The 56,409-nt window shown below is 72.7% G+C and carries 48 protein-coding genes and 5 tRNA genes (1 of these 53 only partly in view); 10 read left to right on the plus strand and 43 right to left on the minus strand.

The window, feature by feature from the left end; translation table 11 throughout:
* The 20 genes from ACWD4P_RS19025 to ACWD4P_RS19120 all read right to left on the minus strand — a co-directional run.
* The coding region (locus ACWD4P_RS19025; RefSeq protein WP_449780346.1) for a serpin family protein at positions 1–1,268 on the minus strand (1,268 nt) is incomplete at its 3' end.
* 115 nt (positions 1,269–1,383) lie between these two features.
* Positions 1,384–2,598: a cytochrome P450 gene (locus ACWD4P_RS19030; protein WP_449780347.1), complete on the minus strand. Its 1,215-nt coding sequence runs from the start codon at positions 2,596–2,598 to the stop codon at positions 1,384–1,386.
* Positions 2,599–2,688: 90 nt separating this feature from the next.
* Entirely contained in the window at positions 2,689–3,429 is a 741-nt protein-coding gene (locus ACWD4P_RS19035; protein WP_449780348.1) for an SIR2 family NAD-dependent protein deacylase, read from the minus strand.
* A 117-nt stretch (positions 3,430–3,546) separates the two neighbouring features.
* On the minus strand, positions 3,547–4,164 hold the full coding sequence (locus tag ACWD4P_RS19040; RefSeq protein ID WP_359823764.1) for a hypothetical protein: 618 nt from the start codon (positions 4,162–4,164) through the stop codon (positions 3,547–3,549).
* 118 nt (positions 4,165–4,282) lie between these two features.
* Positions 4,283–4,963, minus strand: a complete 681-nt coding sequence (locus tag ACWD4P_RS19045; RefSeq protein WP_359823762.1) for a response regulator transcription factor — start codon at positions 4,961–4,963, stop codon at positions 4,283–4,285.
* Positions 4,960–6,147 (minus strand): sensor histidine kinase, encoded by a 1,188-nt coding sequence (locus ACWD4P_RS19050; RefSeq protein ID WP_449780349.1) that lies wholly within the window; start codon positions 6,145–6,147, stop codon positions 4,960–4,962. Before ACWD4P_RS19050 ends, ACWD4P_RS19045 begins: the two co-directional genes overlap by 4 nt.
* 82 nt (positions 6,148–6,229) lie before the next feature.
* A complete protein-coding gene (locus ACWD4P_RS19055; RefSeq protein ID WP_359823757.1) occupies positions 6,230–6,904 on the minus strand; it encodes a DUF4097 family beta strand repeat-containing protein in 675 nt (224 codons plus the stop codon).
* A 171-nt stretch (positions 6,905–7,075) separates the two neighbouring features.
* Positions 7,076–7,149, minus strand: a tRNA-Met gene (locus ACWD4P_RS19060).
* A 187-nt stretch (positions 7,150–7,336) separates the two neighbouring features.
* Positions 7,337–11,230 (minus strand): DNA-directed RNA polymerase subunit beta', encoded by a 3,894-nt coding sequence (locus ACWD4P_RS19065; RefSeq protein ID WP_359823754.1) that lies wholly within the window; start codon positions 11,228–11,230, stop codon positions 7,337–7,339.
* 98 nt (positions 11,231–11,328) lie between these two features.
* Positions 11,329–14,805 carry a DNA-directed RNA polymerase subunit beta gene (gene rpoB / locus ACWD4P_RS19070; protein ID WP_359823751.1) on the minus strand — a complete coding sequence of 1,159 codons (3,477 nt, stop codon included), beginning with the start codon at positions 14,803–14,805 and terminating at the stop codon, positions 11,329–11,331.
* Between the two features lie 719 nt (positions 14,806–15,524).
* Positions 15,525–15,908: a 50S ribosomal protein L7/L12 gene (gene rplL / locus ACWD4P_RS19075; RefSeq protein WP_359823749.1), complete on the minus strand. Its 384-nt coding sequence runs from the start codon at positions 15,906–15,908 to the stop codon at positions 15,525–15,527.
* Positions 15,909–15,999: 91 nt separating this feature from the next.
* Positions 16,000–16,563 carry a 50S ribosomal protein L10 gene (gene rplJ, locus ACWD4P_RS19080; RefSeq protein WP_045693068.1) on the minus strand — a complete coding sequence of 188 codons (564 nt, stop codon included), beginning with the start codon at positions 16,561–16,563 and terminating at the stop codon, positions 16,000–16,002.
* 405 nt (positions 16,564–16,968) lie between these two features.
* Positions 16,969–17,847 carry a hypothetical protein gene (locus ACWD4P_RS19085; RefSeq protein WP_449780350.1) on the minus strand — a complete coding sequence of 293 codons (879 nt, stop codon included), beginning with the start codon at positions 17,845–17,847 and terminating at the stop codon, positions 16,969–16,971.
* Positions 17,848–17,999: 152 nt separating this feature from the next.
* Positions 18,000–18,917, minus strand: coding sequence for a hypothetical protein (locus ACWD4P_RS19090; protein ID WP_449780351.1), 918 nt, complete (start codon positions 18,915–18,917; stop codon positions 18,000–18,002).
* A 123-nt stretch (positions 18,918–19,040) separates the two neighbouring features.
* The gene (locus tag ACWD4P_RS19095; RefSeq protein WP_449780352.1) at positions 19,041–19,820 is read right to left on the minus strand and encodes a hypothetical protein; all 780 of its coding nucleotides are present in this window, start codon (positions 19,818–19,820) and stop codon (positions 19,041–19,043) included.
* 171 nt (positions 19,821–19,991) lie between these two features.
* Positions 19,992–20,714, minus strand: a complete 723-nt coding sequence (gene rplA, locus ACWD4P_RS19100; protein ID WP_218198318.1) for a 50S ribosomal protein L1 — start codon at positions 20,712–20,714, stop codon at positions 19,992–19,994.
* A gap of 76 nt (positions 20,715–20,790) precedes the next feature.
* A complete protein-coding gene (gene rplK / locus ACWD4P_RS19105; RefSeq protein WP_030290442.1) occupies positions 20,791–21,225 on the minus strand; it encodes a 50S ribosomal protein L11 in 435 nt (144 codons plus the stop codon).
* A gap of 166 nt (positions 21,226–21,391) precedes the next feature.
* Positions 21,392–22,267, minus strand: coding sequence for a transcription termination/antitermination protein NusG (nusG, locus tag ACWD4P_RS19110; protein ID WP_359823739.1), 876 nt, complete (start codon positions 22,265–22,267; stop codon positions 21,392–21,394).
* 208 nt (positions 22,268–22,475) lie between these two features.
* Complete coding sequence (gene secE / locus ACWD4P_RS19115; RefSeq protein WP_359823736.1) at positions 22,476–22,802, minus strand: preprotein translocase subunit SecE; 327 nt, start codon at positions 22,800–22,802, stop codon at positions 22,476–22,478.
* Between the two features lie 147 nt (positions 22,803–22,949).
* Positions 22,950–23,022, minus strand: a tRNA-Trp gene (locus tag ACWD4P_RS19120).
* Positions 23,023–23,306: 284 nt separating this feature from the next.
* On the opposite strand from ACWD4P_RS19120, the gene ACWD4P_RS19125 reads away from it, so the two are divergent.
* Positions 23,307–24,554, plus strand: a complete 1,248-nt coding sequence (locus ACWD4P_RS19125; protein ID WP_359823734.1) for a pyridoxal phosphate-dependent aminotransferase — start codon at positions 23,307–23,309, stop codon at positions 24,552–24,554.
* 116 nt (positions 24,555–24,670) lie between these two features.
* Entirely contained in the window at positions 24,671–25,768 is a 1,098-nt protein-coding gene (locus ACWD4P_RS19130) for an adenosine deaminase (protein WP_449780353.1), read from the plus strand.
* On the opposite strand, the gene ACWD4P_RS19135 is transcribed toward ACWD4P_RS19130, so the two are convergent.
* The 8 genes from ACWD4P_RS19135 to ACWD4P_RS19170 form a co-directional block, all read right to left on the minus strand.
* The gene (locus ACWD4P_RS19135; protein WP_449780354.1) at positions 25,758–26,801 is read right to left on the minus strand and encodes a UDP-N-acetylmuramate dehydrogenase; all 1,044 of its coding nucleotides are present in this window, start codon (positions 26,799–26,801) and stop codon (positions 25,758–25,760) included. The genes ACWD4P_RS19130 and ACWD4P_RS19135 overlap by 11 nt on opposite strands.
* Before the next feature lie 59 nt (positions 26,802–26,860).
* Positions 26,861–28,315: an MFS transporter gene (locus ACWD4P_RS19140; RefSeq protein WP_449780355.1), complete on the minus strand. Its 1,455-nt coding sequence runs from the start codon at positions 28,313–28,315 to the stop codon at positions 26,861–26,863.
* 99 nt (positions 28,316–28,414) lie between these two features.
* Positions 28,415–28,966 (minus strand): TetR/AcrR family transcriptional regulator, encoded by a 552-nt coding sequence (locus ACWD4P_RS19145; protein ID WP_359828482.1) that lies wholly within the window; start codon positions 28,964–28,966, stop codon positions 28,415–28,417.
* 125 nt (positions 28,967–29,091) lie between these two features.
* Positions 29,092–29,514 (minus strand): MaoC family dehydratase, encoded by a 423-nt coding sequence (locus tag ACWD4P_RS19150; protein WP_359828481.1) that lies wholly within the window; start codon positions 29,512–29,514, stop codon positions 29,092–29,094.
* A 5-nt stretch (positions 29,515–29,519) separates the two neighbouring features.
* Positions 29,520–29,978 (minus strand): FAS1-like dehydratase domain-containing protein, encoded by a 459-nt coding sequence (locus tag ACWD4P_RS19155; RefSeq protein ID WP_449780356.1) that lies wholly within the window; start codon positions 29,976–29,978, stop codon positions 29,520–29,522.
* Between the two features lie 115 nt (positions 29,979–30,093).
* Positions 30,094–30,258: a 50S ribosomal protein L33 gene (gene rpmG, locus ACWD4P_RS19160; protein ID WP_006604855.1), complete on the minus strand. Its 165-nt coding sequence runs from the start codon at positions 30,256–30,258 to the stop codon at positions 30,094–30,096.
* An 83-nt stretch (positions 30,259–30,341) separates the two neighbouring features.
* Positions 30,342–30,414 (minus strand) — tRNA-Met (locus tag ACWD4P_RS19165).
* Between the two features lie 43 nt (positions 30,415–30,457).
* A tRNA-Thr gene (locus tag ACWD4P_RS19170) sits at positions 30,458–30,530 on the minus strand.
* A gap of 278 nt (positions 30,531–30,808) precedes the next feature.
* Between ACWD4P_RS19170 and ACWD4P_RS19175 the strand changes: the two genes are divergently transcribed.
* Positions 30,809–32,077, plus strand: coding sequence for a hydrolase (locus tag ACWD4P_RS19175; protein ID WP_449780357.1), 1,269 nt, complete (start codon positions 30,809–30,811; stop codon positions 32,075–32,077).
* 294 nt (positions 32,078–32,371) lie between these two features.
* On the opposite strand, the gene ACWD4P_RS19180 is transcribed toward ACWD4P_RS19175, so the two are convergent.
* The 8 genes from ACWD4P_RS19180 to ACWD4P_RS19215 form a co-directional block, all read right to left on the minus strand.
* The gene (locus tag ACWD4P_RS19180) at positions 32,372–33,046 is read right to left on the minus strand and encodes a response regulator (protein ID WP_359828476.1); all 675 of its coding nucleotides are present in this window, start codon (positions 33,044–33,046) and stop codon (positions 32,372–32,374) included.
* Positions 33,039–35,642: an ATP-binding protein gene (locus ACWD4P_RS19185; RefSeq protein WP_449780358.1), complete on the minus strand. Its 2,604-nt coding sequence runs from the start codon at positions 35,640–35,642 to the stop codon at positions 33,039–33,041. The genes ACWD4P_RS19180 and ACWD4P_RS19185 overlap by 8 nt, the downstream gene beginning before the upstream one ends.
* Positions 35,643–35,762: 120 nt before the next feature.
* Positions 35,763–36,398, minus strand: a complete 636-nt coding sequence (gene kdpC / locus ACWD4P_RS19190) for a potassium-transporting ATPase subunit KdpC (protein WP_449780359.1) — start codon at positions 36,396–36,398, stop codon at positions 35,763–35,765.
* Positions 36,399–36,419: 21 nt separating this feature from the next.
* Positions 36,420–38,534, minus strand: coding sequence for a potassium-transporting ATPase subunit KdpB (gene kdpB, locus ACWD4P_RS19195; RefSeq protein WP_449780360.1), 2,115 nt, complete (start codon positions 38,532–38,534; stop codon positions 36,420–36,422).
* Entirely contained in the window at positions 38,534–40,198 is a 1,665-nt protein-coding gene (gene kdpA / locus ACWD4P_RS19200; protein WP_359828469.1) for a potassium-transporting ATPase subunit KdpA, read from the minus strand. Before kdpA ends, kdpB begins: the two co-directional genes overlap by 1 nt.
* 1 nt (position 40,199) lies before the next feature.
* Positions 40,200–40,289 (minus strand): K(+)-transporting ATPase subunit F, encoded by a 90-nt coding sequence (gene kdpF, locus ACWD4P_RS19205; RefSeq protein ID WP_045693083.1) that lies wholly within the window; start codon positions 40,287–40,289, stop codon positions 40,200–40,202.
* 538 nt (positions 40,290–40,827) lie between these two features.
* Positions 40,828–42,660: an APC family permease gene (locus ACWD4P_RS19210; RefSeq protein ID WP_359823831.1), complete on the minus strand. Its 1,833-nt coding sequence runs from the start codon at positions 42,658–42,660 to the stop codon at positions 40,828–40,830.
* Positions 42,661–43,042: 382 nt separating this feature from the next.
* Positions 43,043–43,123 (minus strand) — tRNA-Tyr (locus ACWD4P_RS19215).
* Between the two features lie 217 nt (positions 43,124–43,340).
* Here ACWD4P_RS19215 and ACWD4P_RS19220 point away from each other — a divergent pair.
* Positions 43,341–43,829 carry a YajQ family cyclic di-GMP-binding protein gene (locus ACWD4P_RS19220; RefSeq protein WP_049652087.1) on the plus strand — a complete coding sequence of 163 codons (489 nt, stop codon included), beginning with the start codon at positions 43,341–43,343 and terminating at the stop codon, positions 43,827–43,829.
* A 111-nt stretch (positions 43,830–43,940) separates the two neighbouring features.
* Here the strand turns inward: ACWD4P_RS19220 and ACWD4P_RS19225 are convergent, their stop codons facing one another.
* Complete coding sequence (locus ACWD4P_RS19225) at positions 43,941–44,435, minus strand: hypothetical protein (protein WP_449780361.1); 495 nt, start codon at positions 44,433–44,435, stop codon at positions 43,941–43,943.
* Positions 44,436–44,477: 42 nt separating this feature from the next.
* On the minus strand, positions 44,478–45,134 hold the full coding sequence (locus ACWD4P_RS19230) for an ArsR/SmtB family transcription factor (RefSeq protein ID WP_359823825.1): 657 nt from the start codon (positions 45,132–45,134) through the stop codon (positions 44,478–44,480).
* A gap of 220 nt (positions 45,135–45,354) precedes the next feature.
* Here ACWD4P_RS19230 and ACWD4P_RS19235 point away from each other — a divergent pair, with 220 nt between their 5' ends.
* From ACWD4P_RS19235 to mug, 4 genes are all read left to right on the plus strand, one after another.
* Positions 45,355–46,704 (plus strand): MFS transporter, encoded by a 1,350-nt coding sequence (locus ACWD4P_RS19235; RefSeq protein WP_449780362.1) that lies wholly within the window; start codon positions 45,355–45,357, stop codon positions 46,702–46,704.
* 675 nt (positions 46,705–47,379) lie between these two features.
* On the plus strand, positions 47,380–48,459 hold the full coding sequence (locus ACWD4P_RS19240) for an aminopeptidase P family protein (protein ID WP_449780370.1): 1,080 nt from the start codon (positions 47,380–47,382) through the stop codon (positions 48,457–48,459).
* Between the two features lie 169 nt (positions 48,460–48,628).
* The gene (locus ACWD4P_RS19245) at positions 48,629–49,651 is read left to right on the plus strand and encodes a phosphatase PAP2 family protein (protein ID WP_359823819.1); all 1,023 of its coding nucleotides are present in this window, start codon (positions 48,629–48,631) and stop codon (positions 49,649–49,651) included.
* A gap of 14 nt (positions 49,652–49,665) precedes the next feature.
* Positions 49,666–50,208 (plus strand): G/U mismatch-specific DNA glycosylase, encoded by a 543-nt coding sequence (gene mug, locus ACWD4P_RS19250; protein WP_359823836.1) that lies wholly within the window; start codon positions 49,666–49,668, stop codon positions 50,206–50,208.
* A gap of 19 nt (positions 50,209–50,227) precedes the next feature.
* Here the strand turns inward: mug and ACWD4P_RS19255 are convergent, their stop codons facing one another.
* A complete protein-coding gene (locus tag ACWD4P_RS19255; protein WP_449780363.1) occupies positions 50,228–51,211 on the minus strand; it encodes a LysR family transcriptional regulator in 984 nt (327 codons plus the stop codon).
* 146 nt (positions 51,212–51,357) lie between these two features.
* On the opposite strand from ACWD4P_RS19255, the gene ACWD4P_RS19260 reads away from it, so the two are divergent.
* A complete protein-coding gene (locus tag ACWD4P_RS19260; protein ID WP_359823813.1) occupies positions 51,358–52,362 on the plus strand; it encodes an NADP-dependent oxidoreductase in 1,005 nt (334 codons plus the stop codon).
* Positions 52,363–52,507: 145 nt separating this feature from the next.
* Here the strand turns inward: ACWD4P_RS19260 and ACWD4P_RS19265 are convergent, their stop codons facing one another.
* The gene (locus ACWD4P_RS19265) at positions 52,508–53,449 is read right to left on the minus strand and encodes a sigma-70 family RNA polymerase sigma factor (protein WP_449780364.1); all 942 of its coding nucleotides are present in this window, start codon (positions 53,447–53,449) and stop codon (positions 52,508–52,510) included.
* A 74-nt stretch (positions 53,450–53,523) separates the two neighbouring features.
* Here ACWD4P_RS19265 and ACWD4P_RS19270 point away from each other — a divergent pair, with 74 nt between their 5' ends.
* On the plus strand, positions 53,524–54,213 hold the full coding sequence (locus ACWD4P_RS19270) for an FMN-dependent NADH-azoreductase (RefSeq protein ID WP_449780365.1): 690 nt from the start codon (positions 53,524–53,526) through the stop codon (positions 54,211–54,213).
* A 26-nt stretch (positions 54,214–54,239) separates the two neighbouring features.
* Here ACWD4P_RS19270 and ACWD4P_RS19275 read toward each other — a convergent pair whose 3' ends face one another.
* The 3 genes from ACWD4P_RS19275 to ACWD4P_RS19285 all read right to left on the minus strand — a co-directional run.
* Positions 54,240–55,190 carry a M48 family metalloprotease gene (locus tag ACWD4P_RS19275; protein WP_359823805.1) on the minus strand — a complete coding sequence of 317 codons (951 nt, stop codon included), beginning with the start codon at positions 55,188–55,190 and terminating at the stop codon, positions 54,240–54,242.
* 3 nt (positions 55,191–55,193) lie between these two features.
* A complete protein-coding gene (locus tag ACWD4P_RS19280; RefSeq protein ID WP_359823802.1) occupies positions 55,194–55,619 on the minus strand; it encodes a BlaI/MecI/CopY family transcriptional regulator in 426 nt (141 codons plus the stop codon).
* A 145-nt stretch (positions 55,620–55,764) separates the two neighbouring features.
* Positions 55,765–56,409 carry the 3' portion of a DMT family transporter gene (locus tag ACWD4P_RS19285; protein WP_449780366.1) on the minus strand. Its footprint extends 264 nt past the window's final position, so 645 of the gene's 909 nt are visible here — the last part of the coding sequence; its start codon lies off the right edge, out of view — the gene reads right to left on this strand; it ends in the stop codon at positions 55,765–55,767.

Genomic DNA, 56,409 nt, shown 5'->3' on the forward strand with positions numbered 1-56,409 from the left:
ACGTACGCCCACCAGACGAGCAGGCCGGGCGGCTCGTGCTCCCCCCCCACCGGCCGGTCGGCGTTCGGCGCCGCCGCCGCGGCGATCCCGGCGCCGCTGCCGGCCGCCGCCACCGTGCCGTCCTCGTCGACCGCGACGGTCGCCTTCTGCACCACCGTGCCGACGGCCAGCGGGTCCTTGGCGATGCCGCCGAAGTCGGCCCCGTCGAAGGCGGCCCGCACGCCGAGCGAGCGCAGCGCGGGGGTGAGCTCGTTCGAGGTGTCGAAGCGGAAGCGCGGCAGCCGGAGGTCGACCGGCCGCTCGGCGAGCGCGCCGAGGACGCGGTCGAGCTGGGGCTGGTCCAGGCCCTTGGCGAAGGCGGCGAAGCCGCCCTGCGCCGGGACGATCAGGTCCATCGCCAGCCCGCCGTCCGCGTAGGGCAGCTCGACGGCCTGCCAGGGCTCGCCGACGATCCCGCCGGAGCCGTCGGCGTACTTGAAGGTCCCGGTCTGCGCCATCGTGGGGACGGCCGGGGCGGAGCCGTCGAGCTTGTGGAACGGGCGGTCGGCGGTGTGCGAGGGCTTGAAGGCGGAGGCCCACCTGGCCTTGAGGTAGAGGGCGTCGGTGAGTGCCAGCCGGGTGTTCGCGGTGATCCCGCCCGGGCCGAACAGGTCCTTGATCCGGCCGTCGGTGGCCTTCTCCACGGCCGCGTTGACGGTCTTGCGGGCACCGTCCGGGTCCTTGGCGAAGTCCGCCTGGTGCACGCCGGCGTCGAAGGCGGCGGCCAGGGTGGCCAGGTAGGCCGGTTCGACGGCCGAGCCCCGCTGCGTCCAGACGTCGTCGCTGCGGCGCAGGGTGAGGCCCTCGGTGGCCGGGACCGGCCGGTTCAGCGCGCCGGTGGCGTACGCGTACTGCTCGGGGCCGAGCTCGGTGTGCAGGGCCTTGGCCAGTTCCTCGGCGGTGGCACCGCGGGCGCCGGGCAGCAGCATGGCGAGCAGGGTGGCCAGGCCGGACGGGGAGACCACGAGGTTCCCGCCGGCGGCGGCCGGCTCGGCGGTCAGGGCGTGCAGGAGGTCCAGGCCGAAGGCCCCGGTGGCGCTCGCGGTGGCGGCGACCTGCGCCGGGTCGACGGCCGGCCGGCTGGTGGGCGCGGCCACCCGGAGCTCCACGGGCGCGGCGGCTCCGGTGCTGCCGCAGCCGGCGAGCAGCGGCGCGGCGAGCGCGGCCGCGAGGAGCGGCGCCGCCGGGCGGCGGGCGGTACGACGGGTTGCGGTGCTGCGGTTCGTCATGGCCCTTCGACGCGCCGCCCCGCCACCCGGTTCCGCCCGCCCCGGCTCGGTCCCGGAGCGCCCCGAGCTCCAGCGGCTCGTCCCGGGACTCGACCCGCTCCACGGGCCGGGTCCGTCACACCTCGACGAGCAGTTCCTTGAGTCCGCGGATCACGTAGCCCGGGTTCCACTCGGGCTCGCGGACCAGCCGCAGGCCCGGGGCCCGGCGCAGCAGGGTGCCGTAGGACTCGGCGAGCTCCAGTCTGGCAAGCGGGGCGCCGAGGCAGAAGTGGATTCCGGCGCCGAAGGTGATGTGCGGGTTGTCGGTGCGGCCGAGGTCGAGGCGGTCCGGGTCGGCGAAGCGCTCGGGGTCGCGGTTGGCGGAGCCGAAGAGCAGGGCGATCTCGGCGCCGCGCGGGATGGTGACGCCGCGGACCTCGATGTCCTCCAGCACCCAGCGCTCGAACATCTGCAGCGGGGTGTCCCAGCGCATCAGTTCCTCGACGGCGGTCGGCAGCAGCTCGTCCACCGAGCCGCGCAGCCGGGCGAGTTCCCCGGGGTTGCGGAACAGTGCCCACCAGCCGTTGCCGGTGGTGTTGACGGTCGCCTCGTGGCCGGCGTTGAGCAGCAGCACGCAGGTGGAGATCATCTCCTGCTCGCTGAGCGCGTCGGAGCCCTCCTGGGCCTGGATCAGCGCGCTGATCAGGTCCGTTCCGGGGTTCGTCCGGCGCTCGCGGATCAGGGTGCGCAGGTAGTCGGAGAACTCGACGCTCGCGGTGACGGCCCGGCGGGCGGCCTCCTCGGTCGGGTTGAGCTCGAACATCCCGGTGATGTCGGCGGACCACGGCCGGAGCAGGTGCCGGTCGCTCTCCGGCACGCCCAGCATCTCGGCGATCACGGCGACGGGCAGCGGCTCGGCGACGGTGGCGATCAGGTCGCCGCCGCCGGCCGCGAGCAGTTCGTCGACCAGTTCTCCGGCCAGCCGCTGCACGGTGGGGCGCAGGCCCTCGACCATGCGCGGGGTGAAGGCCTTGGAGACGAGCCGGCGCAGCCGGGTGTGGTCCGGCCCTTCGAGGTCCAGCAGCCCGTGGTCGTTCAGGGTGTGGAAGGGCTCGTGCGCCGGGTCGGGCTCGGGGCGGCCGAACTCGGCGTGGCTGAAGCGGTGGGTGTAGGTGCGGCCGAGCCGGCGGTCGCGGAGCAGGGCGCTGACGTCCTCGTGGCGGGAGACGAGCCACTGGTTCGTCGGTTCGAAGTACGTCACCGGCGCGTGCTCGCGCAGTTCGGCGTACGCGTCGTACGGGTGGGCCACGAACGCCGCCGACCAGGGGTCGAACTTCGCCGTCGTCGTCATCGGTCGATCACTCCTGGCCAGAGGGGGGAAGCCGGAAGGATCATCGTACGCACGCGGTACATCCGCGAACATGACCCTTCCGGCACCCGCTCAGGCCCCTTCCCGGACAAGTCGGCGCACGAGCCGGGGCAGTGCCAGGGAGATCGGCTCCCGGACGACCTCGGCCGCCGCCTCGTCGTACGGCGTGGGCTCGCCGTTCACGATGATCAGCTTCGCCCCGGACTTCACCGCGTTGTACGGCAGCGCCGCCACCGGGAACACCTGGAGGCTGGTGCCGACCGCGACGAACACGTCGCAGGCCCGGGTGATCGCGTCCGCCTGGCCGAGCACCTCCTGATCCAGGTTCTCGCCGAACATCACGATGTGCGGCTTGAGGATCCCCCCGCAGGCCCGGCAGTCCGGGTCCGGCTCCCCCGCCCCGACCCGCGCCAGCGCCTCCGCCATCGGGCCGACCGCCCCGCAGCCCAGGCACCGCGTCTCCCGGAGGTTGCCGTGCAGTTCGAGCACCTTGCGGCCGGGCAGCCCGGACTTCTGGTGCAGCCCGTCGATGTTCTGGGTGAGTACCCGCAGCGGCAGGCCGGAACGGTCCAGGTCGACCAGCGCGCGGTGCCCGGCGTTCGGCTCGGCGGCCGCCGCCCCCGTCTCCAGCCGCATCCGCCAGGCCCGCCGGCGCACCTCGGGGTCGTCCCGGTACGGCCCGATGGTGACCAGCTCCTCGGCCGACGGATCCTTCTGCCACAGGCCCTGCGGGCCGCGGTAGTCGGGGATGCCGGAGTCCGTCGAGATGCCCGCGCCGGTGAGCACGGCGATCAGGGGGCGCTTCGCGTTCATACCCGGACGGTACGGTCGGCCACCCGCCCGGGGCCACCGATAATCCGGCCGGGGCGCGTTTCCGGCCGGACCGCCCGCTTCGAGTCAGGGCCCGCCCGCCGGGCCCGGGCCCACGGGTCAGGCCAGGGCGGCCCGCGGCGCGGCGGCCGGTCGGGCCAGCGGGGCGAGCGCGAGCAGGTAGCAGGCGGCGGCGAGCGGGATCAGGGCCAGGTCGGTGCCCGCGGCCAGGGTGCCGAGCAGCGCCAGCACCGGGCTCCACCAGCGCAGCGTCCGGGTGCGGCCCGCGGCGGCCGCGGTCAGCAGCGCCAGCAGGCCGACGTAGAAGAGCAGCGGGCCGATCTGGTAGACGACCGGCAGGACGCCGGGGACGTCCTGCACCCGGTCGAACAGCCGCGACTGCTCGGCCTTGTCCGCCGCCGTCAGGCCGACGACCAGGTCGATGCCGATCTGTGCCAGCGAGCAGAGCAGCCCCGCGAAGGCCGCCCCCAGCGCCGCCCCGGCCGCGGTCCGCCCGGCCGTGCCGCGCGGGGCGAGCCGTCGGTGCAGCGCCAGGAGGACGGGGACGAACAGCAGCAGGCCGAGGAACATCGCGGTGTGGCCGGCGGTCCAGCCGGGGCCCGGCGCGCGGGAGCCCGGCACCAGGCGGATGCCTCCGTAGAGGGCCATCAGGGCGGGGGCGCCGACGACCGCGTAGGGGACGAGGCGGGTGGTTCCGGCACGCGGGGCGGCGTTCATCCGATGCTCCAGTGGTGTGGTCCGTTCGTTCCGACACCGCAGAGCCTGGCCGCCCGGCCCCTCGTCCCGGATCGCCCGCACCGGTGAACTCCCCGCCTCCCCCGCGCGGGGGAGCCCGTCAGGACTCCCCCGCCACCACCGCCCCGGCCTCGTACGCGAACACCACCGCGTGCACCCGGTCCCGCAGCCCGAGCTTGCTCAGCACATTGCTGACGTGCGTCTTCACGGTGTGCTCGCTGACCACCAGCTCGGCCGCGATCTCGGCGTTGGACAGCCCCCGGGCGATCAGCCGCAGCGTCTCCTGCTCGCGCAGGGTCAGCTGCTCCAGCAGCCGGGACGGCGGCCGCACCGCCCGCTCCGGCGCCCCCGGCCGACGGGCCGCGAACTCCCCGATCAGGCGCCTGGTCACCGACGGAGCGAGCAGCGCCTCCCCCGAGGCGACCATCCGCACCCCGTGCGCCAGGTCGTCCCGCCGGACGTCCTTGAGCAGGAAGCCACTGGCGCCCGCGTACAGCGCGTCGAAGACGTAGTCGTCGACGTCGAAGGTGGTCAGCATGATCACCTTGGTGGACGGGAACTCGGCGCACACCCGGCGGGCCGCCTCCAGCCCGTCCATCACCGGCATCCGGACGTCCAGCAGCAGCACGTCCGGGCCGTGCGCGCGCACCGCCTCGACCGCCTCGGCGCCGTCCCGGGCCTCGGCCACCACCTCGATGTCGGGCTGCGCGTCCAGGATCATCCCGAACCCGGCCCGCACCAGCTCCTGGTCGTCCGCGACGACCACCCGGATCGGTGTCATCCGTCCTCCCTCTCCGTCCTTGTGCCCGCGCCCGACGGCAGCCGGGCGCTGACCACGAATCCCCGGCCCTCCGGCCCCGGCCCGGCCTCGGCCCGCCCCCCGCAGGCCGCCGCCCGCTCCCGGATGCCCACCAGCCCGCGGCCGCCGGACCAGCCGGCCACCGTACGGCCGACCGGCGCCGGCACCCCGCGGCCGTTGTCCGAGACCACGACCTCCAGCACCTCCCCGACCCGCCGGACCCGCACCACCGCGCGGGACGCCCCGGCGTGCTTGACCGTGTTGGTCAGCGCCTCCTGCACGATCCGGTACGCCGCCGCCGCCACGTCGGCCGGCACGGGGTCCTTCTCCTCCGGGAGCTCCAGCTCCACCCGCAGCCCCGCCGCGCGCACCCGCTCGGCCACCCCGGCCAGCTCGGCCAGCCGGGGCTGCGGGGCCAGCTCCCGGCCGGCCTCCGGGTCCTTCAGCACCCCGAGCACCCGCCGCAGCTGGACCATGGCGTCCCGGCCGGTGTCGGCGATGGTGTCGAACGCCCGGACCGCCCGGTCCGGGTCGCCGTGCACCACCACCGGCCCGGCCTCCGCCTGGATCACCATCAGCGAGACGGCGTGCGCCAGGATGTCGTGCATCTCCCGGGCGATCCGGGCCCGTTCCTCCACCACCGCCCGCGCCGCGTCGCTCGCGGCCCGCTCCCCGGCCTCCCGGGCCCGCTCCGCCTGGACCAGGGCGAGCTGCCGCTGGGCGCGCACCAGGGCGCCGAAGACGAAGGAGCCGGCCGAGGTGAGCGCGCTGAACAGCGCGCCGTCCGGCGAACGGGTGCCGATCACGTTGCTGACCAGCACGGCCGCCAGCACCGGCCAGCGCTGCCAGTCGGGGAAGCGCTCCGCCACGGTGTACATCGCGATCACCGCGTACAGCGGCACCTGCGGGTTCGCCGAGTGCGCGAGCACCGTCACCAGCACCGCGGGCAGGCTGCCCACGATCAGGAGCGGCAGCCCGATCCGGCGCCGCCAGGGCAGGAACAGCGCGGTGGACACCGCCAGCAGGTAGACCCACCAGGGCCACGCCGTCCGGTCGTTGTAGACCGACCAGACCGACACCGCCGCCGAGCAGAGTGCCAGGAAGGTGTCCAGCACGTACGGGCTCAGCCCCTCCGCCCGTTCCCGCCAGCGCGCCGAGACCTCCACCGTCGCCCCTCCCCCGTACCCGGGGACCCCGACCCCGCGGAGAAGATCATGCCCTACCGGCAGTGCCTCCGGAACGCCCTCGTCAGGCACCGCTGACCGTCACGCCGCCGGTGTCCGCCCGCGCGGTGATCCGGTGCTCCGCACCCGGCGTCGAGGGGACGCCCACCTCCACCCCGCCGGTCGAGGCCCGGGCGTCCACCGTGTACGCCTCCCCGGCCGGCACCCGCAGCCGCACCCCGCCGTTCGTGGTGCTCGCCTCCACCGTCGACGGCGCCACGGCGAAACCGGCCCGCACCCCGCCGTTCACCGAGGAGAGCCGGACCCGCGGGGACCGCAGCCCGTCGGCCTCGACCCCGCCGTTGGTCACCTCGGCCTCCGTCTCGCCGGCCAGCCCGGACAGCCTCACGCCGCCGTTGCCCGCCTTGACCCGCACCTTCGTCCCGGCCGGCACCTGCACGGTGTAGCCCACGCCGCAGTGGCGGCAGTCGTACGTCAGCGTCAGCACGCCGTCCACCACCCGGTGGGTGCTCTTCGGGACGTCCCCGGAGTAGTTCTGCTTCTCGACCACGTGCACGCCGTCGCCGCCGCCGTTCACCACCACACCGCCGTCGATCCCCTCGACGACGAGCTCCCGGACCGGCTCCGCCACCCCGTAGCTCAGCGTCAGGTGCTCGTCCTCGCCTCCGAACGGCAGGCACCCCTGCATCCCCAGCACGACCGCCGCCGTGATCGCCGCCGCGCCCAGCACCCGCTTCATCCCCGGCCCCTTCGAAGGTCCTCGTCCGACACCGAGAACCCTTCCCCGGACGCCGCCCCCGCCGCCTCCCCCTCCGGAGCGGTTCCCGCCCCTCCCCCGCACGACGGAGCCGGCCGGCCCGGGAACGCCGAAGGGCCCGGAGGCTTGATGCCTCCGGGCCCTTCGTCTGAGTAGCGGGGACAGGATTTGAACCTGCGACCTCTGGGTTATGAGCCCAGCGAGCTACCGAGCTGCTCCACCCCGCGTCGGTGAACACGAGCTTACGCGACTCCGGCCGAAATACCTAACCGGTTTCCCGACCGGCACCCGCCGACCCCGCCGCCGACCAAACCGGCGGCCCGGGGACGCCGCAGGGCGGCCACCCCGAAGGGTGACCGCCCTGCGATCGATGACCTGGGTCCCTCCTGCCCGATGACGGGCGAGGAGGGAGACTCAGCCCGTGTACGGGCCGTAGTCGTAGTCGTCCAGCGGGACCGCCTGGCCGGAGCCGGCGCCGAAGGGCGACAGGTCGTAGTCGTCGTAGCCGACGGCCGAGTACATCGCGGCCTTGGCCTCCTCGGTCGGCTCGACCCGGATGTTGCGGTAGCGGGGCAGACCCGTACCGGCCGGGATGAGCTTACCCAGGATGACGTTCTCCTTGAGGCCCAGCAGCGGGTCCGACTTGGCGTGGATCGCCGCGTCGGTGAGGACCCGGGTCGTCTCCTGGAAGGAGGCGGCCGACAGCCAGGACTCGGTGGCCAGCGAGGCCTTGGTGATACCCATCAGCTGCGGACGGCCGGAGGCGGGGTGACCGCCCTCGGCGACGACGCGGCGGTTCTCCTGCTCGAAGCGACCGCGCTCGACCAGCTCGCCGGGCAGCAGCTCGGCGTCGCCCGACTCGATGATCGTCACGCGGCGGAGCATCTGCCGGATGATGATCTCGATGTGCTTGTCGTGGATCGACACACCCTGCGAGTTGTAGACCTTCTGGACCTCGGCGACCAGGTGGACCTGGACGGCACGCTGGCCCATGATGCGCAGGACGTCGTGCGGGTTGGTGGCACCCATGGTCAGCTTCTGGCCGACCTCGACCGCCTCGCCCTCGCTGACGAGCAGCTTCACGCGCTTGGAGACCGGGTAGGCGATCTCGTCGCTGCCGTCGTCCGGCGTGATGACCAGCTTGCGGGTCTTCTCGGTGTCCTCGATCCGGACCCGGCCGGCGGCCTCGGAGATCGGGGCCACACCCTTCGGGGTACGGGCCTCGAAGAGCTCGACGACACGGGGCAGACCCTGGGTGATGTCGTCACCGGCCACACCACCGGTGTGGAAGGTACGCATGGTCAGCTGGGTACCGGGCTCACCGATGGACTGGGCGGCGATGATGCCGACCGCCTCGCCGATGTCGACCAGCTTGCCGGTGGCCAGCGAGCGCCCGTAGCACATGGCACAGGTGCCGACGGCCGACTCACAGGTCAGGATCGAGCGGGTCTTGACCTCGCCGATGCCGTGGCGGATCAGCTCGTCGATCAGGACGTCGCCGAGGTCGGTGTTGGCGGTGGCGAGGAGCTTGCCGTCCACCGTGATGTCCTCGGCCAGCATGCGGGCGTAGACGCTGGTCTCGACGTCGTCGGCCTTGCGCAGCACGCCGTCCGCACCCACGGAGCCGATCGCCAGCTTCAGGCCGCGCTCGGTGCCGCAGTCCTCCTCGCGGATGATGACGTCCTGGGAGACGTCGACCAGACGACGGGTGAGGTAACCGGAGTCGGCGGTACGGAGGGCGGTGTCGGCCAGACCCTTACGGGCACCGTGGGTGGAGATGAAGTACTCCAGCACGGACAGACCCTCACGGAACGACGCCTTGATGGGTCGCGGGATGGTCTCGTTCTTGGCGTTCGACACCAGACCACGCATACCGGCGATCTGGCGCATCTGCATCATGTTTCCGCGAGCACCCGAGTCGACCATCATGAAGATGGGGTTCGTCTTCGGGAAGTTCACGTTCATGGCCTCGGCGACCTCGTTGGTCGCCTGGGTCCAGATGCCGATGAGCTCCTGCTTGCGCTCGTCGTTGGTGATCAGGCCGCGCTCGTACTGACGCTGGACCTTCTCCGCCTTCGCCTCGTAGCCCTCCAGGATCTGGGGCTTGCTCGGCGGGACGACGACGTCCGAGATCGAGACGGTGACACCCGAGCGGGTCGACCAGTGGAAGCCGGCCGCCTTCAGGTTGTCCAGGGTCGCCGCGACGACGACCTTGGGGTAGCGCTCCGCCAGGTCGTTGACGATCGCGGAGAGCTGCTTCTTGCCCACCTCGTAGTCGACGAACGGGTAGTCCTCGGGCAGCAGCTCGTTGAAGAGCGCGCGGCCCAGGGTGGTGCTCAGGCGGAAGGGCTCGCCGTCGTACCAGGACGACTGGCCCTCCTCGTCCACCGGGGCGGTCCAGCCGCGCGGCGGGACGGTGCCGGCCGGCAGGCGCAGCTCGATCGGGGCCTGGACGTCCAGGTCGCGGGCGTCGAAGGCCATGATCGCCTCGGCGGTCGACGAGAAGGTGCGGCCGGCGCCCTTCACGTTCTCGCGGTCCGAGGTCAGGAAGAACAGACCGAGCACCATGTCCTGGGTCGGCATGGTGACGGGGCGACCGTCGGCCGGCTTCAGGATGTTGTTCGAGGACAGCATCAGGATGCGGGCCTCGGCCTGCGCCTCCGCGGAGAGCGGCAGGTGGACGGCCATCTGGTCACCGTCGAAGTCCGCGTTGAACGCGGTGCAGACGAGCGGGTGGATCTGGATGGCCTTGCCCTCGACCAGCTGCGGCTCGAAGGCCTGGATGCCGAGGCGGTGCAGGGTGGGCGCACGGTTCAGCAGGACCGGGTGCTCGGCGATGACCTCTTCGAGGACGTCCCACACGACCGGACGGGCGCGCTCGACCATGCGCTTGGCCGACTTGATGTTCTGCGCGTGGTTCAGGTCGACCAGGCGCTTCATCACGAACGGCTTGAAGAGCTCCAGCGCCATGGCCTTCGGCAGACCGCACTGGTGCAGCTTGAGCTGCGGGCCGACGACGATGACCGAACGGGCCGAGTAGTCGACTCGCTTGCCGAGCAGGTTCTGACGGAAACGACCCTGCTTGCCCTTCAGCATGTCGCTGAGGGACTTCAGCGGGCGGTTGCCCGGGCCGGTGACCGGACGGCCGCGGCGGCCGTTGTCGAACAGCGCGTCGACGGCCTCCTGGAGCATGCGCTTCTCGTTGTTCACGATGATCTCGGGGGCACCGAGGTCGAGCAGGCGCTTCAGGCGGTTGTTGCGGTTGATCACGCGGCGGTACAGGTCGTTCAGGTCGGAGGTCGCGAAGCGGCCACCGTCCAGCTGCACCATCGGACGCAGGTCCGGCGGGATGACCGGGACGCAGTCCAGCACCATGCCGTTGGGCTTGTTGGTGGTCTGCAGGAACGCGGAGACGACCTTGAGGCGCTTGAGCGCACGGGTCTTCTTCTGGCCCTTGCCGGTGCGGATGATCTCGCGCAGGCGCTCGGACTCCTCCGCCAGGTCGAAGGTCTCCAGGCGGTCCTTGAGGGCCGCGGCGCCCATCGAGCCGGAGAAGTAGGTGCCGAAGCGGTCGCGCAGCTCGCGGTAGAGCAGCTCGTCGCCCTCGAGGTCCTGGACCTTGAGGTTCTTGAAGCGGGCCCACACCTCGTCGAGGCGGTCGAGCTCGCGCTGCGCGCGGTCGCGCAGCTGCTTCATCTCGCGCTCGGCGCCCTCGCGCACCTTGCGGCGCACGTCGGCCTTGGCGCCCTCGGCCTCCAGCTCGGCCAGGTCGGTCTCGGCCTTCTTGGCGCGGGCTTCGAGGTCGGAGTCGCGGCGGTTCTCGATCTGCTGGCGCTCGACCGAGACGTGCGCCTCCAGGGACGGCAGGTCGCGCTGGCGGCGCTCGTCGTCGACCCAGGTGATCATGTAGGCGGCGAAGTAGATGACCTTCTCGAGGTCCTTCGGCGCCAGGTCGAGCAGGTAGCCCAGACGCGACGGCACGCCCTTGAAGTACCAGATGTGGGTGACCGGGGCGGCCAGCTCGATGTGGCCCATCCGCTCGCGGCGCACCTTGGCGCGGGTCACCTCGACGCCGCAGCGCTCGCAGATGATGCCCTTGAAGCGGACGCGCTTGTACTTACCGCAGTAGCACTCCCAGTCCCGGGTGGGGCCGAAGATCTTCTCGCAGAAGAGTCCGTCCTTTTCGGGCTTCAGGGTGCGGTAGTTGATGGTCTCCGGCTTCTTGACCTCGCCGTGCGACCACTGGCGGATGTCGTCGGCGGTGGCCAGGCCGATGCGGAGCTCGTCGAAGAAGTTGACGTCAAGCACTGGTCGTCAAGCCCTCTTTCGTAAGTCGAGAGTCGTTCATGTGGTCTGAGGGGGGCCTGGGGGCGGGCCGGCCGCTGCTGCGGCCGGCCCAACCTCCGTCAGACCTCTTCGACGCTGCTGGGCTCGCGCCGGGACAGGTCGATGCCGAGCTCCTCGGCGGCGCGGAACACGTCCTCGTCGGAGTCCCGCATCTCGATGGACTGGCCGTCCGAGGACAGCACCTCCACGTTGAGGCAGAGCGACTGCATTTCCTTGATGAGGACCTTGAAGGACTCGGGAATGCCGGGCTCGGGGATGTTCTCGCCCTTGACGATGGCCTCGTAGACCTTGACTCGGCCGAGGACGTCGTCGGACTTGATGGTGAGCAGCTCCTGGAGCGCGTAGGCCGCGCCGTACGCCTCGAGGGCCCACACCTCCATCTCACCGAAGCGCTGGCCACCGAACTGCGCCTTACCACCGAGCGGCTGCTGGGTGATCATCGAGTACGGACCGGTCGAGCGGGCGTGCAGCTTGTCGTCGACCAGGTGGTGCAGCTTGAGGATGTACATGTAGCCGACCGAGACCGGCATCGGGAACGGCTCGCCGGAGCGGCCGTCGAACAGCCGGGCCTTGCCGGTGGAGTTCACCAGGCGCTCACCGTCACGGGTGAGGGTGGTGTTGTCCAGCAGGCCGGTGATCTCGTCCTCGCGGGCGCCGTCGAATACCGGGGTGGCGAGGTTGGTGCCGCCCTGGACGGTGTCGGCGCCGATCGCCTGGAGGCGCTGGGCCCACTCGTCGGCGAGGCCGGAGACGTCCCAGCCCTGCTTGGCGAGCCACCCGAGGTGGATCTCCAGGACCTGTCCCGGGTTCATTCGGGACGGGACACCCAGCGGGTTGAGGATGATGTCGACCGGGGTGCCGTCCTCCAGGAACGGCATGTCCTCGACCGGCAGGATCTTCGAGATGACGCCCTTGTTGCCGTGACGGCCGGCGAGCTTGTCACCGTTGGTGATCTTGCGCTTCTGGGCCACGTAGACGCGGACCAGCTGGTTGACGCCCGGGGGCAGCTCGTCGCCCTCTTCGCGGTCGAAGACGCGGACGCCGATGACCTTGCCGGACTCACCGTGCGGCACCTTCAGCGAGGTGTCGCGGACCTCACGGGCCTTCTCGCCGAAGATCGCGCGCAGCAGGCGCTCCTCGGGGGTCAGCTCGGTCTCGCCCTTCGGGGTGACCTTGCCGACCAGGATGTCGCCGGTGACGACATCGGCGCCGATGCGGATGATGCCGCGCTCGTCGAGGTCGGCCAGGACCTCCTCGGAGACGTTCGGGATGTCCCGGGTGATCTCCTCGGGGCCGAGCTTGGTGTCACGGGCGTCGACCTCGTGCTCCTCGATGTGGATCGAGGAGAGGACGTCGTCCTGCACGAGGCGCTGCGACAGGATGATCGCGTCCTCGTAGTTGTGACCCTCCCACGACATGAACGCCACGAGCAGGTTCTTGCCGAGGGCCATCTCGCCCTCGTCGGTGCACGGGCCGTCGGCCAGCACCTGGTTGACCTCGACCCGGGAGCCCTCGTCCACGAGCACCTTCTGGTTGAAGGCGGTGCCCTGGTTGGAGCGGGTGAACTTGGCGGCGCGGTACGTGGTGTACGTGCCGTCGTCGTTGGCCACGGTGACGTAGTCGGCCGAGACCTCCTGGACGACACCGGCCTTCTCGGCGGTGATGACGTCCGCGGCGTCGACGGCGCAGCGGTACTCCATGCCGGTACCGACCAGCGGAGCCTCGCTCTTCAGCAGCGGCACCGCCTGGCGCATCATGTTCGAGCCCATGAGCGCGCGGTTGGCGTCGTCGTGCTCGAGGAACGGGATCATGGCGGTCGCGACCGACACCATCTGGCGCGGCGAGACGTCCATGTAGTCGATCTCGGTGCCCGGGATGTAGTCGATCTCGCCGCCGCGGCGGCGGACCAGGACACGCGGCTCGGCGAAGTGCAGGTCCGCGGTCAGCGGCGCGTTCGCCTGGGCGATGACGTAGCGGTCCTCCTCGTCGGCGGTGAGGTAGTCCACCTTCTCGGTGACCACACCGTCGACGACCTTGCGGTACGGCGTCTCGATGAAGCCGAACGCGTTGACCCGGCCGTACGAGGCCAGCGAGCCGATCAGACCGATGTTCGGGCCTTCGGGGGTCTCGATCGGACACATGCGGCCGTAGTGCGAGGGGTGCACGTCACGGACCTCGAAGCCGGCCCGCTCACGGGACAGACCACCGGGGCCCAGCGCGGACAGACGGCGCTTGTGGGTCAGGCCCGACAGCGGGTTCGTCTGGTCCATGAACTGCGACAGCTGGCTGGTGCCGAAGAACTCCTTGATGGAGGCGACGACCGGCCGGATGTTGATCAGGGTCTGCGGCGTGATCGCCTCGACGTCCTGGGTGGTCATGCGCTCGCGCACGACGCGCTCCATGCGGGCGAGACCCGTACGGACCTGGTTCTGGATGAGCTCGCCGACGTTGCGCAGGCGACGGTTGCCGAAGTGGTCGATGTCGTCGACCTCGACCACGATGTCGCGGCCCTCGTCGTCACGCCACTCGGTCTCGCCCGCGTGCAGCTTCACCAGGTACTTGATCGCACCGATGATGTCGGGCTCGGTGAGCACGCCGGAGTCCAGCGACTCGGCGTTGCCCAGCTTGCGGTTGACCTTGTAACGGCCGACCTTGGCGAGGTCGTAGCGCTTCGGGTTGAAGTAGAGGTTCTCCAGAAGCGTCTGCGCGGCCTCGCGCGTGGGCGGCTCGCCCGGGCGCAGCTTGCGGTAGATGTCCAGCAGCGCGTCGTCCTGGCCCTGGGTGTGGTCCTTCTCCAGGGTGGCGCGCATCGACTCGTACTCGCCGAACTCCTCGAGAATCATCTCGTTGGTCCAGCCGAGCGCCTTGAGCAGCACGGTGACGGACTGCTTGCGCTTGCGGTCGATGCGGACGCCGACCATGTCGCGCTTGTCGATCTCCATCTCCAGCCAGGCACCACGCGAGGGGATGACCTTGCAGGAGTAGATGTCCTTGTCGGACACCTTGTCCAGGGTGGAGTCGAAGTACACACCCGGGGAGCGGACCAGCTGCGAGACGACGACACGCTCGGTGCCGTTGATCACGAACGTGCCCTTGTGGGTCATGAGCGGGAAGTCGCCCATGAAGACCGTCTGAGACTTGATCTCACCGGTCTCGTTGTTGGTGAACTCGGCCGTGACGAAGAGCGGGGCCGCGAACGTGAAGTCGCGGTCCTTGCACTCGTCAATGGAGTTCTTCGGCGGCTCGAAACGGTGGTCGCGGAAGGTCAGCGACATCGACCCGCTGAAGTCCTCGATCGGGGAGATCTCCTCGAAGATCTCCTCCAGACCGGACTTCGTGGGGACGTCCTGACCACTCTCCAGGGCCGCCTCGACCCGGGCCTTCCAGGCCGCGTTGCCGAGCAGCCAGTCAAAGCTCTCGGTCTGCAGGGCCAGGAGGTTGGGGACCTCGAGGGGCTCCTTGATCTTCGCGAAGGAGACGCGGAGCGGGGCGGTGGATGCGGCGGAATTGTTCGAGGCGTTGCGCGGCGCGGCCAAGAGGGGGGTCCTTCCGAGGGCTCGGAGCTCACTACGCGCGTACCAGCCGGGCCTGCTTGGGCTTGGTGCCGCCTCCCTCGCCGCTGGCCTCTGCCAGGGTCGAAACCCGAGGTCAGAGCCGCTTTGCGGAGGCGGTGCCAGACCCCTTCAGGGCAACGCAAACTCCGGGCGACGAGTCACGGAGCAGCTAACAGGCAGCGCAAAGGGACAGTGTAGCCAAAGGCGACACTGCTGTCCAGCTCTGATTCGGAGACCGAATCGGAGACTCCTCCCGGTAGCCGGCGAGCGCGGGCGCCCACCGGGTACTGCTCTAACTCACGTGGAGTCATTTCCCGCCGGAGCCACTGGTTATGCATCCAGTAGCGGACCAACCGGGCGGACTCGCGCCTTGAGAATCGCGCGCCGCGCCGGGTTCGTCAAGGGCCCGCCGGCGGCGCGGGCCTCGACCGGTCTATCGGTCCGGACCCCCTCGGCGTTACAGAAGCCGTGGTGGGGCCGCCCTCGACGACGTTGATCACCATACCCCCCGGCACCGACGGTGCCGAGTGGGCCGTCGGCCACACCGCGGGCCGATCCGGCCGGTCGGGGGAGCCCGGGCCCGGCGGGGCTCGGCCCGGCCCGGCGGGCCCCCGTTCCGGCCCGGAAACGCGAAAAAGCCGGGCCGACCACCCGCAAGGGTGATCGGCCCGGCCGCACGCCCCCTCAGAGGGGGCGCAAGATCACTTGACGGTGACCTTGGCGCCGGCGCCCTCGAGGGCAGCCTTGGCCTTCTCGGCAACGTCCTTGGCAACCTTCTCCAGGACCTTGGCACCAGCGGTGTCAACGAGGTCCTTGGCCTCCTTCAGGCCGAGGGAGGTCAGGGTGCGCACCTCCTTGATGACCTGGATCTTCTTGTCGCCGGCGGCCTCGAGGATGACGTCGAACTCGTCCTGCTCCTCAGCGGCCTCGGCGGCCGGGCCGGCAACGCCGGCGGCGGCAACGGCGACCGGGGCGGCGGCGGTGACGTCGAACTTCTCCTCGAAGGCCTTCACGAAGGCGGCCAGCTCGATGAGGGTGAGCTCCTCGAACTGCGCGAGCAGCTCGTCCTGGGACAGCTTCGCCATGATGGCGTCCTTCCACTAAATCGGCAGGTTGGTGCCGGATGTACGGGTGGGGCGGGCGTACGGGCCCGCAGCGAGGCGTGAGCCTGCCGAATTACTCGGCGGCAGCGTCCTCGGCGGCGGGAGCCGGCGTACCGGCACCGCCCTGCTCGACCTTGTCGCGCAGCGCGTCCACAGTGCGGACGAGCTTCGACGGCAGGGCCTGGAAGAGCGCGGCAGCCTGGGACTGCTTGGCCTTCAGGGCACCCGCCAGCTTGGCGAGCAGCACCTCGCGGGACTCGAGGTCCGCGAGCTTCTTGATCTCATCGGCGGACAGCGCCTTGCCGTCAAGGACACCGCCCTTGATGATGAGAGCGGGGTTCTCCTTGGCGAAGTCACGCAGAGCCTTCGCCGACTCCACCGGGTCACCGGTGACGAAGGCGACAGCCGTCGGACCGTTGAACAGGTCGTCGAGCTCCGTGATCCCGACCTCATTGGCCGCGATCTTGGTCAGCGTGTTCTTCACCACGGCGTACTCGGCGTTGTCGCCGAGCGAGCGACGCAGGGTCTTGACCTGCTTCACCGAGAGACCGCGGTACTCGGTCAGCAGCGCCGCGGAGGAGCCGCGGAACTTGTCCGTGATCTCGGCGACGGCAGCAGCCTTGTCGGGCCTGGCCATAGGCTTACGCCTCCTTCCGTGATGTCGAAGTCGGGCCGACCGCGAAAGTCGACCTGGGTCGCCGTGGACCGACCGGACGGAAGGAAAGCTCCTGCAAATGCAATGAGCCCCGGTGCGCAGGGGCACGGGGCTCGGAACGACCTCGACGGGCGGCCGCGCGGACGCGGTACCCGGAAGTCGAAGCTCCAGACACACCTGCGCGGGCTGCCTGCGACGAAGCGCAGATCCTTCGGCCACCTGCTCCCTGACGGGGGCGTGGTGACAACCAGCGGTCTTTGGCTTCGGCCAGATTAGCCGGATCCGTTCACGAGGTGCAAATCGCCCTCGGGCGGAGCAACCGACGGGGCCCGGTGGCGGCCCCGGAGCGGCCGTCCTCGCGGCCGCCGCGGCCGCCGTCGGCACGGCTCAGCGGGCCAGCGGGGAGACCGTCCGGACGCCGGTGTCCGCGGTGTCCGCCTCGGCCGGCGCCTGCGCGGAGAGCAGTGCCCCGGCGAGGTCGGTGTAGAGCACCGTGTCGTCCGCCCGGCCGCTGTCCCCGCTGCCGGTGCGCTGCAGCCGGACCAGCTGGTCCTTGTCGTTCAGCCAGAGGTCGACGGTCAGCGCGGCCGAGCCGCCGGGCGACAGCGCGGCCCGCAGGCCGTCCCGGCGGGACTGGGTCAGCTGGGTCTGGGCCGCCGCGTACTTCTCGGCGGTGGTGGTGACCCGGTAGTGCTCGGTGGTCGCGTCCTCGAACTTCTCCTCGCCGACGAAGACCGGGTCCGCCCCCTCGGCGGTGGCCGCGGTCAGCGCCTCGACCGGGTTCAGCAGGTCGATCAGCCCGGCGTACGGGATCTCCTTGTGGCCGTCCGGGTCCGGCGGGACGGTGAAGCGCTCCCAGTGCCTGCCACCGTTGCGGGCCGCGGTGGCGGCGTCCCCGCCCTGGTAGGCGACGGTGTCCACGACGATCAGCTGCTCGGCCTCACCCGGGGTGGAGCGCTTGATCTGCAGCGCGGTCTTGGGCTGCCAGAACAGCGGGCCGGACCCGGCCTCCGCTCCGAGCCGGTAGCTGACCTTGGCCCGGCGGGCGGTCTGCATGGCCAGCTGGGCGGAGAGCAGCACCCCGTGCGGCGAGCGGTCGGTGGGCTTGGCCTGGGCGCTCGGGGAGGCGGTGGAGGGCGGGGCCGCGGTCGGGCTCGGGCTGCCGGACGCCGTGGCCGGCGCGTTCCCGCCCCCGCTGCAGCCACTCAGCCCGCCGGCCAGCAGGACGACGACGGCCACCGCCGCCAACCGCTGCCGTCCCGCCATCGCCCGTTCCCCTCTCGCCCGGCCCCGTCCCGACGGGGCCTCGTTCCCGCCACCTTGCCACCCGTCCCCGGTCGGCCCGGTGGCGGCCCCCCTCGGCCGCCGGATCCACCGGGTCGGCCGAGCGAGGAGCCGGGCACCGGGGGCCGGACGGCTCAGCTGCCGTCGACGGCCTTCTGGAGGTCGGCGACGTCGATGGAGTCCACCGGGGTGGCGGCGATCACCGGGGTCCCGTAGTCCGCGTAGCTGACGGTGACGTTCACCGGGCCGGCCTTGCTCTCGGCCTGCTCGGTCCGCTTGACCACGAGCTTGTCGGCGTCGACCCAGACGTCGACCTGCTCGCTGCTGATGCCGGCCGCGTCCAGGGACGCCTTGAGCCGGTCGGCCTGGGCCTGGGTGATGCCCTGGGTGGCGGCCTTGCCCAGGTCGGCGGTGGTGAGCACGCCGGAGTAGTGGGTGGTGGCCTTGCCGTTCACCGTCTCCGGACCGACCTCGGCGACCTTGCCGCCGGCGATCAGCGTCCGGACCCCCTGGACCGGGTCCGCGCTCTGCAGCTGGTCGGTCGCGCCGCCGGACGCCTTGGCCATGTCGGCCGTGCTGTAGCGGACCCAGCGCGGGCCGCCGCTCTGCAGCAGCTCCCCGCCGAGGGCCAGGAACGCCGCCTCCTTGGTGTAGAGGTAGTGCGCCTTCGGCCCGCCGGTGATCGGCGTCACGAGCTTGCCCATCGGGGAGCCCGACAGATCCATCGTGAGGTCGGCCTCCAGTCCGTCGGCCCAGGAGACCGCGCCCTGGCCCGTCATGGTGACCGCGTCGCCGACCTTGATCACCTCCTCGACCTTCGCCGACTTGGCCGCGCCGGTCTTCTGGGTCACCTGCTCCAGGAAGACCGCCGGGCTGACCTTCTCCGGCTTCGCGCCGGCGGCCGGGGCGGCGGTCGACGGGGCGGCCGAGCCGGCGGCGGCCGTGGTCGGCGCGGCCGGGGCGGCGCTCTTGTCGTTCTTGTCGCACGCGGTCGCGGTCAGTGCCAGGGCGGCGAGGACGACGGCGACGGCAGTCTTGCGGGTTCCAGCCATGGCTCCCCCTCAAGAGCCGGAAGAACTGACCATCGGTTCTTCTCATGCTCTTCTCATGTTCTTACCGACGGACGGACTCTAACGGATCGTCGGAAGCCCCGCGCACCGGATGTCCCTCCCCCGTCAGCCGCCCGCGGCGGGCGTCGCGTCCGCGGCCCCGGGGGCCGAGACATCGGTCGTGGTCACCGTGGTTCCCGCACTCCCCCGGACCGTCTCGCGCAGCCGCAGCAACTGCATGCCCGGCCCGACCCAGACGTCGTAGCCGATCGCCGTGACCCCGTGCCGGCGGTACCAGTCCAGCGTGGCGGCGCGCCGCGGTGGGCTCAACTCATCGTCCTTGCCGAACAGTTCGGCCACCGGGGCGGAGCCCTGGTAGTGCGCCGCGGTCACCCCGGCCAGCTGCTCGCCGCCGAGCGAGGTGAGCTTGACGCCCTGGGCGACGTCGTACGCCCGGCCGCCCGGGTTGGTGATCAGGGCGGTGGTCCAGCCGCCCGCGAAGCCCTCCGGGTCCGGGCCCGCCCCGGGGTCGACCGACTCGGCGGTGCTCCGCTCCGCGTGCTTGGCCGCGCCGCCCTGGTAGGCCAGGTCGAGCGTGCCGTCCTTCACGGTCAGCCGTCCGCTGCCGAGCTCGTCGGTGACGGTCAGCACGGCCTCGTCCGAGGCACCCCAGACCAGGGAGCCGCTCGCGGTGCGCCGGCCGGCGGGGCCCTCCTGGACCACGTCGATCCGGGCGCTGCCGGAATCGTCCAGTGCCTGCGCGGCCGACAGCACCACCTGCTTGGGCGGCACCGGCGCGGGCCCCCCGGGGGTGGCGGTGGTCGGGGCGGCCAGCAGGCTGCACCCGGTGGTGGTGGCGAGCAGCAGGGCCGCCACGAGAACGGCGGGGCGAGGGGCGGGCGGCACGGCACACTCCGGCGGTCACAGGTTCTCCACGTGATCTGACCGGCAGAGCGTACGACGGTTCGGCCGCCGTTCCCATCGGCCGGTGCCCCGCTCCGGGAAACGACGGCGGGCCCGCACCCCCGGTGAGGGGAGTGCGGGCCCGCCGAACGGACTGCTTCAGAGCGCTGGGGCTCAGACCGCGGCCGGGTCCTCCTCGACGAGGAGGTTGCGGGTGCGGTTCGGGTCCACCAGGATGCCGGGGCCCATGGTGGTCGAGAACGCGGTCTTCTTGATGTAGCGGCCCTTGGCGGCGGACGGCTTGGCGCGGAGCACCTCGTCCAGCGCGGCGGCGTAGTTCTCGACCAGCTGCTCGTCGGTGAAGGAGGCCTTACCGATGATGAAGTGCAGGTTCGAGTGCTTGTCGACGCGGAACTCGATCTTGCCGCCCTTGATGTCGTTGACAGCCTTGGCGACGTCCGGGGTCACGGTGCCGGTCTTCGGGTTCGGCATCAGACCACGGGGACCGAGCACGCGGCCGAGGCGGCCGACCTTGCCCATGAGGTCCGGGGTGGCGACGACGGCGTCGAAGTCCAGCTTGCCCTTCGCGACCTCGTCGATCAGCTCGTCGGCACCGACGATGTCGGCGCCCGCAGCACGCGCGGCCTCGGCACGCTCGCCGGTCGCGAAGACCAGGACCCGAGCGGTCTTACCGGTGCCGTGCGGGAGGATCACGGTGCTGCGGACCATCTGGTCGGCCTTGCGCGGGTCGACGCCCAGACGCATGGCGACCTCAACGGTGCCGTCGAACTTGGTGGTGCTGGTCGCCTTGGCGAGGCGGACGGCCTCGAGGGGGGCGTAAAGGCGCTCGCGGTCGACCTGGGCGTCCGCGGCCTTCAGGGCCTTGCTGCGCTTCATGGCTGCTCCTGAATGGTGATGGGAGTTGTGGTGTCACGGGCCCGCGCAGGCCCTACCACAGGGGACGAGAAGGCTCTCAGCCCTCGACGGTGATGCCCATCGACCGGGCGGTGCCGGCGATGATCTTCTCCGCGGCGTCCAGGTCGTTGGCGTTCAGGTCGGGCATCTTGGTGGTGGCGATCTCGCGGACCTGGGCGCTGGTGAGCTTCGCGACCTTGGTCTTGTGCGGCTCGCTGGAGCCCTTGTCCACACCGGCGGCCTTCAGGATGAGGCGCGCGGCCGGCGGCGTCTTCGTGATGAAGGTGAAGGAACGGTCCTCGTAGACCGTGATCTCCACCGGCACGATCATGCCGCGCTGCGACTCGGTCGCGGCGTTGTAGGCCTTGCAGAACTCCATGATGTTGACGCCGTGCTGACCCAGCGCGGGGCCGACCGGCGGCGCCGGGTTGGCCGCACCGGCGTTGATCTGGAGCTTGATAAGCCCCGTGACCTTCTTCTTCTTGGGAGGCATGTCTCTCCGGGTCCTTCCGAGAGGTGATTGCTGGTGCGTGCGGAACCGGGGCGACACCCGGCCGCCAGCACACACATCGGACCAGGTTAACGCGTCAGCGCCGCTGGACCAAAACGGATTCGGGGCGGAGCCAGTGGCCCCGCCCCGAATCCGAAGACCGTACGAACTAGTTCTTCTGGATCTGGTCGAAGGAGAGCTCGACCGGGGTCTCCCGGCCGAAGATCTCGACCAGGCCCTTGACCTTCTTCGAGTCCGGGTTGATCTCGTTGATGGTCGCCTGGAGGGTCGCGAACGGACCGTCGGTGACGGTGACCGAGTCGCCGACCTCGAAGTCCAGCACCTGGATCTCGCTCGGCTTGACCGGCGACGGCTTGCCGGCCTCCTTGGCGGCGGCGCGCTCGACGTCGGGGGCGAGCATCTTGACGACCTCGTCCAGGGTCAGCGGGTACGGGTCGTAGGCGTTGCCGACGAAGCCGGTGACACCCGGGGTGTTGCGCACGACGCCCCAGGACTCGGGGGTGAGGTCCATGCGCACCAGGACGTAGCCGGGGAGCTTGTTCTGGCGGATGGTCTTGCGGTCGCCGTTCTTGATCTGGACGACCTCCTCCTGCGGCACCTCGGCCTGGAAGATGTACTCCTCGACGTTCAGCGAGACGGCACGCTGCTCGAGGTTCTGCTTCACCCGGTTCTCGTAGCCGGCGTAGGTGTGGATCACGTACCACTCGCCCGGCATGAAGCGCAGGTCCTCGCGGAACTTGGCGACCGGGTCGACCTCCTCGGCCGGCTCCTCGGCGGCGTCCTCGACGGACTCCTCGGCACCGGCGGGCTCCTCGTCGCCCTCCACGTGCAGCGCGGCCTCCTCGGCGGGCTCGCCGGCCTCGGCCTCGTCGTACGCCTCGACCTCGTCCTCGTCGCTGTCCGCGGCGTCCACGATCTGCTCGGCGGACTCGGCGTCGTCAGCCAGCTCGGCCGCGTCCAGCTCGGCGGCGACATCCGCCTCGCGGACGGTCTCGTCGGCGTCGTACAGGGGGGACTCAGACACGGTGGCGGCTTCTTTCCTGGAGATGGTGAAGGTGGCGCGCTCCTCGACCGCCCGGCGTACGGCCGCTCGCGCGGGCGCCAGGTGAGGTCTCGGAGACTTCAACAGTACCGAGTCCACGGTAACCGCGCGTACGTCCGGCGCCGACAGCTCGACCCGGGCCGATGAATCGGCCCGGGTCGGGAGGCTGTTCGCGAGGTGGGACGGCCGGTCAGCCGAAGACCAGGAGGCTCAGCTTGGAGAAGCCGTAGTCCAGGCCTGCCACGAAGGCCATCACGACCACCACGAAGGTGACCACGACGGCGGTGTAGTTGGTGAGCTCGCCGCGGGTCGGCCAGACGACCTTGCGCAGCTCCGCGATGATCTGGCGGTAGAACAGGGCGGCCCGGGCGAAGAGGCCCTTCTTGGCCCGCTTGCCGGACTTCTTCTGCTTGCCGGACTTCTTCTCGCCCTCAGCCGACGTGGTCTCGGCAGCGCCGTCGGCACCCTCGGGGTTGCCGCTCTCAGGCGTTGCGGTGGAGCCCGTGGTCTCCGTCACTCGTCCTCACCTGAATCCGGGTCCTGCCGAACTTCGCCGCGCACCCGGTTGGGCACGACCAGTCGGCTAGCGGTGCTGATCGGTGCCATCTCCGCATCAAGCCCGCTCACTCCTGTGGAGCGAACGGGCTGAAAACGGATCTAGCAGCAGGGCAAGAGGGACTCGAACCCCCAACCGCCGGTTTTGGAGACCGGTGCTCTACCAATTGAGCTATTGCCCTACGGTGCCTCGCGGCTCCGGTGGCGACCAACCTACCGCATCTCCCCCCGCTGTCTGTACAGGCGGTGAAAGCTCCGGTTTTTCTCGGCGGGCCGTCGAGCAGCGAGTGTACGTGGTCGAGGGGCGTTTGGTCGAACGTCTTCTTCCGGACCGGCCGGTCCGACGGCGGATGTCCGGTCCGGACGGACCTTCGCCGACGAACCGGCGGGGCCGCGATCCGGACGGGAACGTACGGATGCCGATACCCCGATGCCCGGTAGGTCCCGGTTCTGCGACGATGCAGGCATGAGCGCTTCCACCCCGCAGCCCGACCAGTCCATCCGCCCCGCCGACCGCCGGGTCTCCGCCCGGATCGGTGCGATCGCCGAGTCCGCGACCCTCGCCGTGGACGCCAAGGCCAAGGCCCTCAAGGCCGCCGGCCGTCCGGTCATCGGCTTCGGCGCCGGCGAGCCCGACTTCCCCACCCCGGACTACATCGTCGAGGCGGCCGTCGAGGCCTGCCGCGACCCGAAGAACCACCGCTACACCCCGGCGGGTGGCCTGCCCGAGCTGAAGGCCGCGATCGCCGCCAAGACGCTGCGCGACTCCGGCTACGAGGTGGACGCCTCCCAGGTGCTGGTCACCAACGGCGGCAAGCAGGCGATCTACGAGGCCTTCGCGGCGATCCTGGACCCGGGCGACGAGGTCATCATCCCGGCCCCGTACTGGACCACCTACCCGGAGTCGGTCCAGCTGGCCGGCGGTGTCCCGGTGGAGGTCGTCTCCGACGAGACCACCGGCTACAAGGTCTCGGTCGAGCAGCTGGAGGCCGCGCGCACCGAGAACACCAAGGTGGTGCTGTTCGTCTCGCCGTCCAACCCGACCGGCGCGGTGTACACCGAGGCCGAGGCCGAGGCGATCGGCCGCTGGGCGCTGGAGCACGGCCTGTGGGTGCTCACCGACGAGATCTACGAGCACCTGGTGTACGGCGACGCCACCTTCACCTCGCTGCCGGCCCTGCTGCCCGAGCTGGCCGACAAGTGCGTCGTGGTCAACGGCGTGGCCAAGACCTACGCGATGACCGGCTGGCGGGTGGGCTGGGTGATCGGCCCCAAGGACGTCATCAAGGCCGCGACCAACCTCCAGTCGCACGCCACCTCGAACGTCTCCAACGTCGCCCAGCGCGCCGCCCTGGCCGCCGTCGCCGGCGACCTGGACGCCGTCGCCGAGATGCGCGAGGCCTTCGACCGCCGCCGCAAGACCATCGTGCGGATGCTCAACGAGATCGAGGGCGTGTTCTGCCCCGAGCCCGAGGGTGCCTTCTACGCCTACCCGTCGGTCAAGGGCCTGCTGGGCAAGGAGATCCGCGGCCGCCGCCCGCAGACCTCCGGCGAGCTGGCCGCCCTGATCCTGGACGAGGCCGAGGTCGCGGTCGTCCCGGGCGAGGCCTTCGGCACCCCCGGCTACCTGCGCCTGTCCTACGCGCTCGGCGACGCCGACCTGGTCGAGGGCGTCAGCCGGGTCCAGAAGCTGCTCGGCGAGGCCCGCGCCTGACGTCTTTCGTCAATCCGACGTTTGGGATTCACCCGACACACCGCCCTCTTTCACCCCTTCGGGGGATGGAAAGAGGGCGGTTCCCGTACGGGGGCCGTATACGGCAGTATCGGTGAATGGAACGCCTGTTGAACCCGCGAGACGTCAGGGGCCTCCCGAAGGCCCACCTGCACCTGCACTTCACCGGCTCGATGCGGCCCGCCACCCTGCTGGAGCTGGCCGACAAGCACGGCGTCCGGCTCCCGGACGCGCTCAGCTCCGGCGAACCGCCCCGGCTGCGGGCGACCGACGAGCGGGGCTGGTTCCGCTTCCAGCGGCTGTACGACACCGCCCGCTCGGTGCTGCGGGACGAGGAGGACATCCGCCGGCTGGTCCTGGAGACCGCCGAGGACGAGCGGCGGGACGGCTCCCGCTGGCTGGAGATCCAGGTCGACCCGACCTCGTACGCGCCCCGGCTGGGCGGACTGATCCCCGCCCTGGAGCTGATCCTGGACGCGGTGGAGCACGCCGCCTCGGCGACCGGGGTGGGCATCCGGGTCCTGGTCGCGGCCAACCGGATGAAGTCCCCGATGGACGCCCGGACGCTGGCCCGGCTGGCCGTCCGCTACGCCGACCGCGGGGTGGTCGGCTTCGGCCTCTCCAACGACGAGCGCCGGGGCCTGGCCCGGGACTTCGACCGGGCCTTCGCGATCGCCCGCAACGGCGGGCTGCTGGCGGCCCCGCACGGCGGCGAGCTGTCCGGCCCGGAGTCCGTCCGGGACTGCCTGGACGACCTGGGCGCCGGCCGGATCGGCCACGGCGTGCGGGCCGCCGAGGACCCCCGGCTGATGGAGCGGCTGGCCGACCGGCAGGTCACCTGCGAGGTCTGCCCGTCCTCCAACGTCTCGCTCGGCGTCTACGAGCGCCCCGAGGAGGTCCCGCTGCGCCGGCTCTTCGACGCCGGGGTGCCGCTCGCCCTGGGCGCGGACGACCCGCTGCTGTTCGGCAGCCGGCTGGCCGCCCAGTACGAGCTGGTCCGGGACGTGCTGGGCTTCTCCGACGCCGAGCTCGCCGAGCTGGCGCGGCAGTCGGTGCGCGGCTCGGTCGCGCCGGAGGCCGTCCGCAAGGAGCTGCTGGCGGACATCGACGTCTGGCTGGCGGACGGCCGCGCCCCCACGGAGGCGGCCGCCGTCCCCGCCCAGGAGCCGCCGGGTCCGTCCCGCGTCAGAGCTTGACGCCCACCATCACCGGCTCGTTCACCAGCTCCACCCCGAAGGCCTCGCGGACGCCGTCCCGGATCTCCCGGGCCAGCGCCAGCAGGTCCTCGGCGGTGGCCGCGCCGCGGTTGGTGAGCGCCAGGGTGTGCTTGGTGGAGAGCGTCGCCGGGCCGCTGCCGTAGCCCTTGGCGAAGCCGGCCCGGTCGATCAGCCAGGCCGCCGAGGTCTTGGTGCAGCCCTCCGGGGCCGGGTAGGCGGGGGCGTCCTGGGCGCCCGGGCGGGTCCGGAAGGACTCGTACTGCGCGGCCGTGAGCACCGGATTGGTGAAGAAGGAGCCGGCCGACCAGGTGTCGTGGTCCGCCGGGTCCAGCACCATGCCCTTGCCGGCGCGCAGCAGCAGCACCGCGTTCCAGGCCGTGCCGACCGCCACCCGTTCGCCCTGCTCGACGCCCAGGTGCCGGGCCGTCTCCGCGTAGCGGACCGGGGTGGAGAGCCCGCCGGCGTCCTCCAGCCGGAACCGCACCCGCAGCACCACGTAGCGGTCCGGATCGGCCTTGAAGCGGCTGTGCCGGTAGGAGAACGCGCACTCGGCGTTCGACAGCACGACCACCTCGTCGGCGGTGCGGTCGTACGCGACCACCTCGGTGATCGACTGCGCGACCTCCTGGCCGTACGCGCCGACGTTCTGCACCGGGGTGGCGCCCGCCGAGCCGGGGATGCCGGCCAGGAACTCGATGCCCGCCAGGTCGTGGTCCAGCACCGTCCGGCGGACCACCTCGGACCAGGTCTCGCCGGCCGCGACCTCCAGCACGGTGCCGTCCAGGGCGAAGCCCTCGGTGGCGATCCGCAGCACGGTGCCGGGGAAGCCGGCGTCGCCGATCACCAGGTTGGAGCCGCCGCCGACGACCAGCAGCGGCTCGCCGGCCGCGTCGGCCTCGCGGACCGCGGCGATCACCTCGTCGTCGGTGTGGGCGGTCACCAGGCGGCGGGCCGGACCGCCGAGCCGCAGCGTGGTCAGCGGGGCGAGGGGGGCGTCGTTTTCTACCAGCACGCCCACCAGCGTACGGGTGGCCGGGATGCCCCCCGGCACCCCGCCCCGCCCGGATCCGCTCAGACCCGCGCGGGCTCGGCCGGTGCCCCGGCGCGCTCCTGCTCCGCGCCCGCCGCCGGCGCGACCGGCGCCTTGCGCCGCGGGATGAGCGCCGCGGCGAGCGAGCCGAGCGCGACGGCCGCCGCGCCGACGTACAGCGCGGGCACCAGCCCGTCCGTGAAGGCCCGCGCCGACTGGTAGCCGCCCTGGGCCGAGAACACCGCCGCGAGCACCGCCACCCCGAGCGCCCCGCCGACCTCGCGCAGCGCGTTGTTGGCGCCGGAGGCGATCCCCTGCTCCTGCGGCCGGACGCTGGCCATCACCAGCTGGGCGGTCGGCCCGAAGTAGAGCGACATGCCGATCCCGCAGATCACGATGGCCGGCAGCTGGGCGACGTAGTCGAGGCCGGTGCTCCCGTCCACGACCAGGCCGAACCACGCCAGGCCCGCGGCCTGCAGCGCCAGCCCGGTGACCACGATCGGCCGGCCGCCGATCCGGTCGGAGACGACGCCCGCGACGGGCGCGACCAGCAGCGGCATCGCCGTCCAGGGCAACATCCGGACGCCCGCCTCCTGCGGACTGAAGCCGCCGACGCCCTGGAGGTACTGGCTGATCAGGAAGATCGAGCCGAACATCCCCAGGTACATCAGCAGGCTGGCCGCGTTGACGGCGGAGAAGGCCCGGCTGCGGAACAGCCGCATCGGCAGCATCGGGTGGGCGGCCACCCGCTGCTCGTACCAGACGAAGGCGGCCAGCAGCAGGGTGCCGGCGGTCAGGGTGCCGAGGACCAGGGGGCTGGTCCAGCCGTCCGGGTTGCCGCGGATCAGGCCGAGGACGACCCCGAACATCCCCAGGCTGACCAGCACCGTCCCGGGCACGTCCAGGGCGCGGCCCGGGCCCCGGCTCTCGCCCAGCCGCAGGAAGGCCAGCGGCAGCAGGACGAGGCCGACCGGGACGTTCACCCAGAAGATCCACTGCCAGGAGAAGTGCTCGGTCAGCGAGCCGCCGATCAGCGGCCCGGAGGCCACGGCGAGGCCGCTGACCCCCGACCAGATGCCGAAGGCCATGCCCCGCTTGGCCGCGGGCACCGCGGCGGTGAGCAGGGTGAGGGTGAGCGGCATCATCACCGCGGCACCGGTGCCCTGGACGGCGCGGGCGGCGATCAGCTCGCCGATCCCCGGCGAGAGCGCGGCCGCGGCGGAGCCGGCGGTGAAGACCGCCAGGCCGACCAGGAAGATCCGGCGGCGGCCGAAGCGGTCGCCGAGGGCCGCGCCGAACATCAGCAGCACGGCGAAGCTCAGGGTGTAGGCGCTGACCGTCCATTCGAGGTCGGACAGCCCTCCGCCGAGTTCCTCGCGGATCGACGGCAGCGCGGTGGTGACCACCAGGTTGTCCAGCGCGGCCATGAAGCCGGCCGCGCTGACGATCACCAACGTCCAGATCGCGGCTCTGCCCATGGCGGGTTTCTCCGTCATGACGTCCCCCCAGTTCCCTCTAGGTAGTTATCGATCAATAACTTCTTGGGGCCGAAAAAAGGGCCGCACGGTCCCCCGCGCGACCCGCCCGCCGGGCGCCTAGCACCCGTCGAAGCCGGCCCAGATCCGGTGGCCCGGCGGATAGCCCAGCGCCACCAGGGTGTTGATCAGCATTCCGTACGCGAAGAACCGCGTCGCGTCCTGCGCGTCGCCGCCGAGCCGGATCCTGACCCGGTCGAACAGGCCCTCCCACAGCTGCCGGGCGGTCTCCCCGACCTCCTCCTCGCCCGCCGCCCTGGCGGCGGACACCGAGACGTAGAGCTGCATCTGCATCAGCAGCTGGTCGCCGTTCTCGACCAGGCCCATGTACGCGGTGGACATCGCGTCGGCGGCGTCCTGGCCGGTCAGCCCGGTCGAGGCCTCGTCGAACACCCTCCACGTCTCCTCGACGCAGCGCTCCGCGGCCGCGGCGAACATCGCCTGCTTGGACGGGAACAGCCGGAACAGGTACGGCTGCGAGACACCCACCCGGCGGGCGATCGCCTCGGTGGAGGTGCCGTGGTACCCGCCCCGGGCGAACTCGGTCATGGCGGCCCGGACGACGCTCTCGCGCCGCTCCTCCGCGCTCATCCGGATGCTCGACTTCGCCATGGGTCTTAAGTTAGTGGCCAATCACTACCTATGCAAGGCCCGCGGCGTCCGGAGCCCCCACCGCGCGGGAGGGGGCTCCGGCCACGGCCGCGCGCGACACCGGCCGGAGCCGGGATCCCGGCCGCTCAGCCCAGGCGGACGACCGCCCGGGACATGCCGAGCACCTTCTGGCCGCCCGTGGTGGCCAGCAGGTCGACCTGCACCCTGCGGTCGTCCAGCTTCTTGGCGACCTTGGCCGAGACCTCGACCACCGCGCCGACGCCATCGTTCGGCACCGGTACCGGCCGGGTGAAGCGCACGCCGTACTCGACCACCGCGGCCGGGTCGCCGACCCAGTCGGTGACCACCCGGATCGCCTCGGCCATGGTGAACATGCCGTGGGCGATGACGTCCGGCAGGCCGACCTCCAGGGCGAACTTCTCGTTCCAGTGGATCGGGTTGAAGTCGCCCGAGGCACCCGCGTACCGCACCAGTGTGTCGCGGGTCACCGGGAAGGACTGCGCCGGCAGCTCGGTGCCGACCTCGATCCCGTCGTAGTCGATCGCCATCGCGCTCACTCCCCCGCCTCGTCGGCGGCCCGGGCCACCAGGGTCATGACCGACGTCACAACGTGCTCGCCGGTCCCGTCCGCCACCTCGCCACGCACGGTGAGCACGTCGTTGCCCGCCAGTGACTTGATGTTGTCGATGGTCACCACGACCGACAGCCGGTCGCCGGCCCGCACCGGGCGGGTGTAGACGAACTTCTGGTCGCCGTGCACCACCCGGCTGAAGTCCAGCCCGAGCTCCGGGTCCTCGACCACCTGGGCGGCCGCCCGGTAGGTGATCACGAACGGGAAGGTCGGCGGGGCGATCACGTCGGAGTGCCCCAGCGCCTTGGCCGCCTCCGGGTCCCGGTACGCCGGGTTGGCGTCGCCGATCGCGGTCGCGAACTCGCGGATCTTCTCCCGGCCGACCTCGTACGGCTCGGTGGGCGGGTAACTACGCCCGATGAAGGAGGGGTCGAGCGCCATGGCAGCTCCTCGGAACGCGGGTGGATACGAAAAAACTCCGGGCCGCACCCCCTGAGGGATGCGGCCCGGAGCATGAAGACCTGAATTCACACAGGCCCGTCGCCCTGCGAAAGGGTCAGCGGGTCTCGCGGTGCGCGGTGTGCGAGTTGCAGCGGGGGCAGTGCTTCTTCATCTCAAGACGGTCCGGGTCGTTACGCCGGTTCTTCTTGGTGATGTAGTTCCGCTCCTTGCACTCCACGCAGGCCAGCGTGATCTTCGGGCGGACGTCGGTGGCAGCCACGGGAGTGCCTTCCTTGGACAACGAATAAGAACACAACAAGAGTAGCCGACCGGGAGTGCGATCTCCCGACCGACTACGCGGGGTAGCGGTGACCGGACTTGAACCGGTGACACAGCGATTATGAGCCGCTTGCTCTACCAACTGAGCTACACCGCCACAGTGATCCGCAGCACAGCCGGAGCTGACTGCTTCTCACCCGAGCCCCCATGCGGAATCGAACCGCAGACCTTCTCCTTACCATGGAGACGCTCTACCGACTGAGCTATAGGGGCGAACGAGGAAGAGATTACACGTTTCGCGCCCGGAGGTGAAATCCGTATCCCGCGGCGAAGACCGCAGGTGGGCGAGGGGTACGGACGGACGATCCAAGGCCCGGCGTTCGATCGGCCCCGGAGGCGTGCGGCCCGACCCGATACGACTATTGCCCGCCTCCCGGCGCCCCGCCCCCCGGGCCCATAGGCTCGACGCTCATTGATCGGGAGAGCCGGCCGCCGGTACGGGCCGGCCGTACGGGGCCGCCCGCACGGGCCGGCGCGAGAAGGAGCCGGCGATGGACAGCGCAGCCGCCGACGGGCCGCACTCCGGGCCCGGCCCGGCGGCCAACCCGCTCGGGCACGGCCCCGTCCTGCTGCTCACCGGCGCCCGGCTGGCCGACGGGCGGGTGGTGGACGTCCGGATCAGCGGCGACCGGATCCAGGCGGTCGGCACCGTCGGCAGCCTCGGCCCGCTCCCCGCCCTGCCCGGCGCGCCCACCGTCACCACCGGCGCCCGGATCGACCTGCGCGGCTACCTGCTGCTCCCGGCCCCCGCCGAGGCCCACGCCCACTACGACACCGCCTTCTCGGCCGCCCTGACCACCCCGCCGCCCGACACCACGGCCGACCTCACCCGGCGGATCACCGAGGCCGCGCTGACCTCGCTCGGCTACGGCGCCACCGCCCAGCGCACCCACGTCCGGATCGGCGACGTGCACGGACTGCGCCGTCTGGAGGCCGTGCTCACCGCCCGGCAGGCCCTGGGCGGGCTGGCCGAGCTCCAGGCGGTGGCGATGCCCCGGCTGCTCACCGGACGGGCCGGCGCGGACGGCCGGGCGCAGCTGCGCGAGGCGCTCAAGCTGGGCGCCACGGCGGCCGGCGGATGCCCGGAGCTGGACCCTGACCCGGCCGGTTACGTGCAGCTGCTGCTGGAGGCCGCCCGGGAGGCGGACTGCTCGGTGGACCTGCACACCAGTGCCGCCGACTCCGCCCAACTCGCCAGGATGGCCGGGGCGTTGGCGCCGCTGCGGCCGAGGGTGACGCTCGGCCCGTGCGGGTCGCTGGCCCGGGGCGCCTCGACGGTCCTGGCGAGCAGCGGGGTCCGGGTGGTCTGCCTGCCCCAGAACGGCTGCTGCGTCGGGCTGGAGGGCCGCACGCCGGTCCTCCGACCGGGCCTGGTGCGGGAGTTGGCGGCCGCCCGGGTGCCGCTGGCGGCGGGCAGCGGGGCGCTGCGCGACCAGTCCAACCCGGTCGGCCGGGCGGATCCGCTGGAATCGGCCTATCTGCTGGCGGCCGGCGGGGAGTTGGAGCCGGAGGCGGCGTACGACGCGGTGGCGAACCAGGCCCGGGCGGCGCTCGGGCTGGCACCCGTCCGGGTGGACGCCGGGTTCCCGGCGGAGCTGCTGGCGGTGCGCGGGGACAGCCTGGCCGGGGCGCTCGCGGGCGGGCACAGCCGGCTGGTGGTGCACGGCGGCCGGGTGGTCAGCCGGACCAGCGCGGTCCGGGAGTTCGCGGACACGGTGGCGCTGGCGCTGCCCCGGCAGTGCGGGGGCGGGAACGGCTGAGCCGGGAGGCGATTCCGGGGCGACGGGAAGCAGCGGGAAGCAGATGGGGGCGCGCGACGGGTGTCGCGCGCCCCTCCCCCACCTGCCGGCCGTCCGGGGACGGCTGACGAGGCGGCCCCAGGCCTCCCCCACACGGAGCAGGGCCGCTCGTTCGAGAACGACACTACGCCCACGGAGCACCGCCGCCCGGCGGCCTTGACGCCCTCCTGTCGCCCAACGATCCGCTCTTGACGGCGCGTTGACGGCCAGCGCGCCGTCACCGCCGCACCGGCCCGCCACCGCCGCACCGGGCCGTCAGGGCACGTACCGGTACCCGATCCCCGGCTCGGTGATCAGGTGCCGGGGCCGGGCCGGGTCACGCTCCAGCTTGCGGCGCAGCCCCGCGAAGTAGACCCGCAGGTAGTTGCCGCGCTCCTCCTGGGCCGGGCCCCACACCTCGCGCAGGATCTGCCGTCCGGGCACCAGTCGGCCGGGGTTGGCGAGCAGCAGGGCGAGGATGCGCCACTCGGTCGGGGTGAGCCGGACCGTGCCGTTCGGGCCGTTCACCGCGGTCGCCGCGAGGTCCACGGTGTGGTCGCCGATCACCGGACGGCCCAGCGGCACACCGCCCAGCGGCCGGCGCAGCACGGCGCGCAGCCGGGCCAGCAGCTCGTCCATCAGGAACGGCTTGGTGAGGTAGTCGTCGGCGCCCGCGTCCAGGGCGCCCACCTTGTCGGCGGCGTCGGTCCGGCCGGAGAGCACGATGATCGGCATCGCACTGTGGGTGCGCAGGCCGCGCAGCACGTCCATCCCGTCGAGGTCGGGCAGTCCCAGGTCGAGCAGGACGGCGTCCGGGGCGCTGTGCGCGGCGCGGTCCAGGGCCTCGCCGCCGCTGGCGGCGGTGCGGACGGCGTACTGCCGGGCGCTGAGGTTGATCCGCAGGGTGCGCAGGAGAGCCGGCTCGTCGTCGACGACCAAGATCTCACTCATGCGTGGGTTCCTCCCCTGGAACTTCGGGCTCGGCGGTGGCGGGGTCCGCGGCCGCCCCGGCGGCCCCGGCGGCCCCGGCGGCGACGGGCAGGGTGAGCAGCATGGTGGCGCCGCCGCCCGGGGTGTCCTCCACCTCCAGGCTGCCGCCCATCGCCTCGGCGAGGCCGCGGGAGAGTGCGAGGCCGAGGCCGACGCCGGTGGTGTTGTCGGTGTCGCCCAGGCGCTGGAAGGGCAGGAAGACCCGGTCGCGGTCCTCGGGGGCGATGCCGGGGCCTCGGTCGATCACCCGGATCTCGACCTGGTCGGCGTGGTGGCTGGCGGTGACCAGGACGGGCGCGCCGGGGGCGTTGTACCGCAGCGCGTTGGTGATCACGTTGGCGAGCACCCGCTCCAGCAGCGGCGGGTCGGCGAGCACCGGCGGGGCGGTGTCGAGGTCGAGCGGCTGGACCGGCGCGTACGGGTCGGGGAGGCTGTCGAGCGCCCGGGGCAGGATCTCGTCCAGGTGGGTCTCGGTGAGGTGCAGGGTGAGCGCGCCGGCCTGGAGACGGCTCATGTCGAGCAGGTTGTCGACCAGCCGGGTGAGCTTGACCAGCGACTCGTCGGCGGTGGCGAGGAGCTCGGCCTGGTCCGCGGGCGAGAACTCGACGTCGGGGCTGCGCAGCGAGCCGACCGAGGCGCGGGCGGCGGCCAGCGGGGTGCGCAGGTCGTGGCTGACGGCGGCGAGCAGGGCGGTGCGCATCCGGTCGGCGGCCTTGATCGGCTCGACCTCCGCGGCGACCACGGCCAGCCGGTCGCGCTCCAGCGCGGCGGCGACGTGGGCCGCGAAGGCGGTCAGCACCCGCTGGTCGGCGGCGGGCAGCCGACGGCCGGTGAGCACCAGGACGGCGTCCGTGCCGACCGGGACCTCGGTGGTCTCGTGCGGCCCCTCGCCGTCGTCCTGGTGGTCCCCCTCGCAGTGTGCGAGCACCTCGTCGTCGGCCCGGGAGAGCAGGGCGACGGCCCGCATGCCGAAGGCCGTCCGGGACTTCTCCAGCAGGGCGGGCAGCGCGTCGGCGCCGCGCAGCACGCTGCCGGCCAGGGTGGAGAGGGTCTCGGCCTCGGCGGTGGCGCGGGCGGCCCGGCTGGTGAGCCGGCCGGCGTGGTCGACCACGGTGGAGACGGTGAGCGCGATGGCCGCGAAGACCACCAGGGCGACGATGTTGTTGGTCTCGCCGATGGTCAGACTGTGGGTCGGCGGGATGAAGTAGTAGTTGAGCAGCATCGAGGCGACGACCGAGGCCAGCAGGGCCGACACCGCGCCGCCGAGCAGGGCCACGATGACCACGCCGAGCTGGAAGATCAGCGCGTCGGTGGTCAGGTTGATGCTGTGGTGCGCCTGCGAGAGCAGGACGGTGAGCAGCCAGGGCACCGCCAGCCCGGCCAGGTAGCCGGCGATGGTGCGGCGGCGGGAGTGGCGGCGGCCGAGCGAGGGCAGCCGGCCGCGGCCGGTGAACTCGTGGGTGACCATGTGGACGTCGATGTCCTCGGAGGCGTCCACGGTGGTCTGCCCGGTGCCGGGGCCGGTGAGGAAGCGGTTGACCCGGCCGCGGCGGCTGGTCCCGAGCACCAGCTGGGTGGCGTCGTGGGCGCGGGCGAAGGTGAGCAGCGCGGTGGGGACGTCGTCGCCGACCACCACGTGGTAGCTGCCGCCGAGGGTCTCCACCAGCAGCCGCTGCTGGGCGAGCGCACCGGAGGAGGCGCCGGCCAGGCCGTCGCTGCGGGAGACGTGGACGGCCAGCAGGTCGCCGCCGGCCGTGCGGTCGGCGATCCGGGCGGCCCGGCGGATCAGGGTCTCGCCCTCGGGGCCGCCGGTGAGGGCGACCACGACCCGCTCGCGGGTCTCCCAGACCCGGTCGATGTTGTGGCTGGCCCGGTAGTCGCGCAGGCCCTCGTCCACCCGCCCGGCCACCCAGAGCAGGGCGAGTTCGCGCAGGGCGGTGAGGTTGCCGACCCGGAAGTAGTTGGAGAGCGCGGCGTCCACCTTCTCCGCCCTGTAGACGTTGCCGTGGGCCATCCGGCGGCGCAGCGCCTGCGGGGCCATGTCGACGAGTTCGATCTGGTCGGCCCGGCGGACCACCTCGTCCGGGACGGTCTCGCGCTGCGGGATGCCGGTGATCTTCCGGACGACGTCGTTCAGCGACTCCAGGTGCTGGATGTTGACGGTGGTGATGACGTCGATCCCGGCGGCGAGCAGCTCCTCGACGTCCTGCCAGCGCTTGGCGTGCCGGCCGCCGGGGATGTTGGTGTGCGCCAGCTCGTCCACCAGTACGACGGACGGCCGGCGGGCGAGCACGCCGTCGAGGTCCATCTCCTCGAACTCGGCGTCCCGGTAGGCACGGTGGACCCTCGGCAGGACCTCCAGGCCCGCCAGCATGGCCTCGGTGTGGCGTCTGCCGTGGCACTCGATGTAGCCGACCGCGACGTCGACCCCGCGTTCCTGTCTGCGCCGGGCCTCGTCCAGCATCCGGTAGGTCTTGCCGACCCCCGGCGCGGAGCCGAGGTACACCCTCAGGCGGCCGCCGCGGATGCCGGTGCCGGGGGTGAGGTCGCGGGCCATGGGCACTGCTCTTTCCATCGGAGGTGGTGCACGTCTGCGGACGCGGGTCGGCCGGCCCGGGCGCGGGAGGCATGCTCCCGCACCCGGGCCGGCCCGGTCACCCGTTTGTTCGATGTGGTGTCACTTCTGCTCGCTGAGCGCCTTGTTGAGCAGCACGACGTTGACGCCCTCGTTGCCGAGGAAGCCGATCGAGCGGCCCTCGGTGTACTCGTCGACCAGTTTGTTCACCGTCTCCACCGGCAGGCCGCGCGTCCTGGCGACCCGGTCGGCCTGCTCCTTGGCGTACGCGACCGAGATGTGCGGGTCGAGGCCGGAGCCGGAGGCGGTCAGCGCGTCGGCCGGGACGCTCGCCGGGTCGACGCCGTCGAAGGCGGCGACGGCGGCGCGGCGGTCCTCGACGGCCTTCAGCAGGTCCTCGCTGTTCGGGCCGAGGTTGCTGGCGCTGGACGAGGAGGCGTCGTAGCCGGTCCCGGCGGCGGAGGGCCGGGGCTGGAACCACTTAGGGTCCGGCCGGGCCTCCTCCTTCGGGTCCTCGGGGTCCTTCTTCGGGAGGTCGAAGTTCTGGCCGATCAGGCTGGAGCCGATCTCCTTGCCGTCGGACGAGACCGGCGAGCCGTTCGCCCTGTCGCCGAAGGCGACCTGGGAGACACCGGTGATCAGCAGCGGGTAGGCGACCCCGAGGATCACGGTCAGCACGAGGAGGACCCGCAGGGCCGTGAGGTGGGTGCGGAGGGTCGTCGGCAGGGGCTTGGACATGGTTTTCTCTCCTTCCCCGCGTCAGCCGAGGCCGGGGATGAACTGGACGATCAGGTCGATCAGCTTGATGCCGACGAACGGCACCACCAGGCCGCCGAAGCCGTAGACCCCGATGTTGCGGCGCAGCAGCGAGCTGGCGTCGGACGGGCGGTAGCGCACGCCGCGCAGGGCGAGCGGGATCAGGCCGATGATGACCAGGGCGTTGAAGACGATCGCCGAGGTGATCGCGGACTGCGGGCTGTGCAGGCCCATGATGTTGAGGTGGCTCAGGCCCGGGTAGACCCCGGCGAACATCGCGGGGATGATCGCGAAGTACTTGGCCACGTCGTTGGCGATCGAGAAGGTGGTCAGCGCGCCGCGGGTGATCAGGAGCTGCTTGCCGATCTCCACGATCTCGATCAGCTTGGTCGGGTTGGAGTCCAGGTCGACCATGTTGCCGGCCTCCTTGGCCGCCATGGTCCCGGTGTTCATCGCGACGCCGACGTCGGCCTGGGCGAGCGCGGGGGCGTCGTTGGTGCCGTCGCCGGTCATCGCGACCAGCTTGCCGCCCTCCTGCTCCTTCTTGATCAGGGCCATCTTGTCCTCGGGTGTGGCCTCGGCGAGGAAGTCGTCCACGCCGGCCTCCTCCGCGATCGCCTTGGCGGTCAGCGGGTTGTCGCCCGTGATCATGATGGTCTTGATGCCCATCCGGCGGAGCTCGTCGAAGCGCTCCCGCATGCCCTCCTTGACCACGTCCTTGAGGTGGATGACCCCGAGGACGCGGGCGGGCCCGTCGCCGACCCTGGTGGCGACCACCAGCGGGGTGCCACCCGCGGCGGAGATCCCGTCGACCAGGGCGGAGACCTCGCCGCCGACCGAACCACCGTTCTCCGTCACCCAGTTGGAGACGGCGCCGGCCGCTCCCTTGCGGACCTGGTGAAGGCCCTCGGCCTCGTCCAGGTCGACGCCGGACATCCGGGTCTGGGCGGTGAACGGGACCCAGGTGGCGTGCGTCAGCTCGCCCTGGGCGCGGGCCCGCAGACCGTACTCGGTCTTGGCGAGCACCACGATCGAGCGGCCCTCCGGGGTCTCGTCCGCGAGGGAGGAGAGCTGGGCGGCGTCGGCCAGTTCGTCGGTGGACACGCCCGGGGCGGCCAGGAACTCGGCGGCCTGGCGGTTGCCCAGGGTGATGGTGCCGGTCTTGTCGAGCAGCAGGGTGTTGACGTCGCCGGCGGCCTCGACGGCACGGCCGGACATCGCCAGCACGTTGCGCTGCACCAGCCGGTCCATGCCCGCGATGCCGATCGCGGAGAGCAGCGCGCCGATGGTGGTCGGGATCAGCGCCACGATCAGGGCGACCAGGACGATCATCGACTGCGGGGCGCCCGCGTAGGTGGCCATCGGCTGGAGCGTGACGACCGCGACCAGGAAGACGATGGTCAGCGAGGCCAGCAGGATGTTGAGCGCGATCTCGTTCGGCGTCTTCTGCCGGGCGGCGCCCTCGACCAGGGCGATCATCCGGTCGATGAAGGACTTGCCGGGCTCCGAGGCGATCTTCACCACGATCCGGTCGGACAGCACCTTGGTGCCGCCGGTGACGGCGCTGCGGTCGCCGCCGGACTCGCGGATCACCGGCGCGGACTCACCGGTGATCGCCGACTCGTCGACGGACGCGACGCCCTCGACCACGTCGCCGTCACCGGGGATGACCTGCCCGGCCTCGACCACCACGTGGTCGCCGAGCCGCAGCGCCGTGCCCGGCACCTCCTCCTCGGCCCGGGTGGCGGGCCAGTTCGTGAGGCGGCGGGCGACGCTCTCGGTCTTCGTCTTGCGCAGGGTGTCGGCCTGGGCCTTGCCGCGCCCCTCGGCGACGGCCTCGGCCAGGTTGGCGAAGATCGTGGTGAGCCAGAGCCAGACGGTGATGGCCCAGGCGAACACGGACGGGTCGGCGATCGCGGCGACGGTGGTGACCACCGAACCGACCTCGACCACGAACATCACCGGGTTCTTGACCATCACCCGGGGATCGAGCTTCCTCACCGCGTCCGGCAGGGACGCGACGATCAGCTTGGGGTCGAGCAGACCGCTCGCCACTCTGTGCGGCGCGGCAGGCTCGGCCTTGTCGGCCGGTGCGGGGTTGAGCGTAGGGGTGGACATCAGGAGGACAGACCTTCCGCGATCGGCCCGAGAGCCAGGGCCGGGAAGTAGGTGAGGCCGACGACGATCAGGATCACGCCCGACAGCAGGCCCACGAACAGCGGCTTGTGGGTGGGCAGGGTGCCCGGGGTGGCCGGGACCGGCTGCTGCTGGGCGAGCGAGCCGGCCAGCGCCAGGACAAAGACGATCGGCAGCAGCCGGCCGAAGATCATCGCCAGGCCGAGCGCGGTGTCGTACCAGTCGGTGTTGACGGTGATGCCGCCGAAGGCCGAGCCGTTGTTGTTGGAGGCCGAGGTGAAGGCGTACAGCACCTCGGAGAAGCCGTGGGCGCCCGAGTTGAGCATCCCGGCGCGCTCGCCCGGCAGGGCCATCGCCACACCCGTGCCGACCAGCACGATCGTCGGCGTGGTGAGGATGTACAGCGAGGCGAACTTCATCTCCCGGCCGCCGAGCTTCTTGCCCAGGTACTCGGGGGTGCGGCCGACCATCAGACCGGCCACGAACACCGCGACGACCGCCAGCACGAGCATCCCGTACAGGCCGGAGCCCACACCGCCGGGCGCGATCTCGCCCAGCATCATGTTGAAGACCGTCAGCCCGCCGCCGAACGGCGTGTACGAGTCGTGGAAGGAGTTCACCGCACCGGTCGAGGTCAGCGTGGTCGAAGCGGCGAACAGCGAGCTGGCGGCGATGCCGAAGCGCTGCTCCTTGCCCTCCATCGCGGCGCCCGCGGCCTGCAGGGCGGTGCCCTGGTGCTGCGACTCGGCGAGGGTCAGCAGACCCACCGAGGCGATCCAGAACAGGCCCATCACGGCGACGATCGCGTAGCCCTGGCGGTTGTCCCCCACCATCCGGCCGAAGGTCCGCGGCAGCGCGAACGGGATCAGCAGGATCAGGAAGATCTCGACCAGGTTGGTGAAACCGGTCGGGTTCTCGAACGGGTGCGCCGAGTTGGCGTTGAAGAAGCCGCCGCCGTTGGTGCCGAGCAGCTTGATGACCTCCTGCGAGGCCACCGGCCCGCCCGGGATCTTCTGGACGCCGCCCGCGAGGTTGGTGACCTCGTGGAAGCCGTGGAAGTTCTGGATCACGCCGTTGGCGGCCAGGACCAGGGCGAAGACGATCGAGACCGGCAGCAGCAGGCGCAGGTTGATCCGGACGAGATCCACCCAGAAGTTGCCGACCCGGTCCGTCCGGTTGCGGGTGAAACCCCGGACCAGCGCGGCGACGACGGCGATGCCGACGGCCGCGGAGACGAAGTTCTGCACCGCCAGGCCCGCCATCTGCGCCAGGTGGCCCATCGCGGACTCGCCGCCGTAGGACTGCCAGTTGGTGTTGGCGACGAACGAGATCGCGGTGTTCCAGGCCTGGTGGCCCTCCATCTGCGGAACGCCCAGGTTCAGCAGCAGGTAGCCCTGGAGGCGGATCAGGCCGTAGAGGAAGAGGACGGAGACGGCCGAGAAGGCCAGCACCGAGCGGAGGTACGCCGGCCACCGCTGGTCGGCGTCCCCGTCGACGCCGATCAGCTTGTAGATGCCGCGCTCGACTCTGAGGTGCTTGGCGGAGGTGAGGAGCTTGGCGATGTAGTCGCCAAGGGGGCGGTAGCACAGGGCCAGCGCGCCGACGAGGGCGATGACCTGGAGCCAGCCCGCGAGAGTGGATCCCATGTCAGAACTTCTCCGGGAAGATCAGCGCCACGACGAGATAGCCGACGAGCGCGACGGCCACGACCAAGCCAGCGATGTTCTCCGCGCTCATGCGGCCACCTCGCTGCGCTCGCCGGGCACCTGGCGCGACACGCGCCCCACAATGGATCGTTCGCTGCGCTCACTCACAGCTTCTCCACCCCCCGCGCGATCAGGGCGATGACGGCGAACACGGCGACCGTGACACCGACGTAGATGAGATCGGACATGGGCTCCACCAGAGCGGTTCGGGAGATGCCGCGACCTGGGCCGAAGGGCTCGCGCGGCGCCGGCGGACGACCGGCAGATGCAGCAAAGCAGCCGTCAGGGGCGCGTTATTGGCCCCTGACGCCCTCCATACGGGTGATAGCGCGACGTTGACGCGACGTTGACGGGCGCTTCACCGGACCGAGACCGTCGTGATCGGGCCGAGATGTGCGGGTGGGGGCGCGAGGGCGGGGGCGCGAGGCGGGGGGGGTGGGGCGAGCGCGGGGGCGGGGGCGCGGGGGGTGTGCCTGGGCGTCGGCGGAGGCGGTCATGCGGCGGCCCCGGGCGGCAGCCTGCCGCCCGGGGCCGGGCCTGTCTTCCCTGCTTTCCTCCGCGCTCCCCGGTCACATCCTCATGCGCAGCCGGCACACCACCGCGTCGGTGTGCCGCCGCAGGGCGCGGTCGATCACCGCGCCGCGCCGGTTCTGGAGCGCCCGCTGCCACCAGCGGGCCGGTTCCACCTCGGGGATCAGCACGGTCAGCCGGTCGTAGGCGTGCTCCGCCCCCAGCTCGTTGACGAAGTCGGCGATCGGCCGCCCCAGCCGGCGGTGGACGTCCGGAAGCTCCACCAGCGGCACACCCGGCTGCCACAGCTCCCAGTCCCGGCGCAGCGCCTCGGCGGCGGCCGGCTCGTGCACCACCGTCACCGCCATGACCTCGTCGCCGAGCGAGAGCGCCGCCGACAGGCCGTCCCTGGTGAGCCGGGTGATCGCGGTCACCGGGACGACGACCAGGCTGCGCTGCCTGGTCACCGGGCCGGGCACCCGGCCCAGCTCCAACCGCTCGCCGATCCGCGCGTAGCTGCGGTGGACCGCCTCGAACAGCATCACCAGCAGCGGCAGGGCCACCACGATGCCCCAGGCGCCCTCGGTGAACTTGGTGCCGGTGACGACCACCGCCGCGACGCCGGTGAGCAGCGCGCCGAAGCCGTTCAGCGCGGCCTTCCAGCGCCAGCCGGACGGCCGGTGCAGCAGCCAGTGCCGGACCATGCCGACCTGGCAGACGGTGAAGCCCACGAACACGCCGATCGAGAACAGCGGCACCAGGCTGTTGACGTCCCCGCCGGAGCCGACCAGCAGCCCCGCCGACACCGCGGCCAGGAACAGCACGCCGTACCGGTACACCTGGCGGTCGGCGCGCAGCGCGAACAGGTGCGGGAGGTGGTTGTCCCGGGCGAGCAGGTCGAGCAGCACCGGCAGCCCGCCGAATGAGGTGTTGGCGGCCAGACCGAGCAGCACCACGGTGGCGAACTGGACGACGTAGAAGCCGAATCCGTGGCCGAGCGAGGCGTCGGCGAGCTGGGCGAGCACGGTGACGCCCTCGACCGGCTGGAGGTGGAAGCGGCCGATCAGCACGGCCAGCCCGATCAGCATCACCCCGAGCAGGGCGCCGAGCGCGACCTCGGTGTGCTGCGCGCGCTTGACCCGCGGGCTGCGGAAGGAGGGGACGGCGTTGGCCACGGCCTCCACGCCGGTCAGCGCGGAGCAGCCGGCCGCGAAGGCCTTGAGCAGCAGCAGCGCGCCGACGGTGGTGGCGTTCTCGGCGAGGGAGGAGGCGTGGCCGGCGGCGGCCGCGGTGCTCGCCGGGCCGTCCCGGAACAGGCCGACCACGACGATCGCCAGGATGGAGAGCACGAAGACGGCGGTCGGCGCCATGAACCAGCGGGCCGACTCGGCGATCCCCCGCAGGTTCACCGCGGTGACCAGCCCGAGCACGCCCAGGCAGAGCCAGACCCGGTCGCCGTAGAGGCCCGGGACGGCCGAGGTGAGCGCGGCGACGCCGGCGGTGACCGAGACCGCGACGTTCAGGACGTAGTCGATCACCAGCGAGGCGGCCGCGGTCAGGGCGGTCCGGCGGCCGAGGTGCGCCTTGGCCACCGCGTAGGAGCCGCCGCCGTCCGGGAAGGCCGCGATCACCTGCCGGTAGGAGGCGACCAGCACCGCCAGCAGCACGGCGATCGCCGCGGTGACCGGCAGCGTGAAGCCCAGCCCGTACGCCCCCGCGGCGGCCAGCACCAGCACGATCGACTCCGGCCCGTACGCGACCGAGGCCATGGCGTCCAGCGAGAGCGCGGCCAACCCGCCGAGCGCGCTGAGCCGGTGCCGCTCGTCCCCCGCCCCGGCGTCCGGCGGCTCGGGTTCGGCCGTCACGGCCGGGGTGGTGGTGGCGCTGGACATCGGACGGGACCTCCGCAGTCGGTAGTTGGTCCGATCCTGCGGTCCGCCCGCCCGCCGCCCGGCGGGCCCCTACGCGTTCCTGACGCCGCCACGAGCGGCCTTGACGCGCCCTTGACGGGGCCGCCGCGCCGCGCCGGCCCCGTCCGGTGGCAGTCGAGGGGGGTGGGGCGAGCCGTTGTCCCGGCGGTCGCCGGCTGGGAAGACGATCAGCTCTGTCGAAGGACTCCCACCCCCGGCACCCCACTCTGCTGCCTGCTCCCCGTAATTGCAAGCAATGTGCAATAAGTCCGCCCGGCCGCCACCCGCCGCCCCACCGCTCCCGGGCAAACGAAACGGCCCCCGATCCGCGTTTCCGCAGATCGGGGGCCGTTTCTCTATCCTGTGGCTGGTGCAGGGTTCGAACCTGCGTAGCTTGCGCGACAGATTTACAGTCTGCTCCCTTTGGCCGCTCGGGCAACCAGCCAGGATCTTCGTTTCCCGGGGCGTTCACCCCGTTCGACTTGGTAAACCATACCCGATGCCGGGGGGTGCTCCGCCACTCGATAGATCACGCGACGATCAAGAAGTCGGGGGCGGGCGCTACGGGCGGGGCCGGTGTGGCGCTGGATAGGCTGGGGCCGCGGGCCGCCCCGAGGGCGGGCCGTGCCAGTGAAGCCAGAGCATCAAGGAGACCTATACCCATGGCCGACTCCAGTTTCGACATCGTCTCGAAGGTCGAGTGGCAGGAGGTCGACAACGCGATCAACCAGACCTCCCGCGAGATCGCGACGCGCTTCGACTTCAAGAACGTGGGCGCCGAGATCAGCCGCTCCGGCGAGAAGATCGAGATGAAGGCGAACGGCGAGGAGCGCGTGCGCGCCGTCCTCGACATCCTCCAGACCAAGTTCGTCAAGCGCGGTCTGTCGCTGAAGGCGCTGGACGCCAACGAGCCCCAGCTCTCCGGCAAGGAGTACAAGATCTTCGCCAACGTCAAGGAGGGCATCACCACGGAGGACGCGAAGAAGGTCGCGAAGATCATCCGTGACGAGGGCCCGAAGGGCGTCAAGGCGCAGGTCCAGGGCGACGAGCTGCGCGTCAGCTCGAAGAGCCGCGACGACCTCCAGGCCGTGCAGGCCCTGCTCAAGGGCAAGGATCTGGACTTCGCGATCCAGTACGTCAACTACCGCTGACCTTCCGCTCGGCCGGTCCGACGGACGACGGCGCGGCCCCGCTCCCGGGTTCGGGGGCGGGGCCGTTCGCGTCGGTGGGGGCGCGTGGGGCGGGGCGACGCGGGGCGGTGGTCAGGTGGTGGGGCCGGCCCAGCCGCCGGTGCTGCGGTGCCGACCCAGGCCGACCGACTCGAACTCGTCGACCCGGCCCTCCTCGGTGCGGGCGCCGAGCCGGCGCAGGACGCGGGAGATCGGGGTGCCCTCGGCCGGGGAGGCTTCGAACTCGCCGACGGTGAGCGGGCCGAGGGCGACCTCGCCGTCGGCCCAGACCGCGGCGCGCTGGGTGCCGCTGCCACCGAAGTACTCCGCCTCGACGCAGGCGATCGGACCGGCCTTCGACCAGGCGGCCAGCCGGAGCTCGAAGCCGTCCGAGTGCCAGCCGAACCCGGCTCCGCCGCCGGCCTTGCGCACGGTGCCGTCGCCCTGGAGCGCGCCGAGGACGGCGGGGGTGACCGGGATCAGCGCCAGCCCCTGCGCCAGGGGCACCACCCGGGCCGCCGGAACCTCCGCCGCCGCCACCGTCAGCAGCTCCCGTGTTCCTATCAGGGCCTGGAGTTCGTAGGACATGCCGGACATGGTGTCCCACCGCACCGACAGTCGACCCGGAATTTATGATTCCGTGCCCGGTCGGAGACCGTAGAGCAGGGTGAAGACGGTCACGTCCAGCGCGTCCTCGGCCGAACTCGGCCCTTCCTCGTTCAGTTCGTCGAAGATTTCGGCCAGTTGGGAGCGCAGTCGGTCCAGCCGGTCCGGGCTGAGCCGCAGTGCGAAGTCCGCGAACAGCCCGGCCGCCGAGCCCTCCCCGCCCGGTGGCCGGCCGAAGTCCAGTCGCCCCTCGGTGATCCTGGCGCGGAAGTCGGCCCGCACCCGGTCCATCGCGGCCAGCACGGCGTCGTACGCGTCGGAGCGGCCCGGGGAGTCGGCGGTGAACATCTCCGGGGCCAGCCGGATCGCCCCCTGGGCGACCCGGTAGCGGCTCTCCACGATGCCGGAGACCAGCCGGGTGCCGGCCACCAGGACCAGCCCGGCCTTCTCCAGTTGCTTGATGTGCCGGTAGAGCTTGGTCTGCGGCTCGTCGAGCGCGGCGGCGAGTTCCTTCGCCGTCAGCGGGCGGTCCTCGGAGGACTGCAGCGCGCCGAGGATGGCCAGGCGCAGCGGGTCGGCCAGGGCCTTGAGCACGGCGACGTCGGACACCTGGCGTTCCTTGACCCAGGTGACGGGCTGCTGCTCGCCGCTGTCGGCGGGTTCCGGTGCGTGCTCGACCACGGGCCCACCCTTCCAGATCGGCCGCTCCGTTCGCAATCACGCCTTGGTGAGCGCTCACCACTCGGCCACCGATCACCCCTTCGAAATCAATCACCCTTGCGCAATCAATCATGCCTACGGCACCATTCATGCTAACGTGAATGATTGCGGCGATCGCAAACGATGGGGGCGGGACATGACGGACCAGCCGGCGGCAACGGCCACAGCAAGGACCAGGACGGTGACACCGGCAACGGCACCGCCGCCCGCGCCCCCGGCGCTCGTCCCGCTGCGGCGCAACCTGCGGTTCCAGGCCCTCTGGGTCGGCCAGGCCTCCGCGACCCTCGGCATGGTGATCGGCGACACCGCCTTCCCCCTGCTGGTCCTCGCGCTCACCGGCTCCTCCACCTCCGCCGGGGCCTTCGGCGCCGTCCAGATGGTCGCCGCCCTGCTGCTGGGCGTCCACGGCGGCGCGGTGGCCGACCGGGCGAACCGCCGCCGGGTGCTGATCGCCGCCGACACCGCCCGGCTGCTCGCCCTCGCCAGCGTCCCGGTGGCCCTGGCGTTCGGCCCGCCGAACCTGGCCCACCTGCTGCTGGTCGCCGCCGTGATCGGCGCGACGATCGCCTACAGCGGACCGGTCCGGCTGCTCGCACTGCGCTCGGTGGTCCCGCCCGAGCAGCTGTCCCAGGCCCTCACCCAGGACGAGGCCCGGATGAGCGGGGCCGCGCTGGCCGGACCGCCACTGGCCGGGTTCCTGTTCGGGCTCGGCCACGCGGTCCCCTTCCTCGGGGCCGCCCTCGCCTCCCTGCTCGCGGTGACCGCCGCCGTCGCGGTGCGCTTCCCCAGCCCGCACGAGTCCGGGGCTCCCGGCAAGGGCGACCGGGGCAGCGCCCTGGCCGGCTTCCGCGTCCTCGCCGCCTCCCCTCTGCTGCGCAACGCCCTGGCCGTCCTGCTGGTGATCAATCTGGCCGGGGCCGCGCTGCTGCTGCCCGTCATGGTGCTGCTGCGCGAGCACGGCACCGGCAGCACCGGGATCGGCCTGGCGCTGGCCGGCGAGGCGGTCGGAGCGTTGGCCGGCACCGCCCTGGTCGCCCGGCTGCACCGGCTGGCCGGCCCCGGCGTCCTGCTGCTGGGGGTGGCCTGGAGCGCCGTGCCGGTCCCGCTGGCGCCGCTGCTGCCCGGCGGGGCACCGACCGTCTTCGCCGCGTTGTTCGTGTACGGCGCGGGCGTGCCGACCCTGCGGGTGATGCTCGACCTGCTGGTCTTCCGTCAGGTGCCGGACGCGCTGCGCGGCCGGGTGATCGCGGCGACCATGACGCTGCTCACCGCCGGCATGCCCGCCGGTACCTTCGCCACCGGCCTGCTGCTGGACCACTCCTCCCCCACCACCGCGCTGGCCGCGATCAGTGCCGTGCTCGCCGCCGCGCTGCTGGCCGCGACCGTGAGCCGCACGCTGCGCCACGCCGCCTGGCCCACCGACGAGCCGGCGACCGGACCCACGACCGGATCCACCGCCGGATCCACGGCCAACTCGAGCGCCGGCTCCACCGCCGGATCGGCTGCCCGTTCGAGCGCCCCACGGGACTGACGCCCCGGGGAGCGCCGGTCACCCGCACGGCCGCCCGCCGCATGCGGCGGCCCCGGCAGCCCGGTGAACTGGCCGGGTACGGCCGCCCGGGTTCCCCGGAGCGCCCCGCGGCCCCGCCTCGCCGGCGCCGCGCAGCCCGCACCACCCACGCAGCACGCGCCCCGCGGTCCGGAGCCCGAGCCCGGCCCCGAGCGACCGATCGGAGCCACCGCAGGCGCCGCACCGGAGGAGGACCGGATGAGCTCCACGGACACGCCCCCACCCGGCCCTGCCCACCGTGCCCACCGCGCCCACCGCGGCGGCTCCGGCATCCCCGGTGGAACGGCCGTCACCCGTCGGCGTCGGCCGTCGTGGACCGCACTCGCCCTGCTGGCCGCCGCCTGGGCGACCGGTCTGCGCGTCACTCCCGCCACGACGGCCGTGACGGCCACCACGGCCACCACGGCCACCCCGGCCCCGCCCGCCCCGCCGGAGCCGCGCCGACCCGCCGGGAAGTGGCCGCCCCTCCGACCGGCCCGCAGCGGCTCCTCCCCGAGGGCATCGCCACGTCGACGGGAAGGTGATGGAGTCGACCGTGATGGAGTCGACCTGACGGGGCCTCGGTCGAGCCCGTCCGGCCCCAGAGGAGGAACCGCCGTGCCCCACCCCTTCACCGTCGAGGACCACAAGGCCCGGATGGCCCGGGCCACCGCCGAGGCGACCGCCGCCGGGCTGACCGGCCTGGTGGTCGCCCCCGGCCCCGACCTGGCCTACCTGTGCGGCTACTCGCCGACCGCGACCACCGAGCGGCTGACCGCCCTCGTGCTCACCGCCGGCCGCGAACCCGCTCTGGTCGTCCCCAAGTTGGAGCGCCCGGACGCCGAGAAGGCGGTCGGTGCCCCGGCCGTCCGGCTGCTCGACTGGTCCGACGGCGAGGACCCGTACGCCGCCGTGGGCCCGCTGCTCGACCCGGCCGGGCGGTACGGCGTCTCGGACAACACCTGGGCGCTGCACCTTCTCGGTTTCCAGGCCGCGCTGCCCGGCGTCCCGTTCACCTCGCTCACCGACAGCCTGCCGATGCTGCGCGCCGTCAAGGACGCCGAGGAGCTGAACCGCCTGGCCTCGGCCGGCGGTGCGGCGGACGCCGCCTACCGGGGCATCCTGGAGGTCGCCTTCGCCGGCCGCCGGGAGACCGACGTGGCGGCCGACCTCGGCGCACTGCTCATCCAGTACGGGCACAGCCAGGTCGACTTCACCGTGGTCGGCTCCGGCCCGAACGGCGCCGACCCGCACCACGAGGCCGGTGACCGGGTCATCCGTACGGGTGACACCGTGGTGCTGGACTTCGGCGGCCTCAAGGACGGCTACGGCTCCGACACCACCCGCACGGTGCACGTCGGCCCGGACGTCCCGGACGAGGTGCGGAAGGTGCACGAGCTGGTCCGGCTGGCCCAGCAGACCGCCTTCGAGGCGGTCCGCCCCGGGATCGCGTGCCAGGAGATCGACCGGATCGCCCGCCGGGTGATCACCGAGGGCGGGTACGGCGAGCACTTCATCCACCGCACCGGCCACGGCATCGGCACCACCACGCACGAGCCTCCGTACCTGGTCGAGGGCGAGGAACGCCCCCTGGTGCCCGGCATGTGCTTCTCCATCGAGCCCGGGATCTACCTGCCCGGGCGGTTCGGGGTGCGGATCGAGGACATCGTCACCGTCACGCCGGCCGGCGGACGCCGCTTCAACAACACGCCGCACGAGCTGGGCATCGTGGCATGACGACGGCCCGGCCCGTGTCGGAGCCCTCGTCCGGGCTCCCGCGGAAGCGCGCGTCGAAGCGCGCGTCGAACCCCGTGTCGAAGCGCGCGTCGAACGGTTCGTACGTTCTTACGAACCAGTCATGGTTCACCCAGAGTCCTCCAAGTTTGGGTTGCTAGTTTCAGTGCGCATGACCAAGACCCTCCACCCGACCCCGCGCGACGTGCGGGTCGGGCAGCCACGCCCGGTGCCTCCGCCCCGACCCCGCGTGACGGGCTGGTCGAGACTCCGCTGGCTGGCCTGGCCGCTCTACCTGACGTGCTTCCTCTGGTTCCTGCGCACCGAGGGCATCCCCGCGGCCAACGACGTGCTGTTCCTCTGGCTGATCGCCGCGCTGCTGACCGCCGCCGTGCACAGCGGGCACGGCCCCCGCGGCTTCCTCCTGGTCCTGCGCGACTGGGTCCCGGTGATGGCCGTGGTGTGGACGTACTCGCTGCTGCGCGGCTACGGCGCGCACACCCCGTGGGCCCCGCACTGGCTGCCGCAGCTGCGCTTCGACGAGGTGCTCGGCTTCGGCGAGACCTGGACCGTCCGGCTCCAGCACGCCCTCTACACCCCCGGCTCGCCGCACTGGTACGACTACGCCGCGCTGGTCGTCTACCTCTCGCACTTCTTCGTCGTCTTCGTGCTGCTGGCGGTGCTCTGGCGGCGCGCCCACCACCGCTTCCGACAGCTGCTCGCCGCCTACCTGACGCTCACCTTCGCGGGCTTCGCCACCTACCTCCTCTACCCGGCCGACCCGCCGTGGCTGGTCTCCCAGGAGGGCAACCTGCCGCACCTGTCACGGGTGGTCTGGGAGGTGGTCTCGGCGTGCGGCCTGCCGCAGGCCGACTCGCTGCTGGAGAACGGCAGTCAGTTCGCCAACGACGTCGCCGCGATGCCCTCGCTGCACTCGGCCTACCCGGCGATGCTGCTGTTCTTCTTCTGGCCCACCGCCAAGCGCTGGCTGCGGGCGGTCCTGGTCGCCTACCCGCTCGCGATGACCTTCACCCTGGTCTACGGCGCGGAGCACTTCATCATCGACGTCTTCGTCGGCTGGGCCTACGCGGCCGTGGTGGTGTTCGGCCTGCGCCGGCTGCGCAACCGCCGGGCGGCCGCCGCCGCACCCGCGGCTCCGGCCCCGGCCGAGGGCACGGCAGACTTGGCCGGGTGAATCCGCCCACACCGATGAAGCCCACCGCCGAGCAGCTGCTGGCCGCCAAGGACCGCACCATCCCTGACGTCTCCGGGCCCGGGCTGCGGGTGCTGTTCTGCGGCATCAACCCGGGCCTGTGGTCCGGCGCCACCGGCCACCACTTCGCCCGCCCGGGCAACCGCTTCTGGCCCGCCCTGCACCGCTCCGGCTTCACCGGGCGCCAGTACCGGCCGGACGAGCAGCAGGAGTTGCTCGCGCTCGGCCTGGGCATCACCAACGTCGCCCCGCGCACCACCGCCAAGGCGGACGAACTGACCGCCGAGGAGCTGCGCGAGGGCGGCGCCGCGCTGCGCGCGCGGGTGCTGCGGCTGCGCCCGCGGGTCCTGGCGGTGCTCGGCATCGGCGCCTACCGGACGGCCTTCGGGCAGCGCCGGGCCGTGCTCGGGCGGCAGCCGGAGGGCATCGGCGACACCGAGGTGTGGGTGCTGCCGAACCCCAGCGGCCTCAACGCCCACTACACGCTGGACGGGCTGGCCGAGGAGTTCCGCAGGCTCCGGGAGGCCGTCGAGGGCTGATCCGGGGCGGGGCGGCCCGCTAGGCCGAAGCCGGGGCGGCCGAGGCCGGGGCGGTCGAGGCCGGGGCGGTCGAGGCCGGGGCGGTCGAGGCCGGGGCGGTCGAGGCCCGGACCGCCGACAGCCCGGCCGGCAGCGGCAGTTGGCGAAGTTCGCGGATCAGCGCCCGGACGGCGGCCGTCCCGGCCATCTCGGGCGTGGTGACGTACCCGACGGAGCGGCGGGGCGGCCTCGGCCCGAGGTCGGTGACGGCGAGACCGGCCGGGGCGCCGAGCAGGGCGGTCCGGGGCATGATCGCCATGCCGAGGCCCTGGGCGACCAACGAGACGGCCACCGTGTCGTCCTCCACGTCCACGGTCGCGGGCGGAATCCAGTCCTGCCGCTGCCACCAGTCCCGGGTGTAGGAGCCGCAGTTCTCGTCCCAGTCGACCAGCGGGAGCTCGCGGGGTGCCGCGTGGCCCCTCGGGTGCGCGAGCGCGTACGACTCCTCGTACAGCCGTGCCGCCACCAGGCCCGGGACGGCCGGCGGGCCGCCCGCGTCGAGCGTGGCCAGCCCGAGGTCGGCGCGCCCGTCGGCGACCTCCCCGGCGGTGCCCCGGCCGATCTCCCGGACGATCCGGACCCGGGTGCCGAGCCCGGGGTGGCGCTCGGCCAGCCGGGCCAGGACGGGTGGCAGCAGGTGGGCGGCGACGCTGCGGAAGGCGGCGATCCGCAGCGTGCCGGTCAGCGGCCCGTCCGTTCCCGCGCCGCGCACCTCGGGGCCCATCCCGTCCAGCAGCCGCAGGATCCGGCGGGCGTACGCCACCGCCCGCGCGCCGCCCTCGGTGGGGCGTGCGCCGTGGCGCCCGCGGTCGAAGAGCACCGTGCCGAGCTTCCGTTCGCAGGCGCGCACGGCGTGCGAGACCGCGGACTGGGTACTGCCCAGGCGCGCGGCGGCCGCCGTGAAGCTCCGCTCCTCCTCGACGGCCACCAGTGTCCGCAGCTCGTGCGGGGCGAGATCGGTCATGCGCCCGAACCTATCCGCCCGCGCCCCGGTCCATCGATCCCGCTCATGGATGCCGCCGTTCCATCGGCCGCCGCCCCTGCCCGGCCGCCCCCGCGCTTCCTACGGTGATCACGTCCCGCCCGCGCCGTACCCCTGGAGCAGCTCCGATGTCCCGTCCCGTCGCCCGCGCCGTCCACCTGGTCTCCCGCCCCGACGGTGCGCCGACCGCCGAGAACTTCGCCTTCGTCGACGAGACCGTCCCGGCCCTCGCGGCGGGCGAGGCCCTGGTCGAGAACCTCTACCAGTCCGTCGACCCGTACATGCGCGAGGAGATGGAGGAGGGCGGCTGGGAGCTGCACGCCCCGCTGGAGGGCCGCACCCTCGGCCGGGTGGTGGAGTCCCGGGCCGACGCCCTGCCGGTCGGGGCGCTGGTCCGGCACCGCCAGGCCTGGCGCACCCACTCGGTGGTCACCGCCGAGCGGGCGGGCCTGCTGCCCGAACTCGCCGGCGTCCCGCTCAGCGCCCACCTGTCGGTGCTCGGCGGCACCGGGCTGTCCGCCTGGGTCGCCCTGACCAGGATCGCCCGGCTCCGGTCCGGCGAGACGCTGTTCGTCTCCGCGGCCGCCGGCGGCGTCGGCACCGCCGCCGGGCAGCTCGCCCGGCTGCTCGGCGCCGGACGGATCGTCGGCAGCACCGGCTCCGCCGCCAAGGCCGCCCGCCTCACCGAGCGGCTCGGCTTCGACGCCGCCTTCGACTACCACGACGGCCCGATCCCGGACCGGCTGCGCGAGGCCGCCCCCGACGGACTGCACGTCTACCTGGACAACGTCGGCGGCGACCACCTGGAGGCCGCCATCGGCGCCCTGCGCGAGTGCGGCCGGATCGCCTGGTGCGGTGCGGTCGCCCAGTACAACCGGCTCGGCAACCCGCCGGCCGCGCCGCGCAACCTGTTCGACGTGGTCGGGAAGAGCCTGCGGCTGGAGGGCTTCCTGGTCCGCGACCACCTCGACGCCCAGCCGGAGCTGTACGACTTCCTGGTCCCGCACCTGCGCTCGGGCGCCGTCGTCCCGGACGAGACGGTCGTGGACGGCTTCGACCGGGTGGTGGACGCCTTCCTCGGCATGCTGCGCGGCGCCAACACCGGCAAGATGCTGGTCCGGATCGCCCACTGACCCGGCCGTCGCCTCCACCGGCCCGGGTCCGGGCGGCGGTACCGCGGGCCGCCCGAGCGGGACGCGACGCCGGACGGCCAGGGTCCCGACTCGGACGGCTCGGGCGGCCCGACCCGGACGGCCCAGTTCCCGCCCCGGGCAGGGCTCAGCCCGGCAGCACGGCCAGTTCCAGCGCGGCGAGCCGGGCCGGGTCGGCCACCACGTCGTACCCGGCCACCCGGCCGTCCGCGACCGTCATCCGCAGCACCAGCCGCAGCCGCCCGTCCGGGGCGATCAGGATGCCGGGCACCCCGTCCACCAGCGCCACCGCACCCCAGCGGGCCCGCCGGCCGAAGACCGCGGTCTCCCCGGCGACGGCCCGCGCGCCCCGGGCCACCAGGGCGCCGCCGGGCCCCAGCGCCGCCGGATCGGCCCGGCGCACCACGTCCGGCGCCAGTACGGCCAGCAGGTCGGTCAGGTCCCCGCCCCGGGCGGCGGCCAGGAAGGCCTCCACCACCCGGCGGTGCCCGGCCAGCGGCTCCGGGGGCAGCGCGGCCGTCCCGCGGACCCGTTGCCGGGCCCGGCTGGCCAGCTTCTTGGCGGCCACCGGGGTCCGCCCGACGATCGGCGCGATCCGGTCGAAGGGCACCGCGAAGCCGTCGTGCAGCACGAAGGCGACCCGCTCGGCCGGGCCCAGCCGGTCCAGCACCACGAGCAGCGCCCGGCCCACCGACTCGACCAGCAGCGCCTCCCGCTCCGGTTCCGGGCCGCCGCCCGCCGCGTCCGGCAGCGCCTCCCCGGCCGGCTCCTCGCGGCGCGCGGCCCGGGCCCGCAGCAGGTCCAGGCAGATCCGGGAGACCACCGTGGTCAGCCAGCCGGGCAGGTTGTCGATCTCCGCCGGATCGGTGCGGACCAGCCGCAGCCAGGCCTCCTGGACGGCGTCCTCGGCCTCGTCGGTCGAGCCGAGCATCCGCTGGGCGATCGCCCGCAGCCGGCCGCGCTCGGCTTCGAAGCGCTCCTCCGGCGGCCCGGCCGCCGCACTGCGGGTACCCGCTCGCCCGTCCTCCGGCGGCCCGGCCGCCGCACCCGACATCGCGTTCCGGTCCATCGGTCACCTTTCCCCGGCTCGGCTCGTCACCGCTATGACGATCCGTCCTCCTCCGAGGTGACCAGGAGACCACCATGACCTCCACCACGCTGCTCCACCTGGACTCCAGCATCAGCCCGGCCGGCTCGGTCAGCCGCGCCCTGACCGCCCGCTTCGCCGACGCCTGGCGCGCCCGGCACGGCACCGCCGTCCGGCACCGGCACCACGACCTCGCCGCCGACCCGGTGCCCCCGGTGCGCGCCGCCTTCGACGCCCTCGGCCGCCGCACCGAACGCAAGGGGACACTCCCGCTGGACGACGTCGACCGTCTCGTCGAGGGGCCGGACGAAGCCCACGAGTGGGCGCTCAGCCGCCCGCTGATCGAGGAGCTGCGGGCCGCCGACACCCTGCTGATCGGCAGTCCGATGTACAACTACACCGTCTCGACCGGCCTCAAGGCCTGGATCGACCGGGTGGCCTTCCCCGGCGTCCACCACGATCCGGAGAGCGGCGAGCCGCTGCTGCGCGACACCCGCGTGGTGGTCGTCGCGGTCCGCGGCGGCGGGTACGCGCCGGGCACCCCGCGCGCCCACTGCGACTTCCAGGTCCCGTACCTGCGGGCGTACTTCGACCGGATCGGGGTCGCGGCGGAGCACCTCCACGTGGTCACCGCCGAGCTCACCAGGGCCGCCGACATCCCGGCGCTGAACGCCCTCCAGCCGCTCGCCGCCGAGTCCCTGGCGGCGGCCGAGGCCGCCCTCGACGAGCTGGCCGCGACGCTCTGAGACGGGCCACCGGCCCGCCCCGCCGACTACAGCGGGGTGACGGCCTTGAGCACCACCAGCAGGGCCACGGCGGCGTTGAGCGCGCACAGCGCCGACGCCGCCGTCCCGATCGCCGCGACCATCGCCGCCAGGCCCGCCGGGGTCTTGGCCGGCGGCCAGTTGCGGGAGGTCGGCACCGGGCCGAGCAGCGCCGCGACCCGGCGCGGCACCGGGCCGGCGGCCGGGGTGGCGAAGGCCGCGAAGCCGGGGGCCGGGGCGGTGTGCGAGACCAGGGCCGCCCGGGCCACCGCCCGCGCGGTGATCCGGCGGTCCCCCACGGCCTGCGCCGACTCCTCGTCCGCCCACCGCTCCGCGCTGTACGCCACCGCGTCCTGCAGGGGCCGCAGGAACGGGTTGACGCAGGCGGCGAGCTGGGTGGTCAACAGGTAGCGGTGGTGCCGGTGGCGCAGGTGCGCCCGCTCGTGCGCGAGCAGCGCCTCGCGCTCGTCGACGGCCAGGCCGGCCAGCATCCCGGTGGAGACGACAACCCGGCCGGGCGAGCCGGGCAGCGCGTAGGCGTACGGGCTGTGGTCCGGCAGCACGGCGAGGTCTCCGGACTCCCCCGGCCCGGCGGGCAGCCCGTTCAGCGCCCGGCGGGCCCGGGCCCGCACCCGCAGGTGCCGGACGGCCGTCCGGGCGCAGGCCAGGCCGACCAGGGCCAGCAGCCACATCGCGGCCGTGCCGACCGTCTCGTGGTACGGCAGCGCGGCCCGCACCTCCGGGTCGGACCAGCTGTCCGGCAGCGGGTTGCCGGGGATCTGCGCGGTGCCCACCACCCCGATCAGCCCGAGGCAGAGCACGCTGCACACCGCCATCACCGCGCTGATCACGGTCATCAGCCGGGCGGCGCCGCGCGGGTGCAGGTGCTGCTCGGTCAGGCGCGCGATCGGGACCGCGGTGAGCGGCAGGACGAGCGGGAGGAAGACGAAGAGGCCCACGGGTCAGCTCTCACGGTCGGGCGCTGCCGGATCGGCGGACGCGGCGTCCAGCAGCGCCCGGAGCAGTTCCTCGTCGTGCGGCAGCAGCGCGGTGACGAAACTGGCCAGGACGGCGTCCCGGTCCGCCTCCCCGTCGAGCATCCGGCGCATCCGCAGCGCGGCCAGCCCGGCGGCGTCCGAGGAGGCCTGCCACAGGTAGGAACGGCCGGAGCGGGTCCGGGTCACGGCGCTCTTGGCGTGCAGCCGGGACAGGATGGTCATCACCGTGGTGTACGCCAGGTCGCCCTCCAGGCGTTCCTGGACCCATCCCGCGGAGGCCGGGCCGGGCGCCTGCTGGAGCACCGCCAGCACCTGCGCCTCCAGCTCGCCCTGGCCGCGTCGTCGGGCCGGCGCGTCCCCGGCCACCGGGGCGTGCCTCTGGTCTGCCATGACGGCCCACTCCCTCCGGATGCCGCGCCCGGACCGACGGGCGCGGGTTCATCCTAACGAGCGCGGGCCCGCGCCGAACCGGTCGGAGCGAAGGGTTCGGGCGCGTACGGCGCCGCCCCGGCGGTGCCTCCGGGGCGGGCACCGGTCAGGTCCGGGCCCGCTGGGTCACCGCGATGCAGACCAGCACCACCACCGCGGTGGCCGGCGCCGCGGCCGGCAGCTGCTCGCCGAGCAGCAGCACCGACCAGAGAAGCGTCAGCAGCGGCTGCGCGAGCTGGAGCTGGCTGGCCCTGGGCACCCCGATCCGGGCCATCCCCCGGTACCAGAGCACGAATCCGCCGAGCTGGGAGACCGCCGCCGTGTACACCAGTCCGACCAGTGCCTTCGCCCCGAGCCGGACCGGTTCGGCGCCCAGCCCGAGGGCGGTGGTCAGCAGCGTCGCGGGCAGCGCCGCCACCACCGCCCAGGCGATCACCTGGGCGCCCGGGAGGTCCCGGGCGAGCCGCCCGCCCTCGGCGTAGCCTGCGGCGCAGAGCAGCACCGCCACGAACAGGTAGAGGTCGGCGACGGTCGGCCGGCCGTGGCTCTGCACCAGGGTGAAGGCCAGTACGGCCCCCGCCCCGGCGAGCGCCGCGCCCCAGAACGCCCCGGACGGGCGGCGACCGGTGCGCAGCGCCGCGACCGCAGCCGTGGCCAGCGGCAGCACGCCGATGACCACCGCCGAGTGGGCGGTCGAGGAGGTGCGCAGGGCGAGCGTGGTCAGCAGCGGGAAGCCGAGGACACAGCCGGC

The organism is Kitasatospora sp. NPDC002543, from assembly GCF_053594915.1.

What these genes read in the sequence shown, in the direction of transcription:
- ACWD4P_RS19030 (WP_449780347.1), bottom strand. Translation starts at nt 2,598, where the DNA reads ATGACGACGACGGCGAAGTTCGACCCCTGGTCGGCGGCGTTCGTGGCC.
- ACWD4P_RS19035 (WP_449780348.1), bottom strand. Translation starts at nt 3,429, where the DNA reads ATGAACGCGAAGCGCCCCCTGATCGCCGTGCTCACCGGCGCGGGCATC.
- ACWD4P_RS19040 (WP_359823764.1), bottom strand. Translation starts at nt 4,164, where the DNA reads ATGAACGCCGCCCCGCGTGCCGGAACCACCCGCCTCGTCCCCTACGCG.
- ACWD4P_RS19045 (WP_359823762.1), bottom strand. Translation starts at nt 4,963, where the DNA reads ATGACACCGATCCGGGTGGTCGTCGCGGACGACCAGGAGCTGGTGCGG.
- ACWD4P_RS19055 (WP_359823757.1), bottom strand. Translation starts at nt 6,904, where the DNA reads ATGAAGCGGGTGCTGGGCGCGGCGGCGATCACGGCGGCGGTCGTGCTG.
- rplL (WP_359823749.1), bottom strand. Translation starts at nt 15,908, where the DNA reads ATGGCGAAGCTGTCCCAGGACGAGCTGCTCGCGCAGTTCGAGGAGCTC.
- rplJ (WP_045693068.1), bottom strand. Translation starts at nt 16,563, where the DNA reads ATGGCCAGGCCCGACAAGGCTGCTGCCGTCGCCGAGATCACGGACAAG.
- ACWD4P_RS19085 (WP_449780350.1), bottom strand. Translation starts at nt 17,847, where the DNA reads ATGGCGGGACGGCAGCGGTTGGCGGCGGTGGCCGTCGTCGTCCTGCTG.
- ACWD4P_RS19090 (WP_449780351.1), bottom strand. Translation starts at nt 18,917, where the DNA reads ATGGCTGGAACCCGCAAGACTGCCGTCGCCGTCGTCCTCGCCGCCCTG.
- rplA (WP_218198318.1), bottom strand. Translation starts at nt 20,714, where the DNA reads ATGAAGCGCAGCAAGGCCCTGAAGGCCGCGGACGCCCAGGTCGACCGC.
- rplK (WP_030290442.1), bottom strand. Translation starts at nt 21,225, where the DNA reads ATGCCTCCCAAGAAGAAGAAGGTCACGGGGCTTATCAAGCTCCAGATC.
- ACWD4P_RS19125 (WP_359823734.1), top strand. Translation starts at nt 23,307, where the DNA reads ATGAGCGCTTCCACCCCGCAGCCCGACCAGTCCATCCGCCCCGCCGAC.
- ACWD4P_RS19130 (WP_449780353.1), top strand. Translation starts at nt 24,671, where the DNA reads ATGGAACGCCTGTTGAACCCGCGAGACGTCAGGGGCCTCCCGAAGGCC.
- ACWD4P_RS19140 (WP_449780355.1), bottom strand. Translation starts at nt 28,315, where the DNA reads ATGACGGAGAAACCCGCCATGGGCAGAGCCGCGATCTGGACGTTGGTG.
- ACWD4P_RS19145 (WP_359828482.1), bottom strand. Translation starts at nt 28,966, where the DNA reads ATGGCGAAGTCGAGCATCCGGATGAGCGCGGAGGAGCGGCGCGAGAGC.
- ACWD4P_RS19150 (WP_359828481.1), bottom strand. Translation starts at nt 29,514, where the DNA reads ATGGCGATCGACTACGACGGGATCGAGGTCGGCACCGAGCTGCCGGCG.
- ACWD4P_RS19155 (WP_449780356.1), bottom strand. Translation starts at nt 29,978, where the DNA reads ATGGCGCTCGACCCCTCCTTCATCGGGCGTAGTTACCCGCCCACCGAG.
- ACWD4P_RS19175 (WP_449780357.1), top strand. Translation starts at nt 30,809, where the DNA reads ATGGACAGCGCAGCCGCCGACGGGCCGCACTCCGGGCCCGGCCCGGCG.
- ACWD4P_RS19180 (WP_359828476.1), bottom strand. Translation starts at nt 33,046, where the DNA reads ATGAGTGAGATCTTGGTCGTCGACGACGAGCCGGCTCTCCTGCGCACC.
- ACWD4P_RS19185 (WP_449780358.1), bottom strand. Translation starts at nt 35,642, where the DNA reads ATGGCCCGCGACCTCACCCCCGGCACCGGCATCCGCGGCGGCCGCCTG.
- kdpC (WP_449780359.1), bottom strand. Translation starts at nt 36,398, where the DNA reads ATGTCCAAGCCCCTGCCGACGACCCTCCGCACCCACCTCACGGCCCTG.
- kdpB (WP_449780360.1), bottom strand. Translation starts at nt 38,534, where the DNA reads ATGTCCACCCCTACGCTCAACCCCGCACCGGCCGACAAGGCCGAGCCT.
- kdpA (WP_359828469.1), bottom strand. Translation starts at nt 40,198, where the DNA reads ATGGGATCCACTCTCGCGGGCTGGCTCCAGGTCATCGCCCTCGTCGGC.
- kdpF (WP_045693083.1), bottom strand. Translation starts at nt 40,289, where the DNA reads ATGAGCGCGGAGAACATCGCTGGCTTGGTCGTGGCCGTCGCGCTCGTC.
- ACWD4P_RS19210 (WP_359823831.1), bottom strand. Translation starts at nt 42,660, where the DNA reads ATGTCCAGCGCCACCACCACCCCGGCCGTGACGGCCGAACCCGAGCCG.
- ACWD4P_RS19220 (WP_049652087.1), top strand. Translation starts at nt 43,341, where the DNA reads ATGGCCGACTCCAGTTTCGACATCGTCTCGAAGGTCGAGTGGCAGGAG.
- ACWD4P_RS19225 (WP_449780361.1), bottom strand. Translation starts at nt 44,435, where the DNA reads ATGTCCTACGAACTCCAGGCCCTGATAGGAACACGGGAGCTGCTGACG.
- ACWD4P_RS19240 (WP_449780370.1), top strand. Translation starts at nt 47,380, where the DNA reads ATGGCCCGGGCCACCGCCGAGGCGACCGCCGCCGGGCTGACCGGCCTG.
- ACWD4P_RS19245 (WP_359823819.1), top strand. Translation starts at nt 48,629, where the DNA reads ATGACCAAGACCCTCCACCCGACCCCGCGCGACGTGCGGGTCGGGCAG.
- mug (WP_359823836.1), top strand. Translation starts at nt 49,666, where the DNA reads ATGAAGCCCACCGCCGAGCAGCTGCTGGCCGCCAAGGACCGCACCATC.
- ACWD4P_RS19255 (WP_449780363.1), bottom strand. Translation starts at nt 51,211, where the DNA reads ATGACCGATCTCGCCCCGCACGAGCTGCGGACACTGGTGGCCGTCGAG.
- ACWD4P_RS19260 (WP_359823813.1), top strand. Translation starts at nt 51,358, where the DNA reads ATGTCCCGTCCCGTCGCCCGCGCCGTCCACCTGGTCTCCCGCCCCGAC.
- ACWD4P_RS19265 (WP_449780364.1), bottom strand. Translation starts at nt 53,449, where the DNA reads ATGGACCGGAACGCGATGTCGGGTGCGGCGGCCGGGCCGCCGGAGGAC.
- ACWD4P_RS19270 (WP_449780365.1), top strand. Translation starts at nt 53,524, where the DNA reads ATGACCTCCACCACGCTGCTCCACCTGGACTCCAGCATCAGCCCGGCC.
- ACWD4P_RS19280 (WP_359823802.1), bottom strand. Translation starts at nt 55,619, where the DNA reads ATGGCAGACCAGAGGCACGCCCCGGTGGCCGGGGACGCGCCGGCCCGA.